At 39.0% G+C, this 57671-nt stretch carries 50 protein-coding genes (1 of these 50 running past the window's edge); 26 read left to right on the forward strand and 24 right to left on the reverse strand.

What is annotated here, in order from left to right; translation table 11 throughout:
- Positions 1-229 (reverse strand): transposase (locus JN11_RS20225; protein WP_144915535.1); only part of this gene is annotated, 229 nt, incomplete at its 3' end.
- Between the two features lie 290 nt (positions 230-519).
- On the opposite strand from JN11_RS20225, the gene JN11_RS20230 reads away from it, so the two are divergent.
- The gene (locus JN11_RS20230) at positions 520-834 is read left to right on the forward strand and encodes a hypothetical protein (RefSeq protein ID WP_144915536.1); all 315 of its coding nucleotides are present in this window, start codon (positions 520-522) and stop codon (positions 832-834) included.
- A gap of 145 nt (positions 835-979) precedes the next feature.
- Here JN11_RS20230 and JN11_RS20235 read toward each other — a convergent pair whose 3' ends face one another.
- A complete protein-coding gene (locus JN11_RS20235) occupies positions 980-3127 on the reverse strand; it encodes a beta-N-acetylhexosaminidase (RefSeq protein ID WP_144915538.1) in 2148 nt (715 codons plus the stop codon).
- Positions 3128-3131: 4 nt separating this feature from the next.
- Positions 3132-3734 carry a TetR/AcrR family transcriptional regulator gene (locus JN11_RS20240; RefSeq protein ID WP_144915540.1) on the reverse strand — a complete coding sequence of 201 codons (603 nt, stop codon included), beginning with the start codon at positions 3732-3734 and terminating at the stop codon, positions 3132-3134.
- Between the two features lie 307 nt (positions 3735-4041).
- On the opposite strand from JN11_RS20240, the gene JN11_RS20245 reads away from it, so the two are divergent.
- The 7 genes from JN11_RS20245 to JN11_RS20275 all read left to right on the forward strand — a co-directional run bounded on the left by JN11_RS20245 (position 4042) and on the right by JN11_RS20275 (position 15955).
- Positions 4042-4704 carry an RNA polymerase sigma factor gene (locus JN11_RS20245; RefSeq protein ID WP_246139063.1) on the forward strand — a complete coding sequence of 221 codons (663 nt, stop codon included), beginning with the start codon at positions 4042-4044 and terminating at the stop codon, positions 4702-4704.
- A 69-nt stretch (positions 4705-4773) separates the two neighbouring features.
- A complete protein-coding gene (locus JN11_RS20250) occupies positions 4774-5913 on the forward strand; it encodes a FecR family protein (protein WP_144915543.1) in 1140 nt (379 codons plus the stop codon).
- Positions 5914-6183: 270 nt separating this feature from the next.
- Positions 6184-9513, forward strand: a complete 3330-nt coding sequence (locus JN11_RS20255; RefSeq protein WP_170227809.1) for a TonB-dependent receptor — start codon at positions 6184-6186, stop codon at positions 9511-9513.
- 18 nt (positions 9514-9531) lie between these two features.
- Positions 9532-11076 (forward strand): RagB/SusD family nutrient uptake outer membrane protein, encoded by a 1545-nt coding sequence (locus JN11_RS20260; protein WP_144915546.1) that lies wholly within the window; start codon positions 9532-9534, stop codon positions 11074-11076.
- A gap of 223 nt (positions 11077-11299) precedes the next feature.
- Positions 11300-11677: a hypothetical protein gene (locus tag JN11_RS20265; RefSeq protein WP_144915547.1), complete on the forward strand. Its 378-nt coding sequence runs from the start codon at positions 11300-11302 to the stop codon at positions 11675-11677.
- A 165-nt stretch (positions 11678-11842) separates the two neighbouring features.
- Positions 11843-14056 (forward strand): SulP family inorganic anion transporter, encoded by a 2214-nt coding sequence (locus tag JN11_RS20270; protein WP_144915549.1) that lies wholly within the window; start codon positions 11843-11845, stop codon positions 14054-14056.
- Positions 14057-14431: 375 nt separating this feature from the next.
- The gene (locus tag JN11_RS20275) at positions 14432-15955 is read left to right on the forward strand and encodes an alpha/beta hydrolase-fold protein (protein WP_144915551.1); all 1524 of its coding nucleotides are present in this window, start codon (positions 14432-14434) and stop codon (positions 15953-15955) included.
- Positions 15956-16025: 70 nt separating this feature from the next.
- On the opposite strand, the gene JN11_RS20280 is transcribed toward JN11_RS20275, so the two are convergent.
- From JN11_RS20280 to JN11_RS20290, 3 genes are all read right to left on the reverse strand, one after another.
- Complete coding sequence (locus JN11_RS20280) at positions 16026-16763, reverse strand: M17 family peptidase N-terminal domain-containing protein (protein ID WP_144915552.1); 738 nt, start codon at positions 16761-16763, stop codon at positions 16026-16028.
- 230 nt (positions 16764-16993) lie between these two features.
- The gene (locus JN11_RS20285; RefSeq protein WP_144915554.1) at positions 16994-17587 is read right to left on the reverse strand and encodes a hypothetical protein; all 594 of its coding nucleotides are present in this window, start codon (positions 17585-17587) and stop codon (positions 16994-16996) included.
- Positions 17588-17670: 83 nt separating this feature from the next.
- Entirely contained in the window at positions 17671-18132 is a 462-nt protein-coding gene (locus JN11_RS20290; RefSeq protein WP_144915556.1) for a nuclear transport factor 2 family protein, read from the reverse strand.
- Positions 18133-18323: 191 nt separating this feature from the next.
- On the opposite strand from JN11_RS20290, the gene JN11_RS20295 reads away from it, so the two are divergent.
- Complete coding sequence (locus JN11_RS20295; protein ID WP_144915557.1) at positions 18324-18962, forward strand: putative polyvalent protein kinase domain-containing protein; 639 nt, start codon at positions 18324-18326, stop codon at positions 18960-18962.
- A gap of 78 nt (positions 18963-19040) precedes the next feature.
- Here the strand turns inward: JN11_RS20295 and JN11_RS20300 are convergent, their stop codons facing one another.
- From JN11_RS20300 to fucP, 6 genes are read right to left on the reverse strand one after another with little or no spacing between them, the layout of a single operon-like run.
- Complete coding sequence (locus JN11_RS20300; RefSeq protein WP_144915559.1) at positions 19041-19820, reverse strand: L-fucose dehydrogenase; 780 nt, start codon at positions 19818-19820, stop codon at positions 19041-19043.
- A gap of 6 nt (positions 19821-19826) precedes the next feature.
- Complete coding sequence (locus JN11_RS20305) at positions 19827-20669, reverse strand: amidohydrolase family protein (protein WP_144915561.1); 843 nt, start codon at positions 20667-20669, stop codon at positions 19827-19829.
- 27 nt (positions 20670-20696) lie between these two features.
- Positions 20697-21461, reverse strand: a complete 765-nt coding sequence (locus JN11_RS20310; protein WP_144915812.1) for an SDR family NAD(P)-dependent oxidoreductase — start codon at positions 21459-21461, stop codon at positions 20697-20699.
- Positions 21462-21483: 22 nt separating this feature from the next.
- A complete protein-coding gene (locus tag JN11_RS20315) occupies positions 21484-23145 on the reverse strand; it encodes a UxaA family hydrolase (RefSeq protein WP_144915562.1) in 1662 nt (553 codons plus the stop codon).
- A 10-nt stretch (positions 23146-23155) separates the two neighbouring features.
- Positions 23156-23488 carry an L-rhamnose mutarotase gene (locus tag JN11_RS20320; RefSeq protein WP_144915564.1) on the reverse strand — a complete coding sequence of 111 codons (333 nt, stop codon included), beginning with the start codon at positions 23486-23488 and terminating at the stop codon, positions 23156-23158.
- A gap of 24 nt (positions 23489-23512) precedes the next feature.
- The gene (gene fucP, locus JN11_RS20325) at positions 23513-24709 is read right to left on the reverse strand and encodes an L-fucose:H+ symporter permease (RefSeq protein WP_144915565.1); all 1197 of its coding nucleotides are present in this window, start codon (positions 24707-24709) and stop codon (positions 23513-23515) included.
- Positions 24710-24880: 171 nt separating this feature from the next.
- Between fucP and JN11_RS20330 the strand changes: the two genes are divergently transcribed.
- The 4 genes from JN11_RS20330 (at position 24881) to JN11_RS20340 (ending at position 26914) form a co-directional block, all read left to right on the forward strand.
- On the forward strand, positions 24881-25738 hold the full coding sequence (locus JN11_RS20330; RefSeq protein WP_144915567.1) for an AraC family transcriptional regulator: 858 nt from the start codon (positions 24881-24883) through the stop codon (positions 25736-25738).
- A 19-nt stretch (positions 25739-25757) separates the two neighbouring features.
- Positions 25758-25898, forward strand: coding sequence for a hypothetical protein (locus JN11_RS24540; RefSeq protein ID WP_170227810.1), 141 nt, complete (start codon positions 25758-25760; stop codon positions 25896-25898).
- Positions 25899-25972: 74 nt separating this feature from the next.
- The gene (locus JN11_RS20335; RefSeq protein WP_144915568.1) at positions 25973-26485 is read left to right on the forward strand and encodes a hypothetical protein; all 513 of its coding nucleotides are present in this window, start codon (positions 25973-25975) and stop codon (positions 26483-26485) included.
- Between the two features lie 72 nt (positions 26486-26557).
- On the forward strand, positions 26558-26914 hold the full coding sequence (locus JN11_RS20340) for a DUF1801 domain-containing protein (protein ID WP_144915570.1): 357 nt from the start codon (positions 26558-26560) through the stop codon (positions 26912-26914).
- Positions 26915-26948: 34 nt separating this feature from the next.
- On the opposite strand, the gene JN11_RS20345 is transcribed toward JN11_RS20340, so the two are convergent.
- Positions 26949-27380: a hypothetical protein gene (locus tag JN11_RS20345; protein WP_144915571.1), complete on the reverse strand. Its 432-nt coding sequence runs from the start codon at positions 27378-27380 to the stop codon at positions 26949-26951.
- A gap of 408 nt (positions 27381-27788) precedes the next feature.
- On the opposite strand from JN11_RS20345, the gene JN11_RS20350 reads away from it, so the two are divergent.
- Positions 27789-28709 (forward strand): bestrophin family protein, encoded by a 921-nt coding sequence (locus JN11_RS20350; RefSeq protein WP_144915573.1) that lies wholly within the window; start codon positions 27789-27791, stop codon positions 28707-28709.
- A gap of 1 nt (position 28710) precedes the next feature.
- Here the strand turns inward: JN11_RS20350 and JN11_RS20355 are convergent, their stop codons facing one another.
- Positions 28711-29283, reverse strand: a complete 573-nt coding sequence (locus JN11_RS20355; protein WP_144915575.1) for a hypothetical protein — start codon at positions 29281-29283, stop codon at positions 28711-28713.
- 92 nt (positions 29284-29375) lie between these two features.
- Here JN11_RS20355 and JN11_RS20360 point away from each other — a divergent pair, with 92 nt between their 5' ends.
- From JN11_RS20360 to hemA, 4 genes are all read left to right on the forward strand, one after another.
- Positions 29376-29741 (forward strand): winged helix-turn-helix transcriptional regulator, encoded by a 366-nt coding sequence (locus tag JN11_RS20360; protein ID WP_144915576.1) that lies wholly within the window; start codon positions 29376-29378, stop codon positions 29739-29741.
- Positions 29742-30232: 491 nt separating this feature from the next.
- The gene (locus JN11_RS20365) at positions 30233-30655 is read left to right on the forward strand and encodes a hypothetical protein (RefSeq protein ID WP_144915578.1); all 423 of its coding nucleotides are present in this window, start codon (positions 30233-30235) and stop codon (positions 30653-30655) included.
- Between the two features lie 11 nt (positions 30656-30666).
- Positions 30667-31242, forward strand: a complete 576-nt coding sequence (locus JN11_RS20370) for a globin family protein (protein ID WP_144915580.1) — start codon at positions 30667-30669, stop codon at positions 31240-31242.
- 321 nt (positions 31243-31563) lie between these two features.
- A complete protein-coding gene (gene hemA, locus JN11_RS20375) occupies positions 31564-32802 on the forward strand; it encodes a glutamyl-tRNA reductase (protein ID WP_144915581.1) in 1239 nt (412 codons plus the stop codon).
- Here the strand turns inward: hemA and hypF are convergent.
- Positions 32799-35162 (reverse strand): carbamoyltransferase HypF, encoded by a 2364-nt coding sequence (gene hypF, locus JN11_RS20380; RefSeq protein WP_170227811.1) that lies wholly within the window; start codon positions 35160-35162, stop codon positions 32799-32801. The genes hemA and hypF overlap by 4 nt on opposite strands.
- Before the next feature lie 453 nt (positions 35163-35615).
- On the opposite strand from hypF, the gene JN11_RS20385 reads away from it, so the two are divergent.
- Positions 35616-36476, forward strand: a complete 861-nt coding sequence (locus JN11_RS20385) for a ThuA domain-containing protein (RefSeq protein ID WP_144915585.1) — start codon at positions 35616-35618, stop codon at positions 36474-36476.
- 529 nt (positions 36477-37005) lie between these two features.
- Here JN11_RS20385 and JN11_RS20390 read toward each other — a convergent pair.
- The 4 genes from JN11_RS20390 to JN11_RS20405 form a co-directional block, all read right to left on the reverse strand.
- Positions 37006-38145, reverse strand: coding sequence for a glycoside hydrolase family 18 protein (locus JN11_RS20390; RefSeq protein ID WP_144915586.1), 1140 nt, complete (start codon positions 38143-38145; stop codon positions 37006-37008).
- 20 nt (positions 38146-38165) lie between these two features.
- On the reverse strand, positions 38166-39335 hold the full coding sequence (locus JN11_RS20395) for a DUF5009 domain-containing protein (protein ID WP_144915588.1): 1170 nt from the start codon (positions 39333-39335) through the stop codon (positions 38166-38168).
- Positions 39336-39505: 170 nt separating this feature from the next.
- Positions 39506-40231 carry a DNA repair protein RecO gene (gene recO / locus JN11_RS20400; protein ID WP_144915589.1) on the reverse strand — a complete coding sequence of 242 codons (726 nt, stop codon included), beginning with the start codon at positions 40229-40231 and terminating at the stop codon, positions 39506-39508.
- Positions 40221-40589 carry a diacylglycerol kinase family protein gene (locus JN11_RS20405; RefSeq protein WP_144915591.1) on the reverse strand — a complete coding sequence of 123 codons (369 nt, stop codon included), beginning with the start codon at positions 40587-40589 and terminating at the stop codon, positions 40221-40223. The genes recO and JN11_RS20405 overlap by 11 nt, the downstream gene beginning before the upstream one ends.
- A gap of 165 nt (positions 40590-40754) precedes the next feature.
- On the opposite strand from JN11_RS20405, the gene JN11_RS20410 reads away from it, so the two are divergent.
- Both JN11_RS20410 and JN11_RS20415 read left to right on the forward strand, forming a co-directional pair.
- Positions 40755-43076 (forward strand): efflux RND transporter permease subunit, encoded by a 2322-nt coding sequence (locus JN11_RS20410; RefSeq protein WP_144915593.1) that lies wholly within the window; start codon positions 40755-40757, stop codon positions 43074-43076.
- A gap of 65 nt (positions 43077-43141) precedes the next feature.
- The gene (locus tag JN11_RS20415; RefSeq protein ID WP_144915595.1) at positions 43142-43918 is read left to right on the forward strand and encodes an SDR family oxidoreductase; all 777 of its coding nucleotides are present in this window, start codon (positions 43142-43144) and stop codon (positions 43916-43918) included.
- On the opposite strand, the gene JN11_RS20420 is transcribed toward JN11_RS20415, so the two are convergent.
- Positions 43919-44740 carry a phytanoyl-CoA dioxygenase family protein gene (locus JN11_RS20420; RefSeq protein WP_144915596.1) on the reverse strand — a complete coding sequence of 274 codons (822 nt, stop codon included), beginning with the start codon at positions 44738-44740 and terminating at the stop codon, positions 43919-43921. It abuts the gene before it with no gap.
- A 122-nt stretch (positions 44741-44862) separates the two neighbouring features.
- Here JN11_RS20420 and JN11_RS20425 point away from each other — a divergent pair, with 122 nt between their 5' ends.
- On the forward strand, positions 44863-45756 hold the full coding sequence (locus JN11_RS20425; protein WP_144915598.1) for an AraC family transcriptional regulator: 894 nt from the start codon (positions 44863-44865) through the stop codon (positions 45754-45756).
- Positions 45757-45798: 42 nt separating this feature from the next.
- On the opposite strand, the gene JN11_RS20430 is transcribed toward JN11_RS20425, so the two are convergent.
- Positions 45799-47379: an alpha-amylase family glycosyl hydrolase gene (locus tag JN11_RS20430; RefSeq protein WP_144915600.1), complete on the reverse strand. Its 1581-nt coding sequence runs from the start codon at positions 47377-47379 to the stop codon at positions 45799-45801.
- A gap of 810 nt (positions 47380-48189) precedes the next feature.
- On the opposite strand from JN11_RS20430, the gene JN11_RS20435 reads away from it, so the two are divergent.
- On the forward strand, positions 48190-48642 hold the full coding sequence (locus JN11_RS20435; RefSeq protein ID WP_144915601.1) for a 3-oxoacyl-ACP synthase: 453 nt from the start codon (positions 48190-48192) through the stop codon (positions 48640-48642).
- Positions 48643-48769: 127 nt separating this feature from the next.
- Positions 48770-49168 (forward strand): RNA recognition motif domain-containing protein, encoded by a 399-nt coding sequence (locus tag JN11_RS20440; RefSeq protein ID WP_144915603.1) that lies wholly within the window; start codon positions 48770-48772, stop codon positions 49166-49168.
- Positions 49169-49456: 288 nt separating this feature from the next.
- Here JN11_RS20440 and JN11_RS20445 read toward each other — a convergent pair whose 3' ends face one another.
- From JN11_RS20445 to JN11_RS20455, 3 genes are read right to left on the reverse strand one after another with little or no spacing between them, the layout of a single operon-like run.
- Positions 49457-50659, reverse strand: a complete 1203-nt coding sequence (locus JN11_RS20445) for an efflux RND transporter periplasmic adaptor subunit (protein WP_144915604.1) — start codon at positions 50657-50659, stop codon at positions 49457-49459.
- On the reverse strand, positions 50640-53897 hold the full coding sequence (locus tag JN11_RS20450; RefSeq protein ID WP_144915606.1) for an efflux RND transporter permease subunit: 3258 nt from the start codon (positions 53895-53897) through the stop codon (positions 50640-50642). Before JN11_RS20450 ends, JN11_RS20445 begins: the two co-directional genes overlap by 20 nt.
- Positions 53898-53913: 16 nt before the next feature.
- Positions 53914-55314, reverse strand: coding sequence for a TolC family protein (locus JN11_RS20455; RefSeq protein ID WP_144915608.1), 1401 nt, complete (start codon positions 55312-55314; stop codon positions 53914-53916).
- A gap of 88 nt (positions 55315-55402) precedes the next feature.
- Here JN11_RS20455 and JN11_RS20460 point away from each other — a divergent pair, with 88 nt between their 5' ends.
- Positions 55403-56449: a LysR family transcriptional regulator gene (locus JN11_RS20460; protein ID WP_144915610.1), complete on the forward strand. Its 1047-nt coding sequence runs from the start codon at positions 55403-55405 to the stop codon at positions 56447-56449.
- Positions 56450-56469: 20 nt separating this feature from the next.
- On the forward strand, positions 56470-57671 hold the 5' portion of the coding sequence (locus JN11_RS20465) for a glycosyl hydrolase family 8 (RefSeq protein WP_144915612.1). It continues 43 nt past the right edge of the window; 1202 of the gene's 1245 nt are visible here — the first part of the coding sequence; the start codon lies at positions 56470-56472; the stop codon falls past the right edge of the window.

A 57671-nucleotide genomic window follows, 5' to 3' on the forward strand; every position in this document is an offset into this window, starting at 1 on the left:
GCCTGTCGCTCGGCTGGTTTTCTAAATAGCCAACCAGTAATAACTTGAAAAATACAATCGGGTCGATGCTCTTTTGCCCATCCTTACCATAATACTTAGCTGTAGCTGTGTATAAAAACTGAAGGTCTAATACCTCTTTTAACTTTCTGTAAATATTGTCCGATGGGACACGGTCAGACAACTGGAAATTGGTAAAGAGCTTTTCTTGATATTGTTTCTTGCCTTGCATGTTATTAAGATACTAAAAATCAATATCTTAACATAATATTGTCAAAAAATATTCGCTTCGTTGTGCAACAGCCACGAAACGCCTGCACGGGCGGATAAGAGCCAATAAGCGAATAAAAATTAAAAATAACCCTGCGTTTTTTCGCTGTTTCAATTCTTTTGCTTATTTTTAATATACTCTTACCAGAGCACTCCAATTAATCTAAATAAAGTACTAGCTATTAACCTTTTGCAATAAAATATATTGTTATAATTCCTAATTAGGATCATTTTTTAATATAATAATTAGTTATGAGCCAGGTCAGTGAAATAAAATGCCCTACTTGCAGCGAATGGAGCAAGTGGACAAATAAAGTAGATGAAAAATGCCCAAATTGCCATGCATACTTTAATCACGGGCGCGTGCAGTACGAAGAAGAAAAAAGGATTACTACAGAGCGAATCAAAAAAAACAGTTACCTCATTACAAAGGATACTGACGACCCTGTTGTAAACATGTTAAAGCAATTTATAAACTGGCTGCGGTGGACCACATTTTATGGCATATCGGCAATCTATTTTGTAATCGCTATTATGGTAGTAGTATACGGTTTGGTGATGCTTTAAAAATTATTGATTTTTTCGCCCGCCGGTCTGCGTTTATCCGTATAGTAGCCCGGGCTAGCAAGGGTACTTAAGCCGTTTTTTCAAAAATCACCCTACCGTCTCCCCCAACTGCGCAGAGAGACGGCAGGGTTTGCATTTCCCAAGCCTAAAATGTCGGGTAGCTGGCAGGTTCAGCAGCCAGATGACCTGTAACCAATGCAGCTATTTCGGGTATCACGGCTATTTCGGTATCGTTATGTGATTTTTCGTAAGTTCCAAGTTCGTCTGATTTCTTCTGAACCCAATCTGCATCTACCGGTAACATTTTATCGGCCCTATCCAAAGCCTCCAATCCAATAACGGCCGCTGCTGATAGATTCGCAGAATGCTCCTGCACTTCTACCAGCCGCTTATTACCCGCAAATAAAGGTTCAAGCGCCGAATCGTTCTGCTGCCATGCCAAAAGGTACGCCCTGATATTGTTCACAGCGTCTTTGTCATGCTTTTCCAGGTATAGTTTCACTAAGGCCCTGAATTTTCTTTTGGTTTCTGAATCAACAAATACAATATCAGAAACCGAGGTAAGCGGTGTAGTTTGGAACGATGCCTGCGGCCCTTTAAACATTTCCGACATCAGCTTACGATAGCCTTTTACCGGTGTTAGTACATCCGTTAGTATTTCCAGCTGTTCAATTGGCATGTTTCCGGCCAGCCTGCGCAGTGCCCGCTCATAGTTGCTGATATGCGGCAATCCCTGTTCATCAAGCTCACTACTCAGTACAAACATCCTGCGATACATATCATCCACATCGTTTACAGCCGCAGGCGACCATAATCGTTCTGCTATGGCACCAGCCCTCGGCCATATCCGGCCATCTATATTTTCATTATCCGCCAGTTCTGTCCATTGGGCAGCCTCACCACCCAAAATACCGGGGTCATTAGCGCCTGCCAACGATGGGTTGTTGTAATGGATATAAGCCGGCATAAATACATCGGTATAAAATCCGGCCGATACTAATGCAAGGTTGCCATGCGCTGTAAAATCCTCAGGTTTTCCGTACGATTTGATCATGCTGTTATCATCGGGTATCCATTTATGTACAATGGCGTCCTTTGGCAGTTTATCATAAAATATCTCCTCCCAGCCTATCATCCGGCGGCTATGCTTTTTCAAAATATTGTATACCCTTTGCACGTAGTAGCGCTGCAGTTCGTCAGTTGTCTGCATATTGTGTGCCTTCATCCAATCCATTATGGCCGGGTTCAGTTTCCAGGCCATACCGTTATTTTCATCGGCCCCGATATGCATATAGCCCGATGGGAATATTCTCGTCATTTCACCAATAAACTTATCCAGAAAGACATATACCTTTTCATTAGTGGGGTCAAACGTAGGCGAAATCATGTTGGCTATAATATCTGCTATTGATGTACTTTTAGGTGCATTTGGATTGGGGTGTTCATTCTGCCATTGCATACGCGATCCCGGCCGGTAAGGTCCCGGCTGGCTGGCCAGCTCAGGGTAAGCGGCAAACCAGCTCTGCGAATGCCCGGGCATATCAAACTCAGGCACCACAATAATTCCCCGGTCGCGCGCATAGGCCACTACCTCCTTCAATTGCTCCTGTGTGTAATAATCGCCATTTGAGCCGTTGCGTTGAAGTAGCGGGAATAGCTTCGACTCAACCCTAAAGCCTTCATCATCCGTAAGGTGCCAGTGCAGCACATTCATCTTCACAGCAGCCATAGCATCTATGTTCCGTTTTATTTCTTCAACCGAAATAAAATGCCGGGCAGCATCAATCATCAATCCGCGCCATTTAAACCTGGGCGAATCATCAATACTTACACAACTCAGGTAGTAACCCTTATCGTCCTTGCCCAGCAATTGGATAAGCGTTTGCAGCCCGTGCAGTATCCCTATAGTATTGGGCGCGCGCAATACAATGTTATTTTCGGTTACCACCAGCGAATAATGTTCATCCACCTCTGTGCCAGGCACTGATTGCGCCAGTGAAATCACTTTCAGAGGCGCTGTGCTCATTGTATCCGCAGCACCTATATATTTCTGACCGAACACAAGCCCCGTTTTACGATTTAGCGTCTGATAAGCCCGGTTTACTGCACGGTACAAAATAGTATCGGTAGTAATTGCCTGTATGCTGACGGTGAATTGGCTGCTTATGCGAAACTCGCCCAAACCGGGTTCTATCTGTTTGGGTACAGGCATCAGGTTCAGTGTATTCAATTGCTGCCCGCTGGCCGCAAACGCAAAAAATGCCAGAGCGAGTAAAATGGTGATCTTCTTCATTTCATTAGTTTTGATGATATGGATTATTTTCAATTTCTGTGATTCCCTTTAAGGTACACATGCCACGGATGTATACTTCCACCAGGTTGCTGAACAATGGATAGGGACTTTCTTTGTAATCGCGGTATTCCTCACCCCGGGTAATAGAGGTATATAATATCCCAATGCCCTTTAGCGCCAGTTGCGGATCAAGATGCTTATTAAAATACCCCTCATTAACGCCATTTTTAATCAATTGCACCAATACACTACCGTAGCGCTCACTTACGCGGTTTATGGCAGCATTTTGCAATTCTGGGTAGTAATAATTAAGATCATGAAAAAAATCGCGGTTCATGCCAAAATCTTTTTCCAGTGTAGTCCTGAAAAGCGTAAGTAATTTGGCAATCGGGTTAGCCGGATTGCCCATAATAAGATTAAACTCATTAAAATAACCGGTATAAAGCAGTTGCAGACACTCTTCAAGCAGCTCCTCCTTACTTCTAAAATATTTATAAACGGTTTTGGTCGATATGCCTAATGGCTCAACCAGCTTCATAATAGTCATGTTCCGGATGCCGTGTTGCATAAACCGTTCAAGCGCTACTTTGATAATTTTTTCTTTCAATTGGAAAATATTTTTTATGATATATTTTCCTCAAATATAATGGAAAATATTAAATATAAAATATTTTCCATTGTATTAAGGAGTTAACAATCATCAAACCTACTCACCACGCTTTTCATTAAGCCTTCCACCTAAATAAATACTTGTATAAAAGACACGAATTAACGGGCAAATATCTAATTCAGAACGTTTAAGAATGTATTATTGACAGCTAAAACAACTGAAGGAATGTACATTAGGGTACATTTCGCCACCTAAAAAACAACTCAAAATACTGTATATCAGATAGATATAACACAAAAACACTTTGTTTATTCAATCCAAAACATGTGCAAATTATGTACTTGATATTGGCAATAAAACTATATATGTTTGTAACAAACCTGTTGTTGACCAATTAATGTCCTGTTATAAGATTCATACGGATCGGGAGTTAGCGCACCTGTTAAAGGATAGCGATGAGCTTGCTTTTACCGAAATCCATAACAGATATTATGGCATACTGTACCGGCACGCCTATAAAAACCTTGCCGATGAACAGGAAATTGAAGACATATTGCAGGATGTTTTTATTTACCTGTGGCACAACCGGCAGTCTATTGATCCTGCCGAAAACATTGCCGCTTATTTATACACGGCCGTACGCCATAAGATGCTTAATAATTTCAGGCATAGTAAGGTTAAACAAAAGCACATTTCATCGCTGCAATCATTCATTAACACCAATCAGCCCGAAACAGATGAAAGTATATGCCTGAAGCAATTAACAGCCATTATTGAGGCCGAGGTATCCCAACTACCACCCAAAATGCGACAGGTGTTTGAAATGAGCAGAAATGGCAATCTTTCGCATCAGGAAATAGCCGAGCAATTACAAATTAGTACCCATACTGTTAAAAAACAGGTAAATAATTCCTTAAAAGTTTTACGACTAAAACTATCCGGCAAATTTTTTTCATTTTTTTTCTGATTCATCTACTCCCTACGGTCTACTTAGGTGCATATAGCATAATCAGGAGCATCAGCTCCGCCACCAATTATGTCTAAAAAAGACGCAACAGACTTATTGAACAGGTATCTTGCCGGCAATGTAACCAAAGAAGAAAAGGCCTTGGTTGAAAGCTGGTATGTAAACTATTCAAAAAACGCCCAACTACCTGATATTGATGATCAGCAATTGGAGAATAGCCAACAGGATAATTTATTAAAATTATTGGCCAAAATACGCCCCAGAGCCAAGCACAACTACTTTCGATCTCTGGGGGTAGCTGCCGCTGTGTCCGGTTTTATAATTGTATCATTGACATTATTTAAGCCATTCATTTTTGATAAAAAACAAACAGCAACCGTAAAAACCATACGTAATACCCCGCCGCCGCTGCCACCCGGAGGCAATAAAGCCATACTTATTTTATCTGATGGAAGCTCAATTGCATTAAATGATGCAAAAAAAGGAGAGCTGGCTAATGATAAAGGCGTAAAAATAAATAAAAAGGCAAATGGCCAAATCAGCTATACGCGTGATGGAATAAGTGCAGAACAACCAATTAATGCTTTTAATACCATAATTACCCCGCGCGGAGGGCAGTACCAACTGGTATTGAGCGACGGTACAAAGGTTTGGCTAAACTCGGCCTCATCTTTAAAATACCCGGTAACCTTTACGGGCAATAAACGCGAAATTGAACTTTCCGGCGAAGCTTATTTTGAAGTTGCACACAATCAGCATAAACCATTCAGAGTAATCTCCAACGGGCAAGTTGTTGAAGTTTTAGGCACCCACTTTAACGTAAACGCTTATGCAGATGAACCTGCCATTAAAACCACCCTTTTAGAGGGCTCGGTTAAAGTACAGTCAAACGGCGTAAGCAAAACAATAAAACCAAACGAGCAGGTACAGCTTAAGGATGGCTCCATGAATATAGTAAAAGCCGATGTAAATGAAGCCACTGCCTGGAAAAACGGCTTCTTTTATTTCAAGGACGATGACATTAAAAGTGTGCTGCGCCAACTGGCCCGCTGGTACAATGTTGACATAAAATACGAAGGAGAAATACCTCAAAGAGAGTTTTCGGGCGAAATATCCAAAAATATTGATGCATCAAAGTTATTGGCCATTTTAAGTTTCGAGAAGATTACTTACCACGTCGAAAACAAAACCATTATTATTAAACCTTAACCATATCCATTCACACCAATTAAACCAATAAATTATGAGAAAAAAGATACAAATGAGACTTTAGGGCAATCGCCTAACACACAGGCTATTTAAAAAATGCGTACCCCGACTGCAATCAGGGCACGCGTATTTGAGATAACCTCCTTTTCAGGAAAACAAATTCATTTTCAGCAAATTGTGTATTAACTCAAACTTATCAAAAGTATGACTTTAAATGTTATTTTAAAAGCCATCAATAAACCGTGGCTGCCCCAAAAAACCTTATTGGTTATGAAGCTGACAACTTTTATATTACTAATTACATTTCTGCAATGCAGCGCCAAAGTATTTAGTCAAAAAATCAACATTAATGAAACCAATGCTCCTTTAAAAAAGGTATTGAGTTTAATTAATCAGCAATCGGGCTATGTCTTTTTTTATGAATCAAAAGACATCAAAAACAAAACCATTACTATCAGCATAAAAGATGCCTCCATTAACGAAACATTAAACAAATGTTTAAAAGATGAGCAGTTAAATTATGTAATTATTCAAAACACCATTTTCATAAACAAGCAGGAAAATAAAACCAGTATTCCGGCTGTTTCACCGGTGCAGGCCGTAGTGCTAAATGTAACCGGGCTGGTTTTGGACGAAAAGAACCTTCCATTGCCAGGCGTTACCGTAAAACTTAAAGGCAGCAACGTTGGTGTAGTGACTGATACCCAGGGTCAGTTTAAAATAGATGTACCCAATGCTAATGCGGTGCTTGTTTTTTCGTTTGTTGGTTACGCAACACAGGAAGAGGCTGTGGTGTCGGATAAGCCATTGACTATCCATATGAAGCTTGATGACTCAAAGCTTAATGAGGTAGTAGTAATTGGCTATGGCACTATAAAAAAATCAGATTTAACCGGAGCCGTTGCATCTGTACAGGCCAAGGACCTGGTAACAGCCGGTTCAAGCTCTGTTGACAAGGCCCTTCAGGGTAAATTAGCCGGTGTTGATGTTGAATCAGCAGGTGGCGCTCCGGGTTCTGGCATGTCCATATTAGTGCGTGGTGTAGGTACAATCAACAACACCACTCCGCTTTACGTGGTAGATGGTATGTACGTAAGCAGCATAAGTAATATCGCTCCGGGCGATATAGCAAGTATCTCTGTACTTAAAGATGCATCGGCTGCTGCCATTTATGGTACACGAGCCGCCAACGGTGTGGTTTTGGTTACCACAAAATCAGGCGCGGGCAACCAAACATCAATCTCATTCGATTCTTATTACGGCGTTCAAAGCATCCAGAAAAAACTAAACGTATTAAATGCCCAGCAATGGGGACAGGTAGATAATGCCATGCATGATAATGCAGGCGTAGCCAGGTTGCCGCTTGCTAACCGCCCCGACTCATTAGGGCCAAGTACCAATTGGCAAAATGCTATTTATCGTAATGCACCTATTCAAAACTACGAATTGAATATCAGTGGTGGCGGTAAAGGAACTACTTATAGTGTTTCTGGCGGATATCTTAATCAGCAGGGTATTGTTGATCAAACCGGGTATAACCGTTACAATCTCCGCTTTAAATCTGAAACAAAATTAGGCATTTTAAAATTCGGCGAATCGGTTATCCTATCGCAGGAAAACTGGCAAAATATGCCGGGAAGCTGGGGCGGACAAGGCGGAAATCCCGTAGGAGCGGCCGCGAAAAGCATACCTGCCTTTCAAATTTATGACCCAACAGCCGTAGGCGGATATGCAGGTCCAACAGGATCGGTAATTAACGTTGAAAACCCTGTTGCGCAGCTATATCTCGAAAAAAGTACTACCCGTACCAATAGCGCTTTACTCAACGCTTATGGTCAGGTTGATATCGCAAAAGGTTTTTATTACAAGATCAATATCGGATACACCGATTACCTTACCCACGATTTTGATTATAAGCCACGCTACCAGGTAGGCTCTTTCTTCAGCAACGCAACCAATAATATCAATACTGATGACAATAAGGATGATAATACTTTATTGATCGAAAACACTTTAAATTTTGACAGGCAATTTGGCAAAAGCCATATCCAGGCATTAGTAGGCTATACCTATCAAAATGAAAACTACCAATACAATAACGAAACAGCCGCAGGCTTGCCCGATGGTATTTACCAGGCCGATGCCGCTACAGGTGTAACACAAGCTTTTGGTAATGCCTCACAGGCTTCCTTAGTTTCCCAGCTTGGTCGTGTGGTTTATTCTTATGATGACCGTTACCTGTTTACCGGTAGCGTTAGGCGTGACGGATCGAGCCGTTTTGGCCCTGCGAACCGCTACGGTGTTTTCCCTTCAGTTGCAGCCGGCTGGAATATTTCAAATGAGAAGTTTTTCACCAACAGCAAATTAGCCAGTGTTATCAGCCTGCTAAAATTGCGTGGTAGTTTTGGTATACTCGGAAACCAGGAATTTGGTAATTATCAATATGGTGCGGCTATAGCTTCAAATGTTAACTACGTAACAGGAACAGGCCAAACACTATGGTCTGGCTCAACACAACAGGCCTATGCTGATCCGGACATTAAGTGGGAAACATCAAAAACTTCGGATGTAGGAGCTGAATTGGGCTTCTTTAATAACGCCCTGAATTTGACTGCCGACTATTACCACAAAGTAACCAGCGATATGCTTGTTCAGGTGCCTATACCGGGTTCAGCGGGTTCAACCAGCAGCCCATATGTTAACGCGGGATCTATAAGCAACAACGGTTTGGAGCTATCTTTGTCATACCACGGCGTTGCGCACGATTTCTCCTATAACGTATTCGGAACTTTCGCAACCAATCAAAATAAAGTATTATCCCTTGGTTCAGGTTCTGAACAAATAATTGGCGGTTACCCGGATTTACATGGCGAAGGCACAACTACCACACAGGTTGGCGGCCCGGTCGGCGCATTTTATCTAATAAAAACTGCTGGAATTTTCCAAACACAAGCTCAAATTAATGCTTACCGGGATAAAAACGGACAGCTTATTCAGCCAAATGCTGCGCCTGGCGACATAAAGTTTGTTGATTATAATGGTGATGGACAGATCTCTGATGCTGATAAACAGTACGTAGGCAGCCCTAATCCTAAATTCACTTATGGATTCGGTTACAACGCCCGTTATAAGAACTTTGATATGTCTGTATATTTTCAGGGAACCTATGGAAACATGATCTACAATGGCTTCAGAATGGACCTGGAAGGGATGAATGTTGATTATAACATGTCAACCACCACCTTAAATGCCTGGACACCTACCAATACCAATACCACTATGCCAAGGGCTGTATATGGTGATCCGAATGGTAACGACCGTGTATCAGATCGCTTTTTAGAAAGTGGTTCTTATTTAAGGTGCAAGTCATTGCAATTTGGGTATAACTTTAAAATGCAGGCCATACAAAGTATAGGCATCAAATCACTAAGGGCTTATATCAGCTTTGATAACTTGTTCACCATAACAAATTACACTGGTTTAAACCCCGATTTAGGTGTAATAGCTGGTCAGAATATATTTAGCAGAGGTGTTGATTATAGCTACACTGCTTATCCATTGGCTCGTGTATCAACTATAGGTCTTCAATTATCATTATAACCAAACAGTAAAAAACTCATGAAAAAGATAATATACATATCAATTACCATGGTAATTATACTTGGTGGTTGTAAAAAATCCACACTGGAATTAAATAATCCCAACCAAATTACCACAGCCACCCATTGGAAAACAGCGGCCGATGTACTTTCCGGCCTGGCAGCTACCTATAATTCCTTTGTTACCGAGTCCCAAACAGGCTTATATACCGTTCGTGGCGTTGAATTAATGAATGGCCGTGGCGATGATTTCTTTATCCGCAATGACGTAAGCGACCTTTACACGCTATCTACATTTACCAACACCGCATCAAACGGCGTTTCTGGCGGATATTGGAACACCTGCTATCAGGGTATTTTTAGCGCTAACCAGGTAATTACCTATGCACCTGCTATACAAATGGATGCAACTACCAAAGCACAAGAAATTGCCGAAGCCGAATTTTTACGGGGATTATTTTACTTTAACCTGGAAATAAACTTTCAAAATGTGCCATTGCGTTTAACCATTCCAGTAACGCAGAAAGACTATTACATAGCAAAAAGTCCGGCTACAGCCGTTTGGGCTCAAATTGTCAAGGATTTTACTGATGCAGCAGCGGCATTACCTACCTCTTATTCTGCTCAATGGGTTGGCCGGGCCACATCAGGTGCTGCTTACGCCTATCTGGCTAAAGCATATTTGTACCAGGGAAATTACGCCGCCGCCGAAGCAGCAGCGGCCAATATCATGAAGGGCCAGTACAGCCTCACAGCAAATTTCTCTGACAATTTTGATGCAACGCATGAAAATAATTCAGAATCTGTTTTTGAAATTCAATTGAGCGATGTGGGTGGTACAAACCCATGGACCACCGGATCGGGTGAAAACTTAGGTACCACAGTTGCACAGGAGTTTGCTCCTTCGCAAATAGGTGGCTGGTTTGAAATATGCCCTACAGATACCCTGTTAAGTGCATTTATGAAAGAAAAAATGCCTTCGGGAAATTATGATCTAAGGCTGCCTGCTACGTTGGTTTGGCAGGGAGAAACCAGCGCACTGGGAGGCAATACCACCTTTTATCAGCAACCTATTGCTAATTTCTTTCCGGGTGATTTCTCCTCATATCATTCAAGACTTAAAAAGTATCAGAATTTTAACCAGGCAAACGAATTGGTGGGCGCCAATAACACCCAATACTCTTCCAGCAACAATGAACGCGTAATGCGCTATGCTGAAGTACTGATGATACACGCCGAAGCTGTTACCATGCAGGGCAGACCGCAGGATGCCTATGTTGATGTTAATGCCATCCGTACAAGAGCTGGCTTGGCTGCATTACCTGCGGGCTACTCACAAACGCAAATGATGACTGAAATAATGCACCAGCGTATGATCGAATTTGCCCGTGAAGGCGACCGTTTTTACGACCTTGTAAGATGGAACTTAATACAACAGGCATTAACTAACAGCGACAAGGTTGGCAAGCAATATTACACAACCAAATTCAATTACTTCCCAATCCCACAATCAGAACTGGATAACAATCCATTAATGGTACAAAATCCGGCTTGGGGTAATTAATAAGGTAACAACACTATTGTACTATCGCCTGATATGAAAGTATCAGGCGATAGTATTTTTCGTATAATCGTCCGAGTTTCTGGATACATCCAACATTTAAAACATTATATAAAAAATTACAAATACAGTTTAATGGGCTTAAAAAACTGCTTCTTAATGTAAGAATTTAAAATAACTGGCGTTTTAGTTTTAAAATTCAACAGCATTAAATATATTCGTAGTAATGGCACTTAAAAAAATAATAGGATTCGTTCTGCTTGTTGTCTTCCTGACGGCAAAGTTAGGTCCGTTATTCCCTTATTTAAAACAGCTGCCACAAGTTACCAAAAACCTGGTTGCCAATATTTCGGCTATCATTACCGATGGCAGTCCGGTAGATCTTTTAGCACACACTGAACCCTGCTTTGCCGGTATCAATGATGACAAGACCGACGAAAAAGAGGGTATTAAGTCAAGCAAAGAAGAATGCGAAATGGCTACTCAGCTTTCTATTTCTTTCGCAAGTATTTCATCCGGCTCAACCCGAACGTTGTTTCTCCTGTATGTTACAGGCAAACTGCGCAATCACGTTAACGAGGTATTCCGTCCGCCACTCACTTAATCCATTTCCCCATACTTATTAAAACATCCGTACGCTAACCTTAATTTTACAGGTTATGCAGTTGTTTTTGTTTACTTATTTGTTTCATCGCATTTAATAATAGCTTGTTGCACCAGCATTGCTGGCAATGCCTGTTTGTTTTAAGTGCAAATCAATTTTAATAAAATGGATTTTTCATCATTTAAAAATACTTTTAAACAAGACCTTTCAGCGGGTTTAGTTGTCTTTTTAGTGGCACTGCCGCTTTGCCTTGGCATTGCCCTAGCCAGTGGCGCGCCACTTTTATCAGGAATAATTACCGGCGTTGCAGGCGGTATAGTTGTAGGCCTCATTAGTGGTTCTAATTTGGCTGTAAGCGGGCCAGCGGCGGGTTTAACTACAATTGTAGCTACCGCTATCATCAACCTTCATTCTTTCGAAGCCTTTTTACTGAGCGTAATTCTGGCCGGTGTTATCCAACTCGTGCTGGGCCTGGTTAAGGCCGGTAAAATCGGGTTGTACTTCCCATCCAGTGTTATTAAGGGTATGCTTGCTGCCATCGGTATCATTTTAATATTAAAACAAATTCCACATGCCTTTGGCTATGATGCCGATGCTGAAGGCGATTTCACTTTTCTACAGGCCGATCAGTCAAATACCTTTTCGGAGATCAATAACGTATTGTCAAAGCTTAACCTGGGTGCAATCATCATTTTCGCACTGTCAATGGCGGTTCTGATATTATGGGAAACGCCTTTGTTTAAAAAAATAAAAGCGTTCCCATCCGGCTTGGCGGTTGTTATTCTGGGAGTATTAACTTCACTGGCTTTGGGCATGGCCCCTTCAGTTCTGCAGTTGCGCACCAAAAGTTTTGTACAAATTCCATTATTATCCGGCGCAGAAGATATTTCATCGATGTTTAAATTTCCAGATTTTTCGCAAATAGCAAATCCGCAGGTATTAGTTGTTGCGTTAACCATTGCCTTTGTAGCCAGTTTAGAAACGCTGCTGAGCATTGAAGCTGTTGATAAGCTTGATCCGCAGAAAAGGTCAACGCCCTTAAACCGGGAACTTGTTGCTCAGGGAACCGGAAATATCGTTGCCGGCCTTTTAGGCGGCATCCCCTTAACCGCCGTTATTGTACGCGGTGCTACCAACGTAAGCGCAGGAGCTAAAACCAAGGTATCAACCATATTTCATGGTGTGCTGCTGTTGGGTACTGTATTGCTGATTCCGCGTGTTTTAAACATGATCCCGCTGGCAAGTTTAGCAGCCATATTAATTATGGTAGGCTACAAACTAGCTAACGTACAACTATTTACAAATATGTATAAAGCCGGATGGAACCAGTTTACGCCATTTTTTATAACAGTAGTGGCAATTATATTAACCGATTTACTCAAAGGCGTTTTAATTGGCATGGCAGTAAGTATTATATTTATCCTGGTAAACGCAACACGTGATCTCATCTACTCATCAATAACCGAAAGCGATAAAGGGCTGGTACAGCGCTTAGTACTATCAGAACAGGTTACCTTTTTAAACAAGGCCCACCTTAATGAATTTTTAAACTCGGTAAAACCTAAAAGCAATGTATGGATTGATGCCAGCCAAACCAAGTATATTGAGCACGATTGTTTAGAGATATTACAGGATTTTAAAGCCAGGGCCGCTACCGAGCAGATTAAATACAGCATTACCGGCCTTAAAGATCATTATTCTATTTTGGAAGCCAAGGACGAAAAAATAGCCGAACATGATCAACATAGTCATGATCAGCATAGCTATACCGAGTTGTTTGCCAATAACCGCAAATGGATAGCCGAAAAGCTCCACCTTGACATGCATTATTTTTCCAAGCTAAGTGCGGGCCAGTCGCCGCAATACCTCATTGTTGGTTGTTCTGACAGCCGCGCACCGCTCGAGCTGATTACCGGCGCACAGCCCGGCGAAATTTTCAGTCAGCGCAATATCGCCAACCAGGTAATACCGAGTGATACCAACCTGATGGCTGTATTACAATACTCCGTAGAGGTGTTGAAGGTAAAGCACATTGTGATATGCGGCCATTATGGTTGCGGCGGCGTGAAAGCCGCCCTGAACGGCGGAACAAATGGCAGTCTTGACCAATGGTTAAGCCACGTAAGGGACGTGTACCGCATTCATAAAGTTGAAATAGATGGCATTACCGACAGCGAAATGCAGCACCGGCGGTTAGTGGAGTTGAATGTTGAGGAACAAATATTTCAGCTAAAAGCTACATCAATTGTACAGCGGGCATTACAAAGCGGCCAAACCCTTAATTTTTACGGATGGGTATATGATCTGACAGACGGGATGCTGCACGATATGCAGATTAAAGATATCGCCAAAATACCTGAAGTGCAGCCCATATCATAACCAATAAGTATTAACTCCCCAACGCTTAAAAGGACGGCCAAATGCTTGTTTGCTTTAAATTTAAGCTTTTTGCCACTTTTTAAGCACCGGGGAGTTTTATTTGAGTACCTATTACAGCCACTCAACCACCTAGTATTTCATTTCTAATATCGAATTAAATATGTTCAAGCTTTATATTGTATTGTAAAATTGAATTAATTTAAATCTGAGTCCCAAAAAAATCATCCAATAATTGCAACCAATAAAGGCAATTACTCGTCATATAAACAAAACTGGCATTGCTTTAACTAAAAGATCGTGGTCAATTTTGGTTTATTTTTTATTTAGCAATTAACCTTATTGTACAGATATTTACTTCAAATACGTCCTGAAAAAATGAAAAACATTCTTCGCTTTTCCATAATGCTGTTTATGGCACTTGTTACCCTGGATATGGCCAATGCCCAGGATACGCTTCTTACTGTACACAACCGGGGCAAGCTTGATTCTTTACATTCAGCAATTCTCGGTCAGGAAAGGCTTATCCAGGTATTTACCCCGCCTGGTTATAAACCCGGCAGCACAGAAAAATATGATGTATTATATGTACTGGATGGTGGTAACTGGAACATAAGTTTAATGACTAAGGTGCAGACCTTTTTAGAGGCAGAGGGTTTTATGCCATCAACCATCATTGTAAGCGTGATGGGTATAGACCGGAACCATGAGCTTACACCAACACATTTAGATAGCTGGAAAGATTCAGGCGGAGGCGCTAAGTTCCTGGGGTTTATTAAAAATGAGCTTATCCCTTATGTTAATAAAAACTACCCTTCAAATGGTGACAATACGTTGTGGGGGCATTCATTAGGTGGCATGTTTGTGCTGTATGCACTGCTTAATGAACCAACGCTTTTTAAATCTTATGTCGCCATTGACCCCAGTGTTTGGTGGGACAACAGCTATGTGGCCAAAATGGCTATTGATAAATTACCTGCATTAATTGCACAAAACACTACGCTTTTTATAGCCGCCAGACAGGAGTCGCTCACAGACATGAAAACAGACACCATTAACATCATACTTAAAAAAGCAGCTCCCCCAAATTTAACCTGGAAATTTAATACCTATTCTGAAGAAACGCATAGTTCAGTAAGACTGAAAGGCACGTATGATGGTTTAAAATTCATCTACTTAGGTCTCACCGGCAATATCCAGTTCCACCCAATGAATGGCATTGTTTTGAAGGACAAACCTTATAAAATATTCTGCTTTGACGACACCACGCGAATGCACTATACACTTGACGGAACAGCCCCGACACCCCTATCGCCAAAAGCCCAGCAGGAGCTTGCAGTAACCGGAGCCGCAACGGTCACTTACAAAGTGTTCACTAACAGGAGCAAGTATGATAAAACTATAACAGGCGTTTTTTCAACTGAAAAAATGCCTGCGCCACTTTCAAGCTCCCGAAATTTACAACAAGGCGGGTTTAATTACGCGTATTATGAAGGAAAATGGGATAAATGGCCAAACCTGAAAGGTTTAAAACCGGTAAAAACAGGAGTAACTGATAAGGATTTTGATGTCGATAAGCTTCCGCGAAAAAACAATTACGCATTGTTGATAGATGGATGGATTGAAGTAAAAGAAGATGGTTATTATGTATTTGCTTTTGATGCTGACAATGGTTCAAAACTATATATCGGTAACAAATTATTAATACAATGGGATGGCGATTACAATAAACGGACTTATTCCTGCATTGTGCCATTATCAAAAGGATTTTATCCTTTACGGATAGAATACCTCCATCAACATGAAGACTTTAAATTGAAATGGGCCTACCTTACCCCAAGCACCATGGAAACAAAAAACACCATTCCTGTCCCTGTAGATTTGCAGTATAACCGGAAGTAAGAATAGAGGGTTAATAAGGCAATTTACCCGCCTGTCCGGACGTCTTGCCTTGACAGACGGATTCATTTAATTATTTCTTCAGGGTAGCGATATAGACTTTAATAGCCTCACTACTAACCTGGAAAAAAGCAGGGCCGGCAAGCAAAGTGATCTGATCAATGGGCTGAAAGGAGGTCAGCGAATGATCTTTCAGAAAATTTTCAGCCTTATAGGCTTCCATTGCACCTTTAACTATATTAACTGCAACAGAATCGGTAGGCGAATCAATACCTGCATCTTTCAGATCGCTGGCATGCGAATAGCTGCTAACGCCTAAGCGCAAAGCTTCATGCATCTCTACACTGCCAACGCGGTTCATCAGTTCTGCATTAAATTTATTCCGGTCACCAAGCCCTATAATTAGCAGTCTTTTTGCAGGCATACTTCCGGCCAATGGTGTAATGAGTATTGTTTCCAATGCATGACCTGCAAACTGGCCGCTCTTCCGCAATTCTGTAAGTATTCCTTTTAAAGCATCATCCACGTGCACCAGTCCGTTAACATTACGCGGAAGTGCGGGTGGAGAGTTAAAAATATCACCTTCCGTATATTCAAAAACACAAATTACTTGCAAGGGCGTTTGCTGATTAGATGGAGATTGGACAGTGGCAGAAATCTTCACCCCGTCTATCTGTCCCAAAATTACTGACGTTCCTACAGCAGGCAAAGGTTTAGCCGGTGTCTGTGCATAACTTATACTAAAACCTGCAAGAACGATTGCGATTGTAATAATCGATAACCGGAATAATTTTGTAATGCTATTTTTCATATGGTTTGATGTTTTCTGATTAAATAATCTAGTTATGATTTTTATCTTTTTGTTGACAAACCAAAGATGAGCGAAATGGAAAATTTAAAGGATGATGTAGGTTAAGAAAAGAAAGAGATAGTTAAAAAAGATCTTAGGTTATTGGGGCTTCTTGGTTTGAATAATCACCGACGAAAGAAACATCCATCAAATATCATATGCTAAAGATAGTTAGTGGCAATTATGCGTTTTTACTCATTTTTCTCCCATATTTCATATCCGAGTGCTCTTCCAGTGGGCATAATATTTGAATAGCTTACATAAATTTTGCTATTGTCACTATCTACTTTAATGTCGTAAGTGCCAAAGTCAGGATCGGATCCGCTATCTATATATTGACATACCCCCTTACCATTATTAGGATTTGCCCTATCAAGATTTATTGTAAATTTAACTTTGCCTTTTTCATAAAAAGCTGTCCCCACATATTCACCTTCTCCCCGATAATTCAAAGTAACAGCAACGTTTACACTTTTTTCTTTGTATGCTCGGGTCATATCTTTATACGGATCCCCAGATGTAATACTTAAATTCTCTTCAGTTATTTTTATTCTTGAATACTTACCTGTTAATTTTGACAATTTATTTTTTTCATAAATCCAATTCATTAATTCGATAACAAGTACAACCAAAGAAGATGTGAAAAGCCCTATAAGTATATCTCTCAAATTACCATTGATACTCATACATTTTTGGAGCATTAATGTCAATAAGACCACGACAATCAAGAATAATGAAAGACGTACCCAAAAGGATAATTTCTTTTTTGGTATTGAATTAAACATTTTCAAGCTCAATCTGTTATAGTAAATGAACTAATTTAATTACGCCTCCGTCCGTCCAAACGTGCCATTTAAACGCTGTGGCCTCACTCCTTTAGCGCCGAGTCCCAATGCTCTGCAACTTTGCCGTTTTCAACGCGGAGCATTTCAAACGAGGTGGTAGTGTATTTTTTGGTAGGATCTTTTGGATCGGGATGTATGCTTTTAAAACTAAGTACCACGCGGTCGCCTTCTGCAACAATGGCAATCAGCGGACCTTGAATGGTATCAACAATTGGCCGGGCTTTTGCGAATTTTGAAAAGAAATCAATAAAACCTTGTCTGCCTGTTGGCACGTTCGGATTGTGCTGAATATAAGTTTCGAGCATATATTGCGGCGCTAGTTCCAAGTGACCGCCCTCTAAAACCGAGCGCCAAAAATCATATACTATTTTTTTGTTTTTGGCAAGCTGCGGATCATTGCTGTATAGCATCTGTTTCTGGCTTTGAGCAAAACTGTTTGCAGCAAAAAAGACTGTAAAACCAATAAATATTAATTTTCTTTTCATTTAGTTTATGGTTGTTTAGGTGATTGGGGCTTATAAAGATACGTTTATAATTAAATGATAGGAAGAGAAAATGAACCACTCGTTCACTCTAGCTTCTTTGTCCTATTTATCATTAAATTAATAACTGTAATTATTGATTATAGCTCTCTTCGTTTTTAAAATTGAATAGAAAGCTGTATTTTTGATTATGAATGAAAAACATCAAAGATGAATTACAACATATCATTCTCGGAGATGAACCGGCTGGCCAAGCAAGTAAACTCAAAAAAGTCCAGCGTTTCCTTAGATCAGATGAGGAAACAAGCTTCGCTATTGAAAAACAGCAGTGGTTCAAAAGTAAAGAAACAACAGCACTCCTAGCATTCGCAGAAAAAGAGGATATTATTTATACCCCGGCAATTGATGAAAGTGATTTTATCAGTGAAGGTGCGGAACAAAAAGTCTATCGATTTGATGGATCACACGTCATTAAGACAAACGGGGGTATCTTTTACGAATGCTGGTTCGACTACTTCAACAGCCTGCTCATCCATAATTATTTCTTTCCGTCTACCGCTTATACATTTCTTGGCTTCAAAATGATTGCAGGTGAATTGAACGCAGTAGTAATGCAGGAATTTATCATGACTTCCGAGCCTACCAACCTTGCTACAGTAAAAGAATTCTTAGCGTACAACAATTTCCATAACACTCGTAATAATGACTACATCAACTACGATTTGGGGTTAATATTTGAGAATTTGCACGACGAGAATGTACTTTCGATTGACAGCGTTCTTTTCTTTATTGACACCGTTTTTTACTTAACAGAAGATTTTTATACCACCTAGACTCAGGGGCATTAATTAAATTAAAGCTTGCTCCACATTGTAAATCAAAAACTCTCAGAAAAATTAATTCTCATCCCCCTACAATGACCTATCCAAATGAACATATCCCCCATCTACATAAATTAATTGCCCAGTGGTATGGCTGGATAGCGGGGAAAGCAAGAATACGGCCATATTAGCTATTTCCTCAACGGTTGTCATTCTTTTACCCAGGGGGATATTATTTTTTATGGCGTCCAGCTTTTCGTCTGGGTTATTTATGGTGCTGATCCATTGTTCGTAAAGCGGGGTCCAGCATTCAGCCACAATAATGGCATTAACACGAATCTGATGCGGGAGCAGTTCCACTGCCCACTCACGGGTTAGTGCATTTCTTCCGCCATTAGCAGCCGCGTAACCCGATGTGCCGCCCTGGCCAGTATCTGCTGTTTTGGAACTGATATTTAAGATACTTCCTTTTGATTTTATTAACTCGGGCAATACCGCCTGCGCCATTAAATAATAGTGTACAAGGTTTTGGTGCAGGGAAGCTATAAACTTTTCATAATTACCGCTTTGCAACCCTACTCCGTCATTTGCACCTGCGTTATTTACCAGCCCGTCAATCCTGCCAAAGCGTTCTATAATAGTTTCAACAGCCGGAGCACATGCTGCAGAGTTTACCAAATCAGCTACAATATGACCACACTTTCCACCCAGAAGTTCAATTTCTTTAACTGTATTGAGGTTATGGGCTTCTGTACGACTAACAATTACCGGCACCGCGCCTTCCCTCACTAAAGCCAGTGCAATTCCTTTTCCAATTCCTCTTGCCCCGCCGGTAACAATGATCACCTTGCCTTTAAGTTGTAAATCCATGTTTTTTTAATTGTCTTCGTTTAATTTATAAAACGCTACAGCATTAGCTCCCCAAAACAATTCTTGATTGCCGATTGGAAATTTTGCGGTATAAATGTTTATTGCATTAAAAAACAGATCATACCCACCAGCCAGGTTGCATACCGGCCAGTCGGAGCCATACATTACCCGGTGTTTCCCGAATGTTGAAAAAACAATATCCAGGTAAGGTTCCAGATCCTGCAAGGTCCAGTTATGCCAGTCTGCTTCCGTAACCAGGCCTGAAATTTTGCAGGATACATTGTTATGTTTGGCCAGCAAATTAATATCGTGATGCCATTGCGTAATTTCTTTATCCTTAATCCGGGGTTTCGCCATATGGTCAATTACAAAACGCTGTTCGGGGAACTGTTCCACCAGTTGCAATGCAAATTTCAGGTGTTCGGGGCGTATCAACAGGTCATAAGTAAATCCATACTGATTTAGTAAAGCTATTCCTTTCAAAAACCGGGGATTTAACATAAAGGCCGGATCTTTTTCCGCTTCCAGCACATGCCTGAATCCTTTTATCAGTGGAAATTGAGCATACTTTTTTAAATGTAACTCCACTTGCTCCGAACACAGATCAACCCAACCCACAATCCCCTTAATAAAAGGGTTATCTTCTGCACACTCCAGTAAAAAGAAATTGTCGCCCTCATTTTGTCTTGATTGCACCGCAATACACCTATCAATTTTGTTTTCCGTCAAAATAGCTAACAACTCATTTGGCAAAAAATCTCTACGGATATTTTTTTTATCGGGAGTGATCCAACTATCCTGTTCCGCATCAAAAATCCAAAAATGCTGATGTGCATCAATAATCTGCATATTTACTGCCTTTTATTTTTAGGTTGATCAGTTATTAAGGTGCACAAATCCGCCATCTATCAAATAGTCGCAGCCGGTAATAAATGCCGATTCGTCTGCACATAAAAACAAAGCGAGTGTTGCTACCTCCTCAGGCGTTCCCATCCTTTTTATAGGCTGACTGTCGGATAGTTCCTTAAACATCTCCGCTTCACGCCCTGGGTAGTTTTTAGCTATAAAACCATCAACAAAAGGGGTATGCACCCGTGCGGGCGACAGACTGTTACACCTGATATTATCAGCCAGGTAATCCCGCGCCACAGACATGGTCATAGCATAAATTGCCCCTTTACTGGCCGAATAAGCAAACCTATTGGTAATGCCCACATGTGCCGCTATGGAAGCCGTATTGAGGATAGCGCCGCGTTTATTTTTCTGCATCAGGGGCAACACGGCATGCAAACAATTATAGGCACCCTTTACATTAACATCCATCACCCGCTGAAAATCCTCGGGCGCGGTATTGCCTGCATTGCCAACATGGGCTATACCTGCATTGTTAACCAATATATCAATATCACCTATCTGATTAAACGCTTCAGTAACGGCTGTCAGATCTGTAATATTACAACTGATAAACTGAGCTTTATATCCATTTTGGGTGATGGTATCAACGGTAGTATTTCCCGATTGACTATCCACATCAATAATATAAACAGATGCTTCACGGGTTGCAAAAAGAATAGCAATAGCCTTACCGATACCGCTGCCTCCACCGGTAATTACCACGTTTTTACCTTTTAAACTGAACATGTCCATTTCCTATTGTATTTGTTTAAAGTGATACGCCTCTTTTCCAGGGAATAAAATCATCCTGACCCAGTTTTGCTGCCTTTGTTTCTACCTCGCCGCTGGCTACATCTATAATAAAATTCAAAATCCGCTCAGCTACCTGTCGTATGGTTTCTTTACCCTCAATAATGGTTCCGCAGTTGATGTCAATAATATCGGGCATGCGTTCAAACAGCGTGGTGTTTGTGGATAGCTTGATAACCTGTGTTATGGGGTTACCTGTTGGCGTTCCCAGGCCGGTAGTAAACAACACGATGTTAGCACCCGAACCTACTTCGGCAGTGGTACTTTCCACATCGCTGCCGGGTGTACATAAAAGGTTTAAGCCTTTTTCTGTTATTTTCTCCGGATAATCCAAAACCGCCGTTACCGGTGATGTCCCTCCTTTTTTTGCCGCACCTGCTGATTTTATTGCATCGGTGATCAGCCCATCCCTGATATTTCCGGGTGATGGATTGGCATAAAATCCGGAACCACTTTGTTCAGCAGCTTTATTGTAATTGATCATCAAATCCATAAACCTGTTAGCCACCCCTTCATTTACGCAACGGTTACTTAACTCCTGCTCAACCCCACATAGTTCCGGAAATTCTGAAAGAACCACGCTACCATCCATTGCTACTAACAGATCGGAAACATAACCTAATGCCGGGTTTGCTGAGATTCCCGAAAACCCATCAGATCCGCCGCATTCCAAACCGATACACAATTTGGACAATGGTGCAGGGCGCCGTTCAATTTTATTTGCTTCTATCAAACCGGCAAAAGTCTGCTTCAGGGCTTCCTGTAAGAGGTTACTTTCGGTTCCCAATTTTTGCTGCTCTAATATAAACAGAGGCTTATCAAATGATGGTGAGCGTTTGGCAATTTCCTGCTGTAAAATACTCACCTGTGCATGCTGGCATCCTAAACTCAATACGGTGGCTCCCGCAACATTGGCATGCGTAATGTAACCGGCCAATAAACCGCATAAAGTCTCGGCATCAGCCTTCGTACCTCCGCAGCCCATGGTATGGTTCAAAAATTTAATGCCATCAACATTTTTAAACATCCGTTTGTTTACAGGGCTGTTTTGGGAATCTTTCAAATCCGCATTCAATATATCTTCTGTAGTTTTTCCTGCCTGATACAGGTCAACTAATTGCTCAACTTCCGATTGATAGCTGTCGGCCTTTTTGTAGCCCAGCTTTCCGGTCAGTGCTTCCTTTAAAACATCAATATTCCTGTTTTCGCAAAAAACAAGAGGGATAACCAACCAATGGTTAGCCGTCCCTACTGAACCATCGCTGCGGTGATAGCCTTTAAACGTTCTTCCCGAAAACTGGCTGACATCCGGCCTTTGCCAGTTTGATTTCCGCTCGCCTAGTTTAAAATCAGCTGAGGCATGTACAATATTATTAACCGTTATTAATCCGCCTAACGCAATCGGCTCAGTAGCTTTGCCCACCAGCACGCCATACATGATAATCTCATCGCCTGCCTGCAAGGGCATTAAGGTAAATTTATGCTTGGCTTTAATGTCAGCCGTAGTAATTGACAATCCGTCTAAAAAAATCTGTGTCCCTGCCTTTAAATCCTGCAGCGCCACTGCAACGTTATCCTTCTGATGGATACGCAAAAAAACATCCGCTACTTCCTGACTCATTTTCTATTAATTATACTAATTCAAATATTTTTTCCATTAAAACCCATTTCTCTCCTTTGCCAGCTCCCGGAATATGCTGCTGATACTTCAGCATCAATGTTTCCCACTCCTGTACCTTCGGGTTGGCATTATCCATCAGCGCTTTTTTTTCAAAGCTAAAACCGTCAGCAGCTTTGATTAACATGCACAGCCTGTTTCCGAAACAATAAATATCCATGCTTTCAATTCCTGAATCTTTAATGCTCAATAAAATTTCCGGCCATACTTTTTGATGATGGGCTATATATTCCGCAATAAGTTGCGGATCATTTTTTAGGTCGAGGGTTAAACAATATTGATTCATGGCATTTATTTAATAACGCATTAATTAACTAGTCCTTACACGATAACCCTTCCACCCATACCATGCCACAATAATAAAACAGCATAGCGGAACGCAATAGGCTATGGATGTAGAATATTTATCAGCAATAACACCCATCACAACAGGTACAATAGCACCGCCTATAATGGCCATAATAATAAACGAGGATGCTTTTTGTGTGTAGGAACCCAAATCTTTTAACCCCAATGCAAAAATGGTAGGAAACATAATGGATTCAAAAAAGAATACACCCAATAAAGCATAAACCGATAGCCATTTTAAATCCGCAACCACTATGGCACAAAGCAAAATATTAACAACTGCGTAAACAGCCAGCAATTTATTTGCATCTACAACCTTCATTAATGCAGTGCCAACAAAACGCCCGGTGGTGAACAATATTAATCCGGCCGATAGCAATGCAGACGCCCTGGCATTGGAGACACCACTCCCGTTCTCTGTACAGTAATTAATAAAAAATGCCGCTACCCCCACCTGGGCGGCTACATAAAAAAATTGCGCTATAACTGCATTGGTAAAATTCCGGTGCGAAAATAAGGGCCGGGTAACTATTTCTTCTTCCGCTGCCGGTGTATTTTCCCTGATCTCCGGTAAAGGTGTCCGCAGAAAGAAAATGGTAATCAGCAAAACAACAATCCCGATAATGATATAAATTATTTTAACCGAATCCAGGTTGGCGGGGCCATCTTTCTTATCTCCAAAAAATAGGTACGCCGCTATAATAGGGCCTAAAAATGAACCTATCCCGTTAAAACACTGGGATAAATTTAATCGATTGGCAGAGGTTTCCGGTGCACCTAAAACCGTTACGTAAGGGTTGGCTGCGGTCTCCAAAAATGCCAGTCCGGAGGCGAGAATAAATAGTGCAACCAAAAAAAAGTTAAAACTTAAATGCACTGCTGCCGGGTAAAATAAAAACGCTCCTGTTGCATAAAGCAGCAGCCCAATTATAATTCCCCGTTTATAGCCATATTTATTCATCAACAGCCCGGCAGGCACTGCAACCAGAAAATAAGCGCCAAAATAGGCTCCCTGCAATAGGGTGGAGCGTGTTTTGGTAATGTTCAATATTTCCTGAAAGTGCTTGTTTAAAACATCGAGCAAGCCGTAAGCAAAACCCCACATAAAAAATAAACACGTAACAAGCACGAACGGAAAAATATATTTATTTTTTGCCATGAGCTGGTAATGATGAATTTGAATTGAATAATTGGTATTACAAATAAAACAGATATTGGGCTATAAAAAATTGATGTAATTAGCTAGTTATTAAACAATATTATCCTATCTTACCCAATAAGCAAGTAATTGTAATAATTAAATTAAACTTTGAATATTTGATCAGCTTTTATGAAACCACACCTGTTAAAAGTATCAAGAGATCAGAGCGGCTCTTTCAGTGCCAGGCGTGAAACCAGGGCCAACGTAAATAACAAGTGGCATTATCACCCTGAAATTGAACTTGTTTATTTTAAAAAAGGCTATGGCACACAATATATTGGAGATAGCATCAGCACCTTTATGCCCGGTGATGTGGCGCTGGTTGGCTCAAATTTACCGCATTTTTGGCATTTTGATATAACCACAAATAATCACCATGAAGCAGATGTTAGTGTTATTCATTTTAAAGAGTTTTTTTGGGGTGAGCCATTTCTCCAGTTGCCCGAAACAAATACCATTAAATGTGCGCTGGAAAAATCAAACCGTGGAATTTATATTGCAGGTGAAAATGATAATACTATTGGAGCGCTGATTGAAAAGATTGTGGAGGCTGATGGTTTTAGAAAAATAAACCTGCTTATGGAAGTATTGCATATTATAGGTGAATCTGCTAAAGCTAAGTTAATGGCCTCCATTGGTTTCAGAAACAATTTCCCCGAAGAAGTAAGCAACAACATGGATGCAGTGTATAATTACACTATCCAAAATTTCAGAAACAACATCACACTGAAAGAAATAGCCGATGTAGCTAATATGAGCCCGAATTATTTTTGCCGTTATTTCAAATTAAAAAACAGCAAAACATTTTCATACTTTATTAGTGAAATAAGAGTTGGCCATGCGTGTAAGCTGTTAATTGAAAACAAGCTCACCATAAAGGAGATCTCCTTCGAAAGCGGCTTTAATAATTTTACAAGTTTCCACAATCACTTTAAAATAATTACCGGTAAAACACCACTAACTTATCAGAAAATGTTTTTGCGTTAAGCGACTGGCTTTTTTATTTATGAAAATTCCTATATTGCAACCATCAATGACAAAAGCATTTAAACATATCATCATTTCTACCCAGCCGACTGTTAGTCTGCTGAATAGCGTGCTGATTATTGTCTTGATTATTATTCCTTTAATACCGGGAGTATCCTGATTGTAATCTAATTTAACCAATGATACAGCAGCCTCCCGGAAAATTCCTGGAGGCTTTTTTTTTAATTCAAAATCATGAAAAAGCCAGCAAAACCAGAAGACCAGTTTATTTTTTCCATCTACGCCCAGGACAAAAAAGGCCTCATCGGCCAGATTCTTATCTATTTTAACCGGAGCAGTTATGATGTATTAAGCATGAATGTAGCGCGTACCGACATTAGCGATCTGGTATTGATAACTATAGAAGCAGAAGTGCCTGCGAATTCACTGTTGCCCTTTACAGAAAAGCTGAAAAAGATTGTGGAAATTTATACGGTACATACATATGCTGCAGGAGAAGGGCTGAAGAAAACAGGGTTTTACAGGTTGAGTACTTCCGCATTGAACCAACATTTGTGGGCGTTGACAACTAAATACGGGGCCACCCTGAACAACATTGGCGAAAACTGCATGGTGATTTCAAAAACAGGCAGTGACCGCGATTTGACCGAATTATATGAATTGCTGGAAGGGCCGCATTTACTTGGATTTTGTAAAAGTGGTTTGATAATGGAGGAAAGTTTGGCTCATTTTGAAGACTTAAAATAATCATTATCCCGGTTGTACTCTATTTATAATTGATCTGCCACCAAATAATTCAACATTTGTAATTTAGCTATCATGATAACTAAACTGGAATCTTATTATCTAAGCAAGCCTGAGCCTTATCAAAGTTGTTTGCTTGCTTTAAGAGATATTATTTTACAGGCGAATGCTGAAATCTATCATGAACGTAAATTCCAGATACCTTTCTTTGCTTACAGAGGCAAAAAACTGGGTTATTTATGGCTTAATGGAAAAAAGTTAATGCTGGGATTTTGCCTGGATAAGAGCTTGCAGGAGGTAATACCGGGATTTAAACTTAAAGATAAATATGAATCGATGCAGATAGATCCAAACGCAGATATCCCTATTGAGGTTATTTTACTAAAGCTTAATTATTATCTTAGTCTTATTGACCGGGCTTTACCGGATTAGTTTTAATTTCCGGTAAAGACTTCATTGGGAAAAATTAGCTCTTATTGAAAACCGGAGACTTATGCTCCTTTTGCAGTAAATGCATTTTCAAATAATCTTTAAATTTCAACCAGGCACTGGTATTTCTATTTGCATCAGCAAAGTCAACTTGTGGGAAATACACTTTAAACCTTCTGATAAAGCCTAAAGTATAATTTACGTGAGCCATAAATTCTTCATCTTTATCTGTACTGTACCTTATATCTGAAAGTGATTCCAGTTCCTGCTCCAGTTCATAATTAAAATCCATTAAAACCTGTTTATCAGCTGATATCAAACCATTATTAACATAGTTTTTTAAACGAACATCAATCAGTTTTAATGTACTATATGCATCAAAAGAATAATTATCAAAAGAATACAATCTTCTTTCGAAATTATTTATCTGGATCATCTCGCGGCTCAATAAATTATCGTTTGTAAACATAACTCAGGTTTTATTATAAAAGGTTTTTATTATAAGTGGTTATAATGTATATTTTTATAGCAAATACTTTACCAAATCAAGCACCTATTAACTTCCAATCAATAAATTTCCTAAAAGTAATAATATTTCTACTAGGTTAACGAAACTTTCTTTAAAAAATTACGTATAAAGCTTTGTCAATACTATTTTTTCTTCTTTCGTTACTGAAGGTCAATATTTTGTGACTCTTTCTGTAGACAGTGTGTGGTCAATATTATCTACTTATAGGGGATATTTTTACCGGAAATCAACTCCGTCTTCATCAAAAAAACAAGCAATTTCAACAGAATGTAGTAGCGTTTTCACAAAAACACGTCCTTCCACAAACAACTTTACTACTTTTGAAAGCAATATTTGGCCTGCATAAATATGATTCAACGGAAAAATGAAAACTGGTTCAGGATGCTTTTTGTTTGGCAAGGCTCTGTTTTGCCTAAGATACTGCCCCGCTTAACCCTACTTTTTATTTTAAGCGTAGCCGTAGTATTTTTTAATGGCGAGTTTTTCAATCATAAAATCCCCCTTAACCCGGCACCATTTACTTTATTTGGTATTGCCCTGGCGTTATTTTTAGGCTTCAGAAACAATGCAAGTTATGAACGCTTTTGGGAGGGCCGCAAACTATGGGGTGCTTTGCTTAACGACACGCGGTCTTTAGGGCGTAAATGCATTACCTTAAGTAATTACTCAATACAAAGTATTGAAACAACCATTTTTATCAATTATCTTATTGCGTTTACTTATGCCTTAAAGCATCAATTAAGATATACAGATGCAAATGCCGATATGGAGAAGTGGTTACCGGTTGAACTGGCTGAAAGCCTTAAATCAGTAAAGTACAAGCCGGTTATTATTATGAAGGTAATGGCGCAATGGGTACAAAACGCCAAAGACGAAAAAAAGATCGATTCCATTATTCAAACTTCTTTTGATGAAAGTTTCAGTAAACTATCAGACATTATTGGTGGTTGTGAAAGGATAGCATCAACCCCAATTCCGTACACCTACAAGGTAATGCTTCACCGCACGGTGTATTTGTACTGTTTTTTACTTCCATTTGGGTTTGTTGACAGCTTAGGCTGGATGACACCTATTGTAACCACTTTTATAGCTTATACTTTTGTAGCCCTGGAAGCTATTGCCGATGAAATTGAAGGGCCATTTGGTACTGACCCTAATGATCTTCCTTTAAACGCCATGAGCAAAACCATTGAAAATACGTTATTGGAAATGACAGAGCGCCCGCTAACCATAACTGCCGAAAACAGTTCACCATTTTATATTGATTAAATCACAGCTTTCTTTTCAACGGGATTTGCAAATTTGTTGGTCTGTTTTCCGGTGAATCAAAAGCACGTCCATCCACATGCTTGCTGCCCATAAAAAGCAGCTCATTAAAGATATAAATCAAATCATAATCTATATAAATTTGCCCTTCAGCAAGTCCAAAAGCAAGGAACGCTTTTGCTTTAATATCCTGCATTATGCCAACCTCCCATTTATTTAAACCATTTAATGGTGCTTTGTTTAAAGCATCTGAAAAGCCCAGGTGCAGGGGTATAATTTCATAAGCCTCATCGGCAATATAATCAACATTCCAGGCTCCGTTTACAATTCCATTAGCATCCTGCCATTTGTTGTGCCCTTTAATAACAATTTTAACCAAGGGCACTTTTCCACCCGCATCAGCATAATTAATAACGGTACATACAAATTTGTTACCGGCAGTAAATTTAAAGGTCCTGAAAACATAAAACGGATTGATATTTCCACTTCCGGTTCTATCTTTAACTGGCCTTAATTCTACCGCTATACTTTCCCATTCTCCACCTTCAATAAATTGCCTGGTTTGTTCTGCTGTCATTGTTGTTGTTTGTTAAGGTAGTAAAGTTGCTACATTTGTCTTACTGGCACAAGTAGTCCATTTTGTAGTTACTAGTACATTTTTATAGACCAATGGCTAATACCCGAAAAACCAAAGATTTTAATCCATTTAATTGCCCGGTTACCCAATGCATGAACAAGATTGGTGGAAAATGGAAGATCCTGATCATTTATGCTGTTTATAAAAACTGTAATCGTTTCAGTAAATTACAAAAGGCAATCCCCATTATCAGCAAACAAATGCTGGTTAATCAACTCCGAGAGCTGGAGGAAGATAAGATTCTGGAGCGGATTATTTATGCCGAAATTCCCCCTCGTGTGGAATATAAAATAACAGAATACGGAAAATCACTGATGCCGGTCATCGCCGTTTTGCAAGAATGGGGTTTGAATGATCTTAAACTTTCAGCCGAGACAGCCTCTCCATCTGCTACTTAAAAAATAAAGTAAAATGAAGCTTCGCAAAAAACGGAACTCCTGGTGTATAACGTACTTGGTCAACCGGAGCGGTTTCACCTTTTAATTGCGAGATGTATTCAAACTACGATTCATCCCATTGGCGGTTAAACAGGTTTTCGATAGCCACGCCAATTTTGTACTTCTTTTGCGTATAGTCTACCGTCAAATCGGTAATAAAATAGCCGCATGAGTTAAAGCATAATTGCTATTTGTAGCCCCTGTTATGCAGGTAATGATAATTTACACCACCGTTTAATCCATTTTTTACCTTAAAACCCTATCTGCTGCACTTGTAAAAGTGGGCAAATACGCTACCAATTTAACTTATAGCCAAAAGCTCTAAGCTTTTTCCGGCATTTACAAAACCGTAATGGCTCTACCTCTCGTAATTGTAACAGAAGTGTAAGTTTTTACACTTTAAGGAAATCGGCCCCACACTTTAAAGAAACTACCATTTTAAAATCAAGCTTATGAAAAAATCAATTAAAAAAATCCTGCTGTACAGCTTTGCAACGCTCTTGCTGCTGGTGGCAGTTTTAGCTGTTCACATTTATTTTGTTTACAGACCTGCTCCAGATCAATTTACAAGAGTTATGGCCAGGATAGACATCAAACAACAAATTAATCAGGACGATGCCAATAAGATTTCGGCATGGATGTTTCACCAAAAAGGAGTTGACCATGTATTGGTAAACCCTCAATCAAACATTGTAATTTTCACTTTCGCCCCAGTAAAAACCAGTGGCGATGTGATTGTAAAAAATTTCAAAACTGCTTTCAACTTCAAAGCAGAAAGGTTTATGCCGACTGCCGATAACCTGAAACATAGCTGCCCGGTAGCTGCATCCTCTTATACTTATAAAGTTTACAAATTAATCACTCAAATTATTTAACAAAAAACCATATGAAAAAGTTATCATTTCTACCCTTAGCTCTTGCTGCTATTTTTGCTTTAGTGCTTATTGAATCATGCAGTAAGAAAGCATCAAGCAACCCTACTCCAACAAAAACAACCACTGGAACTACCCTTTATGATTCACTTGGCGGTACTACATTGGTTGCAGATCCAACCCATTCAGGTGCAATGATTGAAACTGGTCGCCTGGCAATCCGTAATGTAATTGACAGCACCATTTTTGTCATTGCTGCAGATCCGAAGATTAACGGACACTTTACCGTTTTACTTTCAGAAGTAACTAAGGGTGATCTGTCAGGTTTTACCGACTTGAGCGAAAACTTAACCACTTTTGTTTCAGGCGCTACCGGTGCAAAAGATTATATCTACATCGGGCTTAGCATGTCTGATGCACATAACCCTGCTGTTAACCCACGTATGAATGGTAAAGCAACCAGTGCCGATTTTGACGAATTTGTTGTTGACTTAGTAGCCGGTGCCAATAAAAACAAAGTACCAGCCCACTTCATTGCATCAATAGGCGCAATAGTTGAAACACTAAGAAGCCAGGTAGTACAAATGTAATTGCAACATTGCGTTCAATTTAAATTATGGCCCGGGATCAATTAATTCCCCGGGCTTTTTATGCTAATGTTACTTTTTTTGTCAAAATTCCGACAAATTATTTTATTCTTACACCCGCATTACTTTGCAATGGAAATAGAGTGTAACCTTTGCAGCTATTAATGTATTTATTATAGCCTTTAAAAAAGGCGCGTTTTAGTTATAAAGTTAACGATACTAAAAACAAACGCAGGCTAAGCAAATGACAATAAAATGACGTGATTTACGGGCTTCACAATATCCTTTGTTGTGCTAATTACGTAAATGATATAAATAGGAAAAATGAACATAAATAGACCCTCAGATATTTCACACTTTTTTGTAGCAGGTATAAACTACAAGAAATCTGATACCGCTATCAGGGGCCAATTTGCCGTTAATAATGATCAGTATGAGGCTATTATAAAGTCAGCACCTGATCATCATATCGATTCATTTTTTATCCTTTCTACCTGCAACAGGACTGAAATTTATGGTTTTGCAGAAGATGCCTCGCGACTTGTGAATTTAATATGCTCGCAAACAAAAGGAGATGCTGCAACATTTGCTGATTTTGCCTACATAAAAAAGGGGGCCGATGCAGTTCAGCATTTATATAATGTGGGCGCCGGACTTGATTCGCAAATATTGGGCGATTATGAGATTGTTGGACAATTAAAACAGGCTGTAAAATTTTCAAAGGACCATAATTTTATCAATTGCTTTACAGAACGACTGTTTAACAGTGTACTGCAATCGTCAAAAACCATTAAAAACGATACATTGTTAAGTGGCGGTACAGTATCCGTATCATTTGCTGCAGTACAATACATCAAAGAAAATATAACCATTACCCCCGAAACCAAAATATTATTGATAGGAACGGGGAAAATAGGAAGAAACACCTGCAAAAACCTAATAGATTATCTGGGCACTAATAACATTACGCTAATTAATCGTTCTGACGAAAAAGCTCAAGAGTTGGCCTCATCTCTCCAATTAAAATTTGCGTCGATAAGGGATCTTGAAAGTAATATTGCGGCTGCCGATATTATACTTACTGCAGCAAATGCTGTTGAACCCATCATCTTAAAATCTCAGTTTAAACACACCAGCTCAAAGCTGATTATTGACCTCGCTGTTCCCAGCAATGTTGAAGCTACCGTTGCAGATCTGGCAAATGTTACCCTGGTGAATGTTGATATGCTATCGAAATTAAAAGACGAAACGCTAAATAAACGCAAGGCTGAAGCGCCCAAAGCAAAAATGATAGTTGCAGAGCATTTTGCCGACTTTATGGAATGGCACCAAATGCGCAAAAATGCACCTGCATTAAATGCACTTAAAATCAAGCTCAGTGAAATTTCCAAACAACACCAGGAATTATTAAACGGTGGGGAAACCAAATGCCCTTTTATTTCATTTGAACAAAAAATTCAACGGGTAGTAAATGGCACCGCCAGTAAAATGCGTTCCCAAAATAAAGGTGGGTGCCATTATATCGAAGCCATAAATGAGTTTATGATATTGGTAGCTAATTAACGCTGAACTTTCTGATTTCCAAAAGCTCTTTCACTTTCATCCCTTAAACGCTTATCAGTATCAAAAAATACTGATGTTATTTTATTTTCATAATAAACCATCTGCCCAAAAGAAATATTCTCATTATTTGGCGACAAGTTAATATGGAAATATAATTGATACTTGTCTTGATATTCCTCCTGTATCCAGTCAACCAAAAGCGCGTTCTGGAAAACATCACCACTAAAACAAATATCATTAATATGTGTGCGCTGTGCTACCTTTCCTATTAAGCTCACTATTGAATAATAAAATTTTGCTGCGATATAACTCCTATCCAGGTCCGCTTGAATATCAGTAATGACAGATTGCATCAGCAACGCTGTGGGGATAGGATAAAATTGAGCATCTGCTTTAAAATAAGATTCATCCATTACAAAACCATTTTCCTCAACATATTCTTCAGCAAGTACCTGGAGATATCCGGCAACCTCTCCACTATAAGTTTGTATATCGCACAAATTAAGTAATGATGCAACAGCGTCAAATATGCTATTTAATGATGAGCTAAAAGTGGCGGCATTAAGGGCCAATGATATGTATTTGCTCAATTCTGAAGAGGTAAATTTGTTTTGCCATAGGTCCTTTTGTGGCCAAACATAACCGGCGGTACAAAGGGCAGCTAAACGTGGTTCAGGTATTGGCTTGTCACTTTTTACTGCCGGAAAATAATCAATATGAAAACACCTCATCATTTCATTGTTTTCATATTTAAAAAACTCACCGCCCCAAATATTATCATCATAACCCAGGCCGCCACTATCCCAAATTACACCCAATACCGGCTTATTACTATGCAACAATCTATTTTCAGCTAATACAGCAGCAAAATGCGCCTCATGATGTTGCACAAATTTCACTTCGGTACCATATTTTTCAGCTAATTCTGTAGCGTATTGATGCGCAAAATACTCGGCGTTTTTATCTGCTATAATAACATCGGGCTTAACTTCATATAACGCCAGCAAGTGTTCAAGCGTATGTTTATACATCAGCTGCGCCTCGTATGATTCTCCGTTACCCAGATACTGGCTTATAAACGTATCATCCATATATGCCAGAGTAAAACTACTTTCTAAAGATGCCCCTGTTGCCAAAATGCAATAGTTGCTCTTCGACTTGTAATGGGCAAAAGAAGGTGCCATGCCCAATGATCTTTTCAAAATAATTGATTGATTTTCATATTTTGAAAATTGCATTATGCTTTTATCCTGAGGCACAACAATATCAAGATTGTGGCTAACTATAAAATCAACCACATCAAAAAGATATAAGGTAGCATCTTCATCCTTATAAATAACAGGTGAACCTGAAATATTAGCACCTGCTATAACCAATGGTTTTCCAAACTCATGTGAAATTAATTCAAAAAGTGCATTATCCGGAAGCATAACCTCAGTACGGTTTAGTTTAGGTGCAATGTAACTTAAAGCCACATTATTAGCCGAAGACTGTTTTGGATACAACAATAAAGCGGGCGAAGCATTACTTTGCAATAAGTATTTTTCTTGCTCGCTAATTTCAAAATTATTTTCCAAAGCTTTTATATCCGGATATAAAAGTGCGAATGGTTTTGTTGGGCAATGTTTTCGTTTACGCAATAACGCTATAGCATCTGGGTTACTGGCATCACATATCAAAACATAACCGCCAATACCTTTAACTGCCAATATTTTCCCCTGGTTTAAAAAATGCTTGATTAGTGAAAAAACTATTTCTATATTTCTTGACAGGATTGACAAATCGCTACAAAGAATGCTCAATTTTATGCCACAATCTGCACACGAATTGATTTCTGAAAAGAAACGCCGGTTATTAACCTGATTATATTCGTTAAAACAAGCTTCGCACATGCTGAAGTTATTCAGAGAAGTAGTACGTCTGTCAAAAGGCAGCTTTTTAAGAATAGCATAACGCGGGCCGCAATCAGGACAGGCAACAAAAGGATAATGGTAGCGTCGGTTATTAGAATTATGCAATTCGTCTTTACAATTATTGCATATCGCTATATCAGCCGGTATTAGTGCATGTACCGGCTCTCGTCCATCATCTTCATTATAAATATTAAAATCAGAAAAATGATGTTCCTGTATTTTTTTAAATTTTGAAGAGGTTATTTCAACATAAGGGGCTCCCTGCTTTATTTTTTGCAGAAATTCACTGGCACCCAATAATGATGATGTATTAAAAAAGATTTCAGCCCCCCTATCCACATTTCTCACATAGCCAGTTACCCTCATTTCCTTTGCCACACAATAAACTAACGGCAGGAATTCTGCTGACTCTATATTTCCATCAATATGTATATAAAAGGTCTGCAATGGATTAGTTTTTATACATTAAGAAATTAAAAATTATTCAACAGCTCATTTCCTGTTGGAAATAAACTATTAACTCAACTAATACTTACTTACGTTTAATTTACTAAGGGGATATCAAATCATTGCACATCAATAGCTGATGAACGCGCCTTAAAAGGTATGGTACTATTTAAATTACGGATTATAATTATCGGCGTTTGCAAATTTAACACTTTTCGTCATTAACCAAATAGAAATATTTATTAATAATTAATATACAGACTAATTGTTTTAAGTTTTCTCTAATAAAATCGAGTTATGCAGGCACAACCATTGTAACCATTAATTAAACACCACTTACATTTTCCATTGGCTTTCATTTTTTCCGTATTAAAAAAATTACAGGATTACATGAGATAAAAGGAATATAGATGCATAGTTTTTTTAATTTTAACCGTACCAATACCATTATCTATGCTTACCAACTGTAAACTCCTTAAACCTTCTTTAGTAATTATTATTCTCTGTTCCGTATGCTTTGGTTTTTTAAATACAAAAGCTCAGGGAAGCAATCCCAAATTCAATGTAATAGCTTTTTATACAGCCCGTAATGATAAAGCGCACGTAAGCTTTGTGCATGAAGCAAACAAATGGTTTCCCTTGATCGCAGCGAAGTATCATTTCAAGTACGATTCTACAATGAACTGGAATAACCTGAATGCCGAATTCCTTTCACACTATCAGGTAGTTATTTTTTTAGATACCAGGGTCGATGATCCGGTGCAACGTGCGGCATTTCAGAAATATATGGAAAATGGAGGCGCCTGGATGGGCTTTCACTTTTCGGCATTTGCCCTTACCCCTTCTGATTTCCCTCAGAACTGGGATTGGTATCATAACACCTTTTTAGGATCGGGCCAATACGTTAGCAATATATGGCGCCCTTCAACTGCTATACTGGATGTTAACAGGAACTTTCCTGCAACTAAACATATGCCCGCAAAGTTTAAAACTTCACCTAATGAATGGTACCGGTGGGAAAACGATTTAACTAAAAACCCCAATATTGAAATACTTTGCTCTATTGATTCCGCCAGTTTTCCATTGGGAACCGGCCCAAAACAAAGCGAAATATGGCACAGTGGCTACTACCCTGTAGTATGGACCAACAAAAACTACAAAATGATTTATTTTAACATGGGCCATAATGACATGGACTATGAGCATAAATACGACAATACAGATAAAACACTATCGTATACATTTGCAAGCCCCATGGAGGCAAAGCTGGTAATAGATGCATTGCTTTGGTTAGGAAACGGAAAGGCTAAATAAAACAACATATAAGCACTTATGTATTTTTACAGATTAATAAATACATAAGCACTTACATAGTGTATTATTCATAAAAAAATAAATACGGTTTTGATAATAAAAGCTACTCTAATGCAAAATACTCGGGTACATATCAAGCAATTAACACTTTAAAACAGATAAGTGGTTGTAAATTAAAACGGATAATTATTAAAAAACATCCAACAGTAAATCAACTATTTAAATATTTAATTTAATCAAAACAACACGCCCTTATTTTCGTGGAATTACAACCTATTAAAGATTAAACCTCCCATTTTGTTGATAAGTACGCCAGTGTTAGTAAATTCCGCTTATTATTATGTATTTGAGGAGAAAAAATATGTTAAATATCTGTTAAAATATTGTCTGCAAACTCTATAGGGTTTATCTTTGTCTAATTGTTATTATCGTTCTAACCAATTAGTTCTTTATGATAAATAATGAGGTCAGTTACTACAAAAAGAGAAAGCTCCCGCTTCCTCTTTTTTGTTTTAATGTACTTTGCAGTCTACCTTATTGTTTTGTTTATTACGCCTAAAAGGTATCCTTTGGGATCATCAGCATATTCCCAAAACATAACCCCTCCCATTTTCTTTGACTTTACATATTTAACTTTTTTCTTTACCGACCATTCATCGTCAAAGGTGATAAACTGTCTTGTTATTGAATTATAAATATAATCAGCCTTTGCATGCCGGTCATGATATACTTTAAACCCGGGGAGTTTAAGAATACTATCTTTTATAATGGTATATCCATAACCTTTGGCACGTGTTGAAACAGAATCACCAAGGCCTTTGGCCCCCTCTTCTAAAATTGACGTACGCCCATAAAACGCCACGCCCATAACCAGCTTATTTACAGGCACCCCAGCTGCCACAAATAAGGTAACTGCTTCATTTGCATTATTATGAGCAACGTAAGCCTTTGATGCATACAACGCAGTATGATGTGATGCAGCCTTCCCTGCGGAGTAATCATAGGTCATTAAATTGATATAGTCCAGGTATTGTTGCACATCCTGCATCTCTGTGTGATCCAAAAAACCTTTAAAAGCGCCAACAGCAGTAGTTAACAGATATTTTTTATGCGTTTGCTGTTGCAGATTATCCAATTGTCTGCGCAACTCTTTAAACATAAGCGTATAATTCTGCCGATCTTCCGGTCTGTAAATATTACCATCCAAGCCTTTGCGTCTAGGATATTCCCAGTCAATGTCAATACCATCCAGATTAAACTTGCTGATAATAGCTACGGCACTAGCCGCAAATCCATGCCTTGCAGTATCTGATAATACTGCATCAGAGAACCTTCCGCTCCAAGTCCAGCCACCAATAGAGATTAATATTTTAAGAGCCGGGTTTTGTTTTTTTAACGTTACTAAACGCCTGAAATTGATTGTATCTGTTACTTCACGGTGAAGCCACGCACGGTTATTTTTAATATCTACAAAAGCATAGTTAATATGCGTAAGTTTCTTTACATCTATCTGATCTACATTTTTAATGATCCCTCTGAAACCACCAACATAACCAATTACCACTCTATTTGCCTGAGCCCGGATAACACCAGGCAATAATAACAGTAAGTTAAAGGCAATTATCAAAATTAAAACATTAACAGGCTTTTGGGGGCATTGAGGTTTCATGAGCAATAAGGCAAACAGGTTTATATCTTTAACCTTAATCTTCTTTTTTCTAAAAGACCGGTTATTAGGATCACAATAAACGATACAGCGAAGGAGCGAAAAATACCACCTGCTCCATAATTAAAAACATTTGGATAACTAAAATCAAATATGGTAAATATAGCCACCATAAAATAAGGTATCAGGTAACAGGTTAGGGTACTTGTTCCTGCTGGTTTAATAATTTTAAACCAGCTTAGCTTACCTTTAACATCTATCAGCCAAATAAATAATTCAAAAAATAAAACACCAATACCTGTGCAGATAAACACCCACGACGGCGTTGAATGTATTTTGGAAATACCTTCGGTATAAGGGCGTATAATAAAGCCCAGCCCTATTAACGCCAGGCCAATGAGTGCAAAGGTTAGCCATAATATTTTGTATCCACCTTTTGAAATAATCATGGGATAGAGCAAGGAAATTACTACTCCAAACATCATAAGTGATGCTGCTGCACCATCTTTAATAAGCGGCAACTTAATATCAATTATGGCAGCATGATAACAAACATTAATAGCAGCCAATAAAATAAGAAGTACCAGAAGCGCCATAAAATTCCCCCTTACTATAAGATACAACCCCGCACAAACCAGGTAGGCCCAACCAATAATACCCAGAATACCCCACCAGGATGCATTTAATCCAACAGGAGCTTGTGGGGTGCCTCCTTTATACAATACTGTCAATACAGCCAGTATAATTACACCGATACTTATAAGGATGTATTTTTTTATTTTGGCCATTGTTTCGGGATAATCAAGCCAAATAAGGAAGAAACTGAGGGTTAAAAGAAATTCCCAAACACCTGCAGGTATCAAAGCAGCGATACTGTATTCTTCCAGGTTAACATGAAAAAAGCCCATTACAATTAATGCGAATGAGCGTAGTAAAATATATCCTGCTGTAGAAATAAAGGAATCCCCCTTGTCAATCCTCCTGCCTATAGCCAAAGGAATAGATAAACCCGCTATAAATAAAAATATTGGGAAAATGGTATCTGCAAAATGCATTCCGTCAACATTCTCCCTTACGTGATCAATCCACAGAGGCACATGACGCACATCACTCAGATCATTTACAAATATCATAAAGAACATATTTACAGCCCGAAATACATCGATAGAAAGAAGACGCTTTTGTTGCAGCATTTATAATGATTTATGACTGTTAAATAATCAGTTTTTAAATATAATGGCTATTTTTTGATTTTAAATGTATTGTTTTTGATATATTACTGATGATAACAAGCTGGATCAGTTAATAGTTTTTGAACAGCTACAGATTAATTTTAAAGTACTCTATACCAATACAGAAAGCTTTAACTTAAAACCTCTTCCAGTATATCGTGCGAACGAATGTTTCCGAAACTTTCAATATGAAGGGCGTAATAATCCAATAGCTTTTGAATCAGATAACGACGTTCTTCATTAATAAGTTTTAATTGAGGCAGGTTTTCAAAATTATATTGCAGCAGGCGTGCAAAATTGTGTGTGTGCGGGGGTGAAAGATATAATGTTGTATCAGGTTTATATGGGCAAAAAACGCCATTTTTCATATCAAAATAATCGGCTTCACCTGCCAGGTAGCGATCTGGATAAAAGCCTAGATACCGGGTAAGCTGCACCAGGAACAATAAATGAAAGTTAGCCAGGCCTTCTGTTTGATGATCAAGCCATTCAATGGCGCTGAATACAAAATCAAACAAATTCTCATCAACCCCTTGTTGTTTTACTGCCTTATACAAAACCTCGTTTAAAAACAGGGCAATACTGCTTTTTATAATATCATATGGGATATTTTGTAAAAGCGGAAAGTTTTTAAGTTCCTTTATACGCTGCACATTCCCAGCACTTTTATGATAAACCACCATATCTAACAATGACAATGGCTGCAGCATATTGCGGCTAATTTTTGCCTTTGGCTTTTTGGCCCCACTAACCATATAGGATTGTATGCCGAATTTTTCAGTAAATACCTGTACAATAACGCTGCTCTCGCTATAGTCAGTGGTTTTAAAAACTATTCCGCGGGTTTTATGAAGCATGATTTATCAATGCCAGCAGCTTTGGTGAAAAAATGATCAATGCAGTAATAAGGGCAAATAAAGCAGCAATAACAACGGCAGCAGCGCTCATATCCTTTATACGTCCTGCCTTTTCATTATATCCCGGCGAAACAAGGTCAACAAGTGTTTCAATCATTGTATTAAAAATTTCAGTTACCAGTACCAGGCAAATGCTTATCGCTATCCAGTTCCATTGCTCCAAAGAAATTTGCAGCAAAAAACCTACTATAAAAACTAAAACAGTTGCAACCAGATGTATCCGAAAGTTTAGCTGGGTAGCTGTAGCATAAACAAGTCCTTTAAAAGCATAACCAAAACTTCTTAATAGTTTTTTCATAAATAGCTATAATATAACATACCGCAAGCGATCAAGAGCTGGCCGTATTAAAATGTCTAAGATACAAATCTGCACATTTGAAAAACATTGTCACAATCTCATTTAATGAATTACCCTGATTAATGTATTTTCGTAGTTTAGCCCCCGATAATCTTCATCGAAATAATGATTTGGAAAAAACTCGCTGATTTTGTACTAAAACAACGAATTCTTATACTGGCTGTTATTGGCCTTGCCAGTATTTTTATGGGATATAAAGCCAGCCAGGTACGCATAACTTTTAATGGAGGCAAAGTGCTACCGGTAACTGATTCTGCCTATATCAGGTATATGCAATTTAAAAGTACTTTCGGGCAGGATGCAAGTACCATGGTAATCGGATTTGAATCACCTTCTATTTTTAACAAAGATGTATTTAACGATTGGAACCAGATAGGCACCCGTATCCAACATATTAAAGGCATAACTGGAGTTATATCAGTTGCCAACTTGTATAACCTCGAAAAAGACACCCTCAACCATCGCTTCACATTAAAACCTCTTGTAAAACATCCGCTTATCAGCCAGGCAGAGGTTGACAGCATAAAAAAACAGATCCTTAATCTCCCCTTTTATAAAGGACTTTTGTTAAGTGAAAATGGCAACGCCACCTTAATGGCCATCACTTTTGATGGAAAAATTATCAATACCCCAAAAAGAGTACCTATTTTAAACCAGATATTAAAAGAAGGCAAGCAGTTTGAACAAAAGCATAATATACAAGTTCATTACTCGGGCTTACCATTGATCCGCACAGTTGCAGGCGACCTAATGAAGAATGAGTTTACACTTTTTTTAAGTTTATCATTACTCATTACGGCCTGTATCCTGTTAATTATATTCCGGTCGCTTTTCCCGGTTATTTTCCCGGTACTGGTGGTACTGCTTGGTGTTACCTGGAGCCTGGGCATATTGGTTTTAATGCATTATGAAATCACCATACTTACCGGTATTATACCACCCCTGGTGGTAATTATTGGAGTACCCAACAGCGTGTTTATTTTAAATAAATACTACTATGAGTATAGCCATACCGGCAATAAAATGCAATCATTAAACATTGTAATTGAAAGGGTAGGTATAACCACCTTTATCGCCAATGTCACCACTGCAATAGGCTTTGGCGTGCTCTGTTTCACCAACAGCGAGTTGCTTACTCAATTTGGTTTGGTTGCTTCTTTAAGCATTATGGTAACCTTTGCGCTAAGCCTTATACTGATTCCTATAATTTTTAGCTATTTGCCCAGCCCTAAACCGCGACAAAGCGGTATTAAAGATCGCAAAATCATTCAGTTCGTATTATTAAAACTCGATTACCTTGTACATCATCACCGCAAGGCAATTTATATTACAACCTTTATTTTGGTTATTGTTTGCACCTATGGCCTTTCACTCATCAATGTAAACGGATACGTAGTTGATGATTTGCCCAAAACAAGTAATACATTAAGCGATTTGCAATTTTTTGAGAATAACTTTAAAGGCGTTTTACCGCTTGAAGTTAGCATTGACACCAAACGCAAAAACGGCGTAATGAACCAGGTATTTATTCATAAGGTTGAAAAACTGGAAAACCTCATTTCATCGTACCCTGAATTTAGCCGTTCGCTATCATTAATACAGGCCCTTAAATTTTCTACACAAGCTTTTTATGGTGGCAATAGCCGCTACTATCGTTTACCCGACGGCCTGGAACAAGGCTTTATATTAAGCTACGCAGGCAATTCGGGCAAAAACACCAATGTATTGCATAATTATATCGATAGCAACAAACAGTTTACCCGTGCCAGTTTTGAAATGATAGATGTAGGCTCAAGCCGCATGAATGTTGTATTGGCCAATTTACAGCCTCGTATTGATTCTATCTTCAACCCTAAAAAATATCATGTAGAGCTTACCGGATCGAGCATTATTTTTATAAAGGGTGCCAATTATATGGTTAAAAACCTTTATGAGAGTCTGGCATGGGCCATATTTTTAATTGCCGGTGTAATGTGGGTACTGTTTAGAGGCATTAAAATGATAGCAGTTTCTTTATTGCCCAATCTTATACCCCTGGTAATTACTGCGGGTATTATGGGATTTTTTGGCATCCCGCTTAAGCCTTCAACTATCCTGATCTTTAGTATAGCAATGGGTATATCATCCGACCAAACTATCTATTTTATTACCCGCTACAGGCAGGAATTGAAAAGCACCAATAAAACCATTTCACGGATAGTTTCAGATACGATCCGCGAAACGGGCATCAGCATGATCTACATTGCCATTGTTCTATTTTTTGGTTTCGGAATCTTTGCGGCCTCTACCTTTGGTAGTACCAAGGCGCTGGGCATTTTACTTTCGGTAACTTTATTGGTTGCCATGTTCAGCAATTTAACTTTATTACCGGCCTTTTTACTGAGCATTGAGCACCGCGAAGAGAAAAAGAAGAAAAAGGCTGATTAAATTTATATGTTAAAACATTCTGCTCAATGCAACGTAGTTAACCCTGTGAAACATATTCACTAAAAATGGACTTAAAACTTAACAACAAAGTTGCCATTGTTTTGGCTGCAAGCAAAGGTTTAGGCAAAGCTATAGCAACTGCTTTATCTGCCGAAGGTGCAAAAGTAATTATTGGCTCGCGCGATGAGACAGAACTGAATAAAACAGCTTCAGCAATACAACAACTTACAGGTAATGATGTCATCGCTATTCCGGTGGATGTTTCAGATGCAGCCCAGATTAATAGCTTTATTCAAAAAGCTGCTGATAGTTTTGGGCGAATTGATATTTTACTCAATAATGGCGGCGGACCATCATTTAATAAATTCGAGCATTTTGATGATGCTGAATGGCAAAAAGCATTTGAATTGACATTGCTAAGTTTTGCCCGAACCAGCAGACTGGTACTACCTCATATGCAAAAAACCGGAAGTGGTCGTATTATCAACATTATCAGCGGTTCGGTAAAATCAGTACTGGCAAATTCCGTTCTTTCTACCAGTATGCGAATGGGCGTTGTAGGAATGGCTAAATTAATGGCTGATGAGTTCGGCCCGTACAACATTACTGTAAATAATGTTGCACCTGGAATGATATCAACAGATCGGCTTAAACACACTTTACCAAAAGACGTTGATCCTGAAACGGCTTTAAAAGAGAAGGCGAAAAGTATTCCTCTTGGCCGGATAGGCAAACCCGAAGAACTGGCAGCGGTGGTTGCTTTCCTTGCATCAGAGCAGGCATCGTATATCAGCGGTACCACCATCCAGGTTGATGGCGGGGCAAGCAGGAGTATTTTTTAACTATAACAACTTCGGGTTCAATACTGAATCAATCAGCTCTCCAATAGGACTGTCCAGCAACCATTTGTGATGATCATTTTTTTGCCAGCTATTTTTATGCGGAGTAACCTTTGCCCCATCAGCAATGTAAATAATGGTCATAACCTCACGCATTTTACTGGAGTTATTGCCATTGGCATGATGAATAGTAAAACCGCGATGCCATGTGGCATCACCCGCATTCATCGTTTTGGCGCGACTTATAGGAAACTGGTGTTCCTTAACATAATTATCAAATGCAGTTTCCGATTCATCTGATATTTCACAATTAAAAACCGCCTCCTCTTTAAATGATCCTGATGCAAAGGTGAGCATGCCCATATTTTCATCAATATCTACCAGCGGCATCCACATGGTTATAGTATTATTGGTATCAATTGGCCAATAGTATTGATCCTGATGCCACGGAGTTGGCCCTCCTCCTGGCTCTTTAAACAAAGCCTGATCATGATAAAGCCTAACATTTTCAACCCCCATTAAATCGGCAGCTATTTTCGCCATCCTCCTGGCAAAAACAAATTTCCGGGCATATTCATCATTTTCCCACAGATTCATAACCTGCAAAAAAGCTTTACCATAAGTATCTCTATCCTGTAATTTGCGTTTTTCAGTATTGTATCTTTCAGCAGCATCAACTATTGCAGGCCGGTAAGCAGCCATTTCATCGGCAGATAAGACATTTTCAATTAGAGTATGCCCTTGTTCGCGAAATTCGGTGATATTTCCAGTGGATATTTTTTTAAAATCATCCAAACAAGGTAAAGCTATATTTGTTTCAACCATAACCAGAATTTACTTTTCAAAGAAAGTAACATCTACTCTTAAAAAAAATGTCATAAATGGGACAATAATGGGTTATTTTATCCATAAATTTACAATTTAAACAATTTAAATTAAAATACACCATGATAAAGGCCTCTTACGAGATTCTTCAACCCATGAATGGTCACTCGTTTTTAGTGAGGTGCTTTAACAAAGTTGCATTTGATGCCCCTTATCATTTTCATGAAGAATATGAGCTTACTTATATTTTGACAGGTAGTGGAAAACGATATGTAGGTAACCACATGGAAGATTTTACAGCGGGCGATTTGGTGCTGCTTGGTCCTAACCTTCCCCATTGTTGGAAACTTGAGACCGGTAAGGATGAAAAGCCTGAAGGAAGTGCTATTGTGATACAATTTAATGCTTCTTTTTTGGGTAATGACTTTTTCAATAAAGGCGAACTGAAACATATTAAAGCGCTGTTTGAAAGAAGCAGCAGTGGAGTACATTTTAAAAAAGGAATCCAGTCAACCGTTAAGAAAGATTTAGTTGCGTTGGGTAAAGAAAAAAACAGCTTTAAAATGCTGTTGGAGTTACTTGAGATTTTACAAAGCCTGGCAACCTCAAATGATTTTAATTTATTAGATCAAAACGGCATTGTTGCTGAGCGCACACGCACAGAACAAGAACGTATTAACCCTGTTTTTGCTTATCTGGTAGAAAACTTCAGGCATCATGTCAGCTTGGATGTTGCAGCAAGTATAGCCAATATGACACCAAATGCCTTTTGTAAGTACTTTAAGAAAACCACCCGCAAAACTTTTATGGAAACCATAATTGATTACCGGATAAATTATGCCACACAACAACTTGTCCAAACAGACAAGCCTATCTCTGAGATATCATTTGAAAGTGGTTTTGGGGATGTATCGCACTTTTATAAAACCTTTAAACTAAAAATGAGCCTCAGCCCACTCAACTACCGTAAAAAATTTATGCGGAATTTAGGCCTGGAAGATAAAAAGGTTGCCTGAAAATTCTCATTGATATTATCTAAGATTCAAATAGCAACTAACTTACATCGTAAATATCTCAATGCTATATGCGCTAAGATGTAATTTAATTATACTTCCATCAATTTCGGGCTTTTTGCTACCATACAAAGATATTAAAGAGCCTTTTCCTCCGGCCACATTTACATTGGTATCTATTGCTTTATCAGAAAGGTTTACCGCCACCACAAACTTCTTATTACCATCATATCGCATAAAAGTAAAAACCTGGTCGCTGCTATTTTGAAGGGTTTGGTAATCTCCACTTGATATTACGGGGTTAGCTTTGCGTATGGCAATTACTTTACGATAAAAACTCCAGATAGAATTGGGTTCATCTTGTTCTTCCTCAAGTGATATGCCATCGTCAGGCACATCATTATTAAATTGATTTTTCCACGGACCTTTTGCCTTATACCACAGGGCCATCCCCTTACCTTTATCACTCTTGTACCATTCAAAAGCTTCCCGGTTAGGAATATCATTGGCGTCGGTAGCCCCTAAGGCTGCATTAGTACCTTTCATACCTATTTCCTGTCCGTAGTATATTGAAGGTATACCACCCAATAACAAATTCAATGTAGCACCTATCTTCAGCCTTCTTATATCACCTTTTACTCCGGTACTAAACCTTGGCATATCATGGTTTTCAATAAATACCACTTGCTGTTTACCTGCCGGGATACTCAGAAAAGTAGAATCTGCAGCCGCAGTTAACTGTTTTTTATCAAATGAGCGGATGGCAAATGCAAGTCTGAATGCAAATACCCTGTCAACTCCACCGTTATTAAAATAATCCGATCCAAAATCAGCCCAGTTAGCCTGCTCGGCAACAATCTTTAAATGAGGATTAACCTGTCGCAGTCTGTTTAATAAGGGCTTCCAGAAAACATTAAATAAATTGGTTAAAGCAGGCTTATTGTCCAGGTTATCCATCATATGATCCAGGCGGAAACCATCTACCCCATCATCAAATTTACCATCGTTATTCGGATCAACCCAAAACTTAAACAACTGGTAGTTATAATCCAGCACCCCTGCACTCTTTAAATTAACGGTGGTTATTTTCCGGTATGTACTATCGTATCCTAACAAACCTTTTAAATTAAATATAATGGGCGATGGCTGTGTGTGAGCTTTATCATCATACAATAAATAATCACTGTACGGCGAGTTCAAGTTATTAATACCATCTTTCCACCATAAATGATCTTCGGTAACATACTGGGTTTCCATATCCATATACAACTTCATTCCACGGCGGTGGAGTTCCTTTATCAGATGCAGATAATCCTGCATAGTACCATAACGGGGATCTATCTTCTTAAAGTTGGATGCGAAATAATTATGGTAAAAAACAGATTCATAAAGAGGAGTTAATAATATGGCGGTAACGCCAAGCTTTTGCAGATAATTAAGCTTTAACCTTATCCCATTTAAATCTCCATGCAAGTCGTCGTTGCTATCGTAAAAGCTCCGTTCAAATATGTGGTATATAATTTCATTACTACAGCTCCTGGTAATATTCACTGTACTTTGCGCATGAACTTTCCCAAACACAAATAGGAACAATAAACCAATAAAAAACAGGGACTTTATCTTCATTTTGCTTTAAACTTGAAGTTTCAAATTAAACACCATTTAAATAAAAAGCAAATAAATTAATTCAACCAGTCACAATCTGATAACCGATTCAGGTAAATTTTAAAAATTGAATTTCATTCGCAATGAAGCGATCTATCTTGAAAAACTACTAATAACATGATTAGTATTTTTTTCACGTTTAAGTGGCATAAAAATTACAAGGGTCATTATTGCCACTAAAATGGAGAGCAATATCAATGTGGTTTTGTATTCTCCCAACGCACTTTTCTTGTACTTCTTATTTATATATTTCATAGTAGATATTAACTTATTTTGTAACTGTTTACATTTATAAATTTTATATTTATATACCTTTACGCAATACCATCCAAATTTGCTACAACAGTATCAAAATATTTATTTAACAACTGTAGGCTTTAGTTTGTTTATAATAAAAAACAGAAATGCTGGCTGCTTAGTAAAAGCACTTACAGCTAAAGCTTTTACTCATTTTTCTTCTACAGTTATCAAAAAACAAAAGTCTGATTTATTTTTTATCGTGAAAAGAAAAACATCATTTTTTGGTCAGTTTTTGTTCATTTATAAAACATAAGCAGTATTTATTCGTTTATCCTGCATATAGATGCGTTTCTAGCATTTATAATTGTGATAAGGTTTAGGTTGAAAGCCCCCAAACAGCGAGTGTAAGGGGGCTTTTATTTTTTTCCTAAAATTTCCTAAAAGTACAACTAAAACACTAGTTAATCAAGGTGTTATTTAATTTTCTCTCTATGTATTTTAACCCCATCTTAGCACCCGAACTAAAGTATAATGAAAGAGATAAAAAAAACGCTGTATCAACTATGCCTTGAATATGTACAAAAACGTATGGAAGCGGCTCAGCAAGCTATTAATGAAGCCCAAAAAGCATCAAATGATGATACCAAAAGCAGTGCCGGCGATAAATATGAAACCAGCCGCGAGATGATGCAGCAGGAAACAAACCGAAATCTCGCCCAATTGAATGAAGCTAATAAACTTAAAGTAGCATTGAATTCAATAAACCCCGAAAACTCGTCAGATAAGGGTGAAACAGGTAGTGTAGTATTAACCAGCAATGGCAACTTTTACATTGCCATAAGTGCCGGGGTATTACAGGTTGATAATGAATCGTATTTTGCCATTTCGCAGGCATCTCCTATCGGAATGAAATTAAAAGGATTAAAAGCAGGGGATGAATTTAACTTAAATGACAAAATTTACCTCATAAAAAAGATATTTTAAATTTTTTTAAAACATTTGACGCGTATTTATATTTAGTATCTGTAATCATTCAAATATCTATTACTATATTTGATGTTAATAAAGAGAGGTAAGCATAGTAGACTTGCCCATTATAAATTAAATTTTGATGAACATATTTGTAGGAAGCCTTCCTTTTTCATTAGAGGAAGCCGATTTAAGAGAGCTTTTTGAAGCTTATGGTGAAGTTAGCACCGTTAAATTAATTATCGACAGAGAAACCGGCAGAAGCAAAGGTTTTGGCTTTGTTGAAATGTCTGATGATGAAAGCGCTCAAAAAGCAATCACAGGATTAAATGGCGCTGAAGTTAAAGGCAGATCAATTGCGGTAAGCCAGGCTGAAGAAAAAAAACCAAGTGATCGCAGAGGCGGCGGTGGTGGTTACGGCGGTGGAAACCGTGGTGGCGGCGGTGGCTATGGCGGTGGAAACCGTGGTGGCGGCGGCGGTGGCGGCTATTCAAGAGATAACAATCGTGGTGGCGGCGGCAGCGGTGGTGGCCGTTGGTAAAATATAATTACAAGTAAAACGCCCTGTTGATGTAACAAGGCGTTTTACTTGTATAAATTTTTAGCGCAAATTTATTGATTTGCAAGTGCTTTTAGTCCTCTCCGGTCTTTCAGTAGCATTTGTGTTGCTTATAGCATCGCATCTATTTTAGATACTACTCTGTTCATTTTTTTGCCGTAACCTGAATTAAAAATGCAAGCTAATTGCTCTTATTCTTAAATTCAGGTTTGGCAAAATCAAAACAACAAATCAAAAATGAACTCTTAAATATCTTTGACTGATCACTTCTTAGTGACCAGTTGTAACGGGTTTATTATTACCGGGCTGACCAACACCAGCTGATTGTTCAGCTGCTTTAGCATCCGCTGGTTTAACTTTAATAGATGATCCGTCCCTAATCTCTTCGCTGGCATCTTTTACAATTTGATCACCCTCATTAATATCACCATAAACTTCAGTAAGCGTTCCTGACGACAAGCCTTTTTTAACGTTAACCCACTGTGTATGGTTATTAACCACTTTAATTATAAACACCTTTTCGGTTGAAGTTACTACGGCAGTTTTCGGAACAATAAAGGCACTGTCGCGTGATGGTAAAGGAATATCAACCTCAGCAAACATGTGTGGTAATAAGTCTTTATTGGTGTTATAAACATCCATTTCCACCTGCTCTGAGCGTAATTTTGTGTCCAGGGCGCCGGCAAGCCTTTTTACCTGGGCTGTAAATTTGCGGTTAGGTAAAGCCTGTACGCTAAAAGTAACATGATCTTTATCACTTAAGCCCCCGGTGGAGCTTTCTGGCACTGATATTACCAAACGCATACGTTTCTGATCCTGTAATACCAATAACGGATCATTGGATCTTCCCGGGCCAACATATGCACCCAGGTTTATATTACGAGCAGTAATCACGCCATCAAATGGTGCCCTTATTTGAAGATAAGCCAAATTAGCGGCCACTTCTTTATAAGATGACTTTGCAGCCTCAACATTAGCCAGATCTGAATTTTTCTTGGCTTCAGCCAGCTCCAGATCATTCTGTGAAACGGTACCTGGAATTTTACTGGTACTCAAAAGCCTGTCGTAAGTAGCCTTACTTGCATAATAAATTGCATCATATTGCTTTATCCTTGAATCGGCTTCTGCCAATTGTGAATTAATTTCAGGAGCTTCCAACTGCACCAATAATTGTCCCTGGTGTACTTGCGAACCTATATCAACCAGCAGTGTTTTAACATAACTGTTTACTTTGGCGTATAGATCAACTTCCTGGTAAGGCACCAGTTCACCCGGAACAGCAATGGTGCTGCTCAGTTTTCCTTTTTGTATAGGTAACAGGGCAACAGTTGGTGTATCAATTGCATTCTCATCCCTTACGGTTTGTTCTTGCTCTTCTTTTTCTTTTTTACTAGGGCCACATGAGCTCAGTAACCCAACGCCTATAACTAAAACAGTTAAAGGAACAATAAATTTATTTTTTGTGATTTTCATGATGATGGTGCAATGGAACATAAAATTTACTTTCTTTATCTTCAGGATCTAATGAAACAGATTCGGTTGAGGTATTACCTTGAACCCAGGCAAAAACCAATGGCAATATTAACAGTGCAGCAAAGGTTGAGGCTAATAAGCCGCCAATAACCGCTCTTCCTAATGGTGAAGTTTGGTCACCACCCTCGCCCAGGCCTGATGCCATAGGAATCATACCTACAATCATGGCCAAACTGGTCATCAAAATTGGCCTAACACGTAATGCAACCGCCTCGCGTGCTGATCTCAGCGCATCGCCATTATGCTTTCTCAATTCCTCGGCATTGGTTACCAATAATACCGCATTTGAAATAGATACACCCACCGACATGATCATACCCATGTATGATTGCAGATTAAGTGTAGCCCCTGTTATTTTAACCAGCAGTAATGACCCAAATAACACAGCCGGTACTGTTGACAGTACAACCAGTGACACCTTAAATGATTGGAAATTGGCTGATAACATCAGGAAAATAACCAATACCGCAACCATCAAACCACTTTGCAAGCTATCAAGGGTATCGGTAAGCGTTTGGCTCATACCGCGTAACTCAACAGTTAAACCTCGTGGCAATTTACCTAATGCTTTGATTGCTTTCTGCACATCATCTGTAGCGGTACCCAAATCTTTTTTGTTAATGTTTGCAGTAACAGAAAGTGTTGGCACAGCGCCGATATCGTCATCTTCGCCATAAGTGGTGTCCTGTTTTACCTGGGCAACGTCACTGATAACCGGGCGCGGCTGATTGCTCAACACTGGTATTTCGCGTATATCATTCATACTCGACATCTGATATTCTGGTATCTGAACCTGAACCAAGTAACTTAAGCCAACCTTTTCATCAATCCAGTTGTTTTTTTCTGTAAAACGGGATGATGATGTTGATGCGGTTAAAGTTCGTGAAATATCATTAACGCTTACTCCTAATTCCGCAGCACGAACCCTATCTATGTTAATGTCAATTGACGGATATTTGTATGATTGTGCAATTTGTATATCACGAAGATACTTTATACTATCCAGCTTACGCATTACCTTAAAAGCATAAATAACGTTTTGTTTTTTATCTTTTCCGGTTAACGCAACCTCAATAGGCGTTGGCGATCCTTGACTAAGAATTTTATCGGTCAATTCTATCGGCTCAAAAGAAACTTTAATGCCGGGCAATTGCTTATGTATGGCATTCCTGAATTTTTCTTTCAAATCATCCAGGTTTACCTTATAATCTTCTGTTAAACTCACCTGCATTACAGCCTCCTGCGGACCAGCCATAAACATATAAATAGGGTTTGTTGAAAACGACGAAGGATGCATACCCACCAATGATGATGAAATAGCAATATGCTCTTTACCAACAATACCTTCTAAAATGTGAATTGCTTTTATGGTGCTTTCTTCTGTACGTTCTAACCTTGTACCGTCGGCTCCGCGCAAACGAACCTGGAACGTACCAGAGTTTACTTTTGGTAATACATCGCGTCCAATAAAACTGAACAACAAAAATGCAAGTCCAAAGGCTACTATCAGATAAACGGATACAATCAGTTTACGAGCTGGTAACATTCTGTCCATCAGCATTAAAAACCGCAATCTGAATTTGTCAAAGCCTTTGGCTTTTTTATCATTTTCAGTAGCATGTTTAACGGCTTCTTCCTTTTGTTTCCAAGCATCACCCTCATCGTCCATTGCGTAACCGTCTTTATGGCTTTTATCCTCATGTTTGTTTACCATGATCCAGTTGGCCATAATAGGAACAAATGTTTGGGCAAGCATATAAGAAACGATCATTGAAAAACCAATAGCCAATGCCAATGGCAGGAACAATGCTCCCGGAATACCGGTCATGGTAAATGCCGGAGCAAACACCGCCAGGATACAGAACAGGATCAGCAATTTAGGAAAAGCAATTTCCTTACAAGCATCCCAAATAGCTAAAGCTTTGGGCTTACCCATATCAAAATGCTGGTGAATATTCTCAATCGTTACGGTTGATTCATCCACCAGGATACCAATAGCGAGCGAAAGTCCGCTCAACGTCATGATATTGATAGTTTGATGAAACAAGTTGAGGAAAAATACCGCTGATACGATACAAGTCGGAATCGTTAAGATTACAATTAATGCCCCGCGCCTGTCGCCCAAAAAGAGCAATACCATTAACCCGGTTAATACAGCACCGATGGCGCCTTCTTCGGCCAAACTTTTTACTGCGTTGATTACATATACTGATTGGTCAAAAACGAAAGAAAGTTTAACATCAGGTGGCATCAAAGCCTGGAAACGTGGAATGGCTTTTTTAAGATTTTGCACCACATCCCATGTTGAAGCCGATGCTGATTTTGTAATAGGCAAATAAACTGAACGCTTACCATTAACCAACGCATAACCGCTGGTAATGTCAGCTCCATCTTCTACCGTTGCAACATCATGAAGAAAAACAGTTTGTACACCATTTTTAAACAAAGGGATATCGCCAAATTCAGCTACCTTTTTGATGGTCGTATTTGCCGGGGTTATATAGTTAATATCACCAATACGAACGTTACCGGCAGGGCTGTTCTGGTTGTTATCGCGCATGGCAGCAACAATCTGATCTGGCGTTAAGTTGTGGGCCCTTAATAACTCAGGGTCTACTTTAATTACAACAGTACGCTGGTTGCCACCAAACGGAGCCGGTGCAACAAGACCCGGAACTGAGGTAAATGATGAACGAACATAAACCAATGCAAAATCCACCAGTTCTTTATTCGTACGGGTTGGGCTGCTTAATACCAGCTGACCAACAGGTAATGTAGAGGCATCAAACCTCAATATAAACGGCGGCTGTGATCCCTGCGGGAAGCCAGACTGCGCCCTGTTGGTATAGCCCGTGACCTCCGCCGCGGCCTGGGCCATATTAGTGCCCTCGTAAAATGTAATTTTTATTAACGTTAATCCTTGTATATTTTTTGTTTCAATACTTTTAACACCCGAAACATATAATAACAAGTTAACATATTGCTTTCCGAAGTACGCCTCCATCTGATCGGGGGTAAAACCACCGTATGGATGCGATACATAAATTACCGGTAAATTCAAATCGGGGAAAATATCTATCTTGATAGTCCGTATCGCATTGATACCGAAGAAGAATAATCCCGCAACTATTACCAGTATGGTGATTGGCTTTTGAAGAGCCCCTTTTATCATTCCCATTTTCTAATATGTTGTATTAAAAGTTATTCATAAAAATTCCGAAATCGCCTGTAGCTGCCGCCTTATATAATAGCGCCTGCCATACGTTATTTGAGGCAATATAATTATCAACCTCTGCGCGGTTTAAAACGTAAAGGGCCTGCGTAAAATCAACAATATTTGACAGTCCGTTTTGGTAAAGGGCAAATTTTTGATGATAAGCATCTGTCGCAGCTTTTACTTCTTCAGGTACCTCGCGGTAATTTTTTAACGCATTACTGATACGGGTTTCAGCCAGTACTTCCTGATCCCTTAACTGCTCGTTATACAAATCATAAGTGTTTTGGTATTGAGCAGAAGTAAATTTCTGTGCCTTAACCTGATAATGTACCCTCAATGGCGTAGTTATATTCCAGGTAACACCAATACCAAACAAGTAGTTATAGCGGGTTGGGTCAACTCCTGTACCATAACTGCTGGTATAAAGACTTTGGTTTGCTCCATATCCCTGATTAAAACCAGTTCCGCGAGCATCAAAAACACCAACCAAACTAAAGGTAGGATAGTTAAACGTTCTTAAATACTTAACCTCTTCATCACTTACGTTTATTAAATTCTGATAATAACGTAGGGTTGGATGATTGGCTAGATTTAATTGTGTCTGCACATCAGCATTTATTGGCGCTTTTGAAATAAAAGTACTATCCAATGTAAAATTCTGTGGCAGCACACCCAGGTACTGCGCCAGTAAATTACTTTGCTCCTGCTCAGTTTCCTGCGCATTTGTTAGTACAATTTTGGCATTTGCAACTTCAGCGTTCGCTTGTGATGAGTCGACGCCTGGATTTAAACCATTTTTAACACGGGCTATCACAACCTTTTGCAGATCGATGGCACGGTTAAGATTATCCTGGCCTGCTTTACTCAGCTGCTGCGCAGCCAATAAATTCAGATAAGTGCTGGCAACCCTTATTTCGTGTTGAAACTGTTCCTGTACCAGATCGGTTTCATTAAGGTTTACCACATTTTTTTGCACTTTAACTTTTTCTTTCGCTTTACCGAATGAGAAAAAGTCCCAGTTAATGGTGCTGATGTAAAGGGAGCCAAATGCAGCATTCCAGTTCTGGCTTCCTAAAGTAGGACCGGCTGATGACAATGCTTGTCCTTTAAACGCATAGAGGGGGCCATACTGTGAATTTACAGTACCATAATCCTGCTGGCCTGAGAGGGTTAAATCAGGAAGATTCTCGGTTTTTGATTCGGTTAAATTTGCTTTGGAGGCATTAAGCTGATTTGCCTTTGCTTTTATGGTTCCATAATTAGCAAGTGCAGTTTGTTCGGCTTCTTTAATAGTCAATATTTTTTGGCCACTAGCCTGAAAGACAAATAAAACACTCAAAAAACCTAAGATTACCTGTTTTGAAGAGATGTTTAACATATGTGTAAGTTTGACACTACAAAAGTAAAACTATCCTCTATATGAAAAAAATGAATTAAATTTGTTACAATTATTAAAATATCTAATAATGAACATTGCATTACATCATTTTAGACTGGTAGATACCATCTCAAAAGAGGGCACATTGACCAAAGCAGCCAAAACACTGCATTTAACACAGTCGGCACTGAGCCATCAACTAAAGGAGCTTGAACGTGAATTAGACGTCGAAATATTTGACCGGCAGGGCAAAAGATTACATTTGTCTGAACAAGGCTACCGTTTTTTGCGCAGTGCCGAGAAGATTTTGGCCGAATTAAAGACGCTTGAAGAGGATATCAATAACTACAAAAACGGAAAAACCGGCAAACTCAGCATCAGTATGCAGTGTTATACCGCCTATCACTGGTTACCGGGTATCATCAAATATTACAAAAAGCGCTGGCCCGATATCAACATACAAATACTATCAGATGCTACCCGGCGGCCGTTGGAGTACCTGATGAATGGCGATTTGGATATCGGTATTATCCGCACCCAAATGGTAAATACCAAAATAAGATACGAACCTATTTTTGTTGACAGACTGACAGCTGTGATATGTAAAGATCATCCTTTAGCAAAAAAAGATGTGATTAATATCTCCGACTTTCACGGAGAGGAGTTGATATTACCATTATACGATCCCTCCTACCAGGATACTCCGGTTATTGAGGCATTAATACAGGCCCAACAGGTAAAGCCAAAAACACTGCACCGCATTCACTATACTGATGCAGCCATTGAAATGGTAAATGCAGGCCTCGGTATAACTGTTATGGCCGACTGGATTGTTGAACCTTATTTAAAGGGCAGAAATATTGTTACTAAACCACTTCACCATAGCGTAGCTAAAAGGGCGTGGTACGCCGCTACCTGCAAGCAAACGCCTGCCATACTAAACTTTTTAGAATGCCTGAAAATGTATTTTGCAGGAGAGGATATGAGTGTGGATGAACCTGAAAAAAAAATAATTATACAGGAACATGTTTCCCCAAGGCAAAAAAGCAACGTAGTGGCATCTGTTGGCGCAAAATTCATCAATGAGCCAATTGCTTCCAGTGTTGCACAGGATATTAAGAGTTACCAATATTAAATAACGGGGCAGGAAAGAGCATGTTGATTAAATTGTGGTGTTATTTATTTTGCACATGCATCTTTATTGCCTTTACTAATTTCTTTAATCCACTATTTGCGCAACAAGCCTTAAAACCATTTCCGCAGCATGTAAAATATAGTGTAGGTACTATAAACCCCAATCACATATCCCAAAAACAATTGGATAATGCGGTTGAAAGCTTTTATACTCCCTGGAAAAAACGGTTTATAAAGACTACGCCAGATCAAAATCAAAGTTTTATCTGGTTTGGGGGAATCGGTAAAAAACAGTGTGTTTCAGAAGGGCAAGGCTATGGGATGATTATCGTTGCATTAATGGCAGGTTTTGATTCGTCAGCAAAAAGCATTTACGATAAGCTTTACCGGTATTATAAGGCACACCCAACCGGCAAAAGCCATTATTTAATGGCCTGGGCGCAATATGCCGGTGGAAAAAACCTCGATAATACATCGGCTACGGATGGAGATATGGATATTGCCTACTCATTACTACTGGCTAATAAGCAATGGGGCAGCAATGGGCCAATTAATTACCTCGCCGAAGGCAAAGCCATGATTAACGATATCATGAAGTACGAAATTAACCACCATACATGGTCTGTTATATTAAGTGATGGTGTTGAGGCAGAGAGCAAAGATTATTTTGATATGCGTTCATCTGATTTTATGCCTGCAAATTTCAAGGCGTTTTATAGCGCTACAAATGATATCCGCTGGACAAAGGTGATCAACAGTAATTATAGGCTTTTTACCCTGATGCAGGATAAATACAGTCCGGATGCAGGGTTACTGCCTGATTTTATTGTAAATACAAATAAAGTGGCAAAGCCTGCCCCACCTTATTTCCTGGAATCAAAATATGATGGTTACTATAATTATAATGCTTGCCGTGTTCCATGGCGCATTGGTGTTGATTATTTACTTACCGGGGATAAAAGGGCTAAACTAATAACCGACAGGATAAACCACTGGATAAGGGAAACAACCAATAATGATACTTATAATCTATCAGCCGGATATACCCTGGCAGGGAATGATATTAAAGGGCGCAATTTTGAAGCGCTGAGTTTTATCGCCCCTTTTGCAGTATCGGCTATGGTTGATAAAAAAAATCAGCAATGGCTAAATAAGGTTTGGGATTATCTGGTAGCATTTAAGCTAAAAGATTATGATTACTATGATAACACTATAAAACTATT

The sequence above is a fragment of the Mucilaginibacter frigoritolerans genome, assembly GCF_007830615.1.
Taxonomy (GTDB): domain Bacteria; phylum Bacteroidota; class Bacteroidia; order Sphingobacteriales; family Sphingobacteriaceae; genus Mucilaginibacter; species Mucilaginibacter frigoritolerans.

What these genes read in the sequence shown, in the direction of transcription:
- JN11_RS24540 (WP_170227810.1), top strand. Translation starts at nt 25,758, where the DNA reads ATGAAAATTCCTATATTGCAACCATCAATGACAAAAGCATTTAAACAT.
- JN11_RS20360 (WP_144915576.1), top strand. Translation starts at nt 29,376, where the DNA reads ATGGCTAATACCCGAAAAACCAAAGATTTTAATCCATTTAATTGCCCG.
- JN11_RS20445 (WP_144915604.1), bottom strand. Translation starts at nt 50,659, where the DNA reads ATGAAAATCACAAAAAATAAATTTATTGTTCCTTTAACTGTTTTAGTT.
- JN11_RS20415 (WP_144915595.1), top strand. Translation starts at nt 43,142, where the DNA reads ATGGACTTAAAACTTAACAACAAAGTTGCCATTGTTTTGGCTGCAAGC.
- JN11_RS20315 (WP_144915562.1), bottom strand. Translation starts at nt 23,145, where the DNA reads ATGAGTCAGGAAGTAGCGGATGTTTTTTTGCGTATCCATCAGAAGGAT.
- JN11_RS20385 (WP_144915585.1), top strand. Translation starts at nt 35,616, where the DNA reads ATGCTTACCAACTGTAAACTCCTTAAACCTTCTTTAGTAATTATTATT.
- JN11_RS20405 (WP_144915591.1), bottom strand. Translation starts at nt 40,589, where the DNA reads ATGAAAAAACTATTAAGAAGTTTTGGTTATGCTTTTAAAGGACTTGTT.
- JN11_RS20395 (WP_144915588.1), bottom strand. Translation starts at nt 39,335, where the DNA reads ATGCTGCAACAAAAGCGTCTTCTTTCTATCGATGTATTTCGGGCTGTA.
- JN11_RS20365 (WP_144915578.1), top strand. Translation starts at nt 30,233, where the DNA reads ATGAAAAAATCAATTAAAAAAATCCTGCTGTACAGCTTTGCAACGCTC.
- JN11_RS20390 (WP_144915586.1), bottom strand. Translation starts at nt 38,145, where the DNA reads ATGAAACCTCAATGCCCCCAAAAGCCTGTTAATGTTTTAATTTTGATA.
- JN11_RS20455 (WP_144915608.1), bottom strand. Translation starts at nt 55,314, where the DNA reads ATGTTAAACATCTCTTCAAAACAGGTAATCTTAGGTTTTTTGAGTGTT.
- JN11_RS20430 (WP_144915600.1), bottom strand. Translation starts at nt 47,379, where the DNA reads ATGAAGATAAAGTCCCTGTTTTTTATTGGTTTATTGTTCCTATTTGTG.
- recO (WP_144915589.1), bottom strand. Translation starts at nt 40,231, where the DNA reads ATGCTTCATAAAACCCGCGGAATAGTTTTTAAAACCACTGACTATAGC.
- hemA (WP_144915581.1), top strand. Translation starts at nt 31,564, where the DNA reads ATGAACATAAATAGACCCTCAGATATTTCACACTTTTTTGTAGCAGGT.
- JN11_RS20320 (WP_144915564.1), bottom strand. Translation starts at nt 23,488, where the DNA reads ATGAATCAATATTGTTTAACCCTCGACCTAAAAAATGATCCGCAACTT.
- JN11_RS20340 (WP_144915570.1), top strand. Translation starts at nt 26,558, where the DNA reads ATGATAACTAAACTGGAATCTTATTATCTAAGCAAGCCTGAGCCTTAT.
- JN11_RS20260 (WP_144915546.1), top strand. Translation starts at nt 9,532, where the DNA reads ATGAAAAAGATAATATACATATCAATTACCATGGTAATTATACTTGGT.
- JN11_RS20330 (WP_144915567.1), top strand. Translation starts at nt 24,881, where the DNA reads ATGAAACCACACCTGTTAAAAGTATCAAGAGATCAGAGCGGCTCTTTC.
- JN11_RS20440 (WP_144915603.1), top strand. Translation starts at nt 48,770, where the DNA reads ATGAACATATTTGTAGGAAGCCTTCCTTTTTCATTAGAGGAAGCCGAT.
- JN11_RS20345 (WP_144915571.1), bottom strand. Translation starts at nt 27,380, where the DNA reads ATGTTTACAAACGATAATTTATTGAGCCGCGAGATGATCCAGATAAAT.
- JN11_RS20300 (WP_144915559.1), bottom strand. Translation starts at nt 19,820, where the DNA reads ATGGATTTACAACTTAAAGGCAAGGTGATCATTGTTACCGGCGGGGCA.
- JN11_RS20435 (WP_144915601.1), top strand. Translation starts at nt 48,190, where the DNA reads ATGAAAGAGATAAAAAAAACGCTGTATCAACTATGCCTTGAATATGTA.
- JN11_RS20290 (WP_144915556.1), bottom strand. Translation starts at nt 18,132, where the DNA reads ATGAAAAGAAAATTAATATTTATTGGTTTTACAGTCTTTTTTGCTGCA.
- JN11_RS20230 (WP_144915536.1), top strand. Translation starts at nt 520, where the DNA reads ATGAGCCAGGTCAGTGAAATAAAATGCCCTACTTGCAGCGAATGGAGC.
- JN11_RS20420 (WP_144915596.1), bottom strand. Translation starts at nt 44,740, where the DNA reads ATGGTTGAAACAAATATAGCTTTACCTTGTTTGGATGATTTTAAAAAA.
- JN11_RS20275 (WP_144915551.1), top strand. Translation starts at nt 14,432, where the DNA reads ATGAAAAACATTCTTCGCTTTTCCATAATGCTGTTTATGGCACTTGTT.
- JN11_RS20450 (WP_144915606.1), bottom strand. Translation starts at nt 53,897, where the DNA reads ATGGGAATGATAAAAGGGGCTCTTCAAAAGCCAATCACCATACTGGTA.
- JN11_RS20410 (WP_144915593.1), top strand. Translation starts at nt 40,755, where the DNA reads ATGATTTGGAAAAAACTCGCTGATTTTGTACTAAAACAACGAATTCTT.
- JN11_RS20370 (WP_144915580.1), top strand. Translation starts at nt 30,667, where the DNA reads ATGAAAAAGTTATCATTTCTACCCTTAGCTCTTGCTGCTATTTTTGCT.
- JN11_RS20335 (WP_144915568.1), top strand. Translation starts at nt 25,973, where the DNA reads ATGAAAAAGCCAGCAAAACCAGAAGACCAGTTTATTTTTTCCATCTAC.
- JN11_RS20285 (WP_144915554.1), bottom strand. Translation starts at nt 17,587, where the DNA reads ATGTTTAATTCAATACCAAAAAAGAAATTATCCTTTTGGGTACGTCTT.
- JN11_RS20280 (WP_144915552.1), bottom strand. Translation starts at nt 16,763, where the DNA reads ATGAAAAATAGCATTACAAAATTATTCCGGTTATCGATTATTACAATC.
- JN11_RS20255 (WP_170227809.1), top strand. Translation starts at nt 6,184, where the DNA reads ATGAAGCTGACAACTTTTATATTACTAATTACATTTCTGCAATGCAGC.
- JN11_RS20235 (WP_144915538.1), bottom strand. Translation starts at nt 3,127, where the DNA reads ATGAAGAAGATCACCATTTTACTCGCTCTGGCATTTTTTGCGTTTGCG.
- JN11_RS20425 (WP_144915598.1), top strand. Translation starts at nt 44,863, where the DNA reads ATGATAAAGGCCTCTTACGAGATTCTTCAACCCATGAATGGTCACTCG.
- JN11_RS20295 (WP_144915557.1), top strand. Translation starts at nt 18,324, where the DNA reads ATGAAAAACATCAAAGATGAATTACAACATATCATTCTCGGAGATGAA.
- JN11_RS20350 (WP_144915573.1), top strand. Translation starts at nt 27,789, where the DNA reads ATGATTCAACGGAAAAATGAAAACTGGTTCAGGATGCTTTTTGTTTGG.
- fucP (WP_144915565.1), bottom strand. Translation starts at nt 24,709, where the DNA reads ATGGCAAAAAATAAATATATTTTTCCGTTCGTGCTTGTTACGTGTTTA.
- JN11_RS20265 (WP_144915547.1), top strand. Translation starts at nt 11,300, where the DNA reads ATGGCACTTAAAAAAATAATAGGATTCGTTCTGCTTGTTGTCTTCCTG.
- JN11_RS20355 (WP_144915575.1), bottom strand. Translation starts at nt 29,283, where the DNA reads ATGACAGCAGAACAAACCAGGCAATTTATTGAAGGTGGAGAATGGGAA.
- JN11_RS20310 (WP_144915812.1), bottom strand. Translation starts at nt 21,461, where the DNA reads ATGTTCAGTTTAAAAGGTAAAAACGTGGTAATTACCGGTGGAGGCAGC.
- JN11_RS20305 (WP_144915561.1), bottom strand. Translation starts at nt 20,669, where the DNA reads ATGCAGATTATTGATGCACATCAGCATTTTTGGATTTTTGATGCGGAA.
- JN11_RS20270 (WP_144915549.1), top strand. Translation starts at nt 11,843, where the DNA reads ATGGATTTTTCATCATTTAAAAATACTTTTAAACAAGACCTTTCAGCG.
- JN11_RS20460 (WP_144915610.1), top strand. Translation starts at nt 55,403, where the DNA reads ATGAACATTGCATTACATCATTTTAGACTGGTAGATACCATCTCAAAA.
- JN11_RS20250 (WP_144915543.1), top strand. Translation starts at nt 4,774, where the DNA reads ATGTCTAAAAAAGACGCAACAGACTTATTGAACAGGTATCTTGCCGGC.